This is a genomic window from Croceivirga radicis (genome assembly GCF_002072105.2).
Classification (GTDB): Bacteria; Bacteroidota; Bacteroidia; order Flavobacteriales; family Flavobacteriaceae; genus Croceivirga; species Croceivirga radicis.
This window is the reverse complement of the sequence record NZ_MTBC01000009.1, coordinates 115,343-163,177: the sequence shown is the minus strand read 5'-3', so window position 1 is coordinate 163,177 and position 47,835 is coordinate 115,343. Positions and strand designations below refer to the sequence as shown.

At 38.1% G+C, this 47,835-nt stretch carries 34 protein-coding genes (1 of these 34 running past the window's edge); 18 read left to right on the top strand and 16 right to left on the bottom strand.

Annotated elements, in window-relative coordinates; genetic code table 11:
- From BUL40_RS13275 to BUL40_RS13250, 6 genes are all read left to right on the top strand, one after another.
- On the top strand, positions 1 to 1,956 hold a 1,956-nt coding region (locus BUL40_RS13275; RefSeq protein ID WP_176465486.1), incomplete at its 5' end, for a T9SS type B sorting domain-containing protein.
- 25 nt (positions 1,957 to 1,981) lie between these two features.
- A complete protein-coding gene (locus BUL40_RS13270) occupies positions 1,982 to 2,920 on the top strand; it encodes a PorP/SprF family type IX secretion system membrane protein (RefSeq protein ID WP_010517598.1) in 939 nt (312 codons plus the stop codon).
- An 85-nt stretch (positions 2,921 to 3,005) separates the two neighbouring features.
- A complete protein-coding gene (locus BUL40_RS13265; protein WP_176465485.1) occupies positions 3,006 to 4,853 on the top strand; it encodes an OmpA family protein in 1,848 nt (615 codons plus the stop codon).
- 78 nt (positions 4,854 to 4,931) lie between these two features.
- Positions 4,932 to 5,966 (top strand): COX15/CtaA family protein, encoded by a 1,035-nt coding sequence (locus tag BUL40_RS13260; protein WP_080319635.1) that lies wholly within the window; start codon positions 4,932 to 4,934, stop codon positions 5,964 to 5,966.
- Between the two features lie 26 nt (positions 5,967 to 5,992).
- Positions 5,993 to 6,487: an IS1096 element passenger TnpR family protein gene (locus tag BUL40_RS13255; RefSeq protein WP_080319634.1), complete on the top strand. Its 495-nt coding sequence runs from the start codon at positions 5,993 to 5,995 to the stop codon at positions 6,485 to 6,487.
- Between the two features lie 40 nt (positions 6,488 to 6,527).
- Positions 6,528 to 7,586: a nucleoid-associated protein gene (locus tag BUL40_RS13250; protein WP_010517592.1), complete on the top strand. Its 1,059-nt coding sequence runs from the start codon at positions 6,528 to 6,530 to the stop codon at positions 7,584 to 7,586.
- Between the two features lie 33 nt (positions 7,587 to 7,619).
- Here BUL40_RS13250 and BUL40_RS13245 read toward each other — a convergent pair whose 3' ends face one another.
- Entirely contained in the window at positions 7,620 to 8,696 is a 1,077-nt protein-coding gene (locus tag BUL40_RS13245) for a hypothetical protein (RefSeq protein WP_080319633.1), read from the bottom strand.
- 205 nt (positions 8,697 to 8,901) lie between these two features.
- Here BUL40_RS13245 and BUL40_RS13240 point away from each other — a divergent pair, with 205 nt between their 5' ends.
- The 5 genes from BUL40_RS13240 (at position 8,902) to uvrB (ending at position 27,687) form a co-directional block, all read left to right on the top strand.
- Positions 8,902 to 21,627 (top strand): T9SS type B sorting domain-containing protein, encoded by a 12,726-nt coding sequence (locus BUL40_RS13240; protein ID WP_244901873.1) that lies wholly within the window; start codon positions 8,902 to 8,904, stop codon positions 21,625 to 21,627.
- A 144-nt stretch (positions 21,628 to 21,771) separates the two neighbouring features.
- On the top strand, positions 21,772 to 23,832 hold the full coding sequence (locus tag BUL40_RS13235) for a DUF11 domain-containing protein (RefSeq protein WP_080319631.1): 2,061 nt from the start codon (positions 21,772 to 21,774) through the stop codon (positions 23,830 to 23,832).
- A 66-nt stretch (positions 23,833 to 23,898) separates the two neighbouring features.
- Complete coding sequence (locus BUL40_RS13230; RefSeq protein WP_010517584.1) at positions 23,899 to 24,801, top strand: ABC transporter ATP-binding protein; 903 nt, start codon at positions 23,899 to 23,901, stop codon at positions 24,799 to 24,801.
- The gene (locus BUL40_RS13225) at positions 24,798 to 25,631 is read left to right on the top strand and encodes an ABC transporter permease (RefSeq protein ID WP_080319630.1); all 834 of its coding nucleotides are present in this window, start codon (positions 24,798 to 24,800) and stop codon (positions 25,629 to 25,631) included. Before BUL40_RS13230 ends, BUL40_RS13225 begins: the two co-directional genes overlap by 4 nt.
- 67 nt (positions 25,632 to 25,698) lie before the next feature.
- On the top strand, positions 25,699 to 27,687 hold the full coding sequence (uvrB, locus tag BUL40_RS13220) for an excinuclease ABC subunit UvrB (RefSeq protein ID WP_080319629.1): 1,989 nt from the start codon (positions 25,699 to 25,701) through the stop codon (positions 27,685 to 27,687).
- A 94-nt stretch (positions 27,688 to 27,781) separates the two neighbouring features.
- Here the strand turns inward: uvrB and BUL40_RS13215 are convergent, their stop codons facing one another.
- The 4 genes from BUL40_RS13215 to BUL40_RS13200 form a co-directional block, all read right to left on the bottom strand.
- On the bottom strand, positions 27,782 to 28,204 hold the full coding sequence (locus tag BUL40_RS13215; RefSeq protein WP_080319628.1) for an Hsp20/alpha crystallin family protein: 423 nt from the start codon (positions 28,202 to 28,204) through the stop codon (positions 27,782 to 27,784).
- Between the two features lie 197 nt (positions 28,205 to 28,401).
- Complete coding sequence (locus tag BUL40_RS13210) at positions 28,402 to 28,734, bottom strand: hypothetical protein (protein ID WP_010517580.1); 333 nt, start codon at positions 28,732 to 28,734, stop codon at positions 28,402 to 28,404.
- 404 nt (positions 28,735 to 29,138) lie between these two features.
- Positions 29,139 to 30,332, bottom strand: coding sequence for an ADP-forming succinate--CoA ligase subunit beta (gene sucC, locus BUL40_RS13205; protein WP_010517579.1), 1,194 nt, complete (start codon positions 30,330 to 30,332; stop codon positions 29,139 to 29,141).
- A gap of 110 nt (positions 30,333 to 30,442) precedes the next feature.
- Positions 30,443 to 31,081: an LON peptidase substrate-binding domain-containing protein gene (locus BUL40_RS13200; protein ID WP_080319627.1), complete on the bottom strand. Its 639-nt coding sequence runs from the start codon at positions 31,079 to 31,081 to the stop codon at positions 30,443 to 30,445.
- A 151-nt stretch (positions 31,082 to 31,232) separates the two neighbouring features.
- On the opposite strand from BUL40_RS13200, the gene lysA reads away from it, so the two are divergent.
- Complete coding sequence (gene lysA / locus BUL40_RS13195; protein WP_010517576.1) at positions 31,233 to 32,474, top strand: diaminopimelate decarboxylase; 1,242 nt, start codon at positions 31,233 to 31,235, stop codon at positions 32,472 to 32,474.
- 59 nt (positions 32,475 to 32,533) lie between these two features.
- Complete coding sequence (locus BUL40_RS13190; RefSeq protein WP_080319626.1) at positions 32,534 to 33,043, top strand: thioredoxin family protein; 510 nt, start codon at positions 32,534 to 32,536, stop codon at positions 33,041 to 33,043.
- 61 nt (positions 33,044 to 33,104) lie between these two features.
- Here the strand turns inward: BUL40_RS13190 and guaB are convergent, their stop codons facing one another.
- Positions 33,105 to 34,577, bottom strand: a complete 1,473-nt coding sequence (gene guaB / locus BUL40_RS13185; protein ID WP_080319625.1) for an IMP dehydrogenase — start codon at positions 34,575 to 34,577, stop codon at positions 33,105 to 33,107.
- 137 nt (positions 34,578 to 34,714) lie between these two features.
- Between guaB and BUL40_RS13180 the strand changes: the two genes are divergently transcribed.
- Both BUL40_RS13180 and BUL40_RS13175 read left to right on the top strand, forming a co-directional pair.
- The gene (locus BUL40_RS13180; protein ID WP_080319624.1) at positions 34,715 to 35,068 is read left to right on the top strand and encodes a DUF6686 family protein; all 354 of its coding nucleotides are present in this window, start codon (positions 34,715 to 34,717) and stop codon (positions 35,066 to 35,068) included.
- Positions 35,069 to 35,229: 161 nt separating this feature from the next.
- Positions 35,230 to 35,475, top strand: coding sequence for a hypothetical protein (locus BUL40_RS13175; RefSeq protein WP_010517570.1), 246 nt, complete (start codon positions 35,230 to 35,232; stop codon positions 35,473 to 35,475).
- Positions 35,476 to 35,509: 34 nt separating this feature from the next.
- Here the strand turns inward: BUL40_RS13175 and BUL40_RS13170 are convergent, their stop codons facing one another.
- The 7 genes from BUL40_RS13170 to BUL40_RS13140 form a co-directional block, all read right to left on the bottom strand.
- Entirely contained in the window at positions 35,510 to 35,953 is a 444-nt protein-coding gene (locus BUL40_RS13170; RefSeq protein WP_080319623.1) for a heme-binding domain-containing protein, read from the bottom strand.
- Between the two features lie 11 nt (positions 35,954 to 35,964).
- Entirely contained in the window at positions 35,965 to 38,436 is a 2,472-nt protein-coding gene (locus tag BUL40_RS13165) for a TonB-dependent receptor domain-containing protein (protein WP_080319622.1), read from the bottom strand.
- Positions 38,417 to 39,781, bottom strand: a complete 1,365-nt coding sequence (locus BUL40_RS13160) for an HTTM domain-containing protein (protein ID WP_080319621.1) — start codon at positions 39,779 to 39,781, stop codon at positions 38,417 to 38,419. The genes BUL40_RS13165 and BUL40_RS13160 overlap by 20 nt, the downstream gene beginning before the upstream one ends.
- Positions 39,782 to 40,918 (bottom strand): imelysin family protein, encoded by a 1,137-nt coding sequence (locus BUL40_RS13155; RefSeq protein ID WP_080319620.1) that lies wholly within the window; start codon positions 40,916 to 40,918, stop codon positions 39,782 to 39,784.
- A 107-nt stretch (positions 40,919 to 41,025) separates the two neighbouring features.
- Positions 41,026 to 42,249: a DUF4856 domain-containing protein gene (locus tag BUL40_RS13150; RefSeq protein ID WP_080319619.1), complete on the bottom strand. Its 1,224-nt coding sequence runs from the start codon at positions 42,247 to 42,249 to the stop codon at positions 41,026 to 41,028.
- A 106-nt stretch (positions 42,250 to 42,355) separates the two neighbouring features.
- Positions 42,356 to 43,225 (bottom strand): hydroxymethylglutaryl-CoA lyase, encoded by an 870-nt coding sequence (locus BUL40_RS13145; protein ID WP_080319618.1) that lies wholly within the window; start codon positions 43,223 to 43,225, stop codon positions 42,356 to 42,358.
- Positions 43,226 to 43,241: 16 nt separating this feature from the next.
- A complete protein-coding gene (locus tag BUL40_RS13140) occupies positions 43,242 to 43,868 on the bottom strand; it encodes a LysE family translocator (protein WP_080319617.1) in 627 nt (208 codons plus the stop codon).
- Between the two features lie 63 nt (positions 43,869 to 43,931).
- Between BUL40_RS13140 and BUL40_RS13135 the strand changes: the two genes are divergently transcribed.
- Complete coding sequence (locus BUL40_RS13135) at positions 43,932 to 44,315, top strand: Dabb family protein (RefSeq protein ID WP_080319616.1); 384 nt, start codon at positions 43,932 to 43,934, stop codon at positions 44,313 to 44,315.
- On the opposite strand, the gene BUL40_RS13130 is transcribed toward BUL40_RS13135, so the two are convergent.
- Positions 44,308 to 45,348 (bottom strand): quinone-dependent dihydroorotate dehydrogenase, encoded by a 1,041-nt coding sequence (locus BUL40_RS13130; RefSeq protein ID WP_080319615.1) that lies wholly within the window; start codon positions 45,346 to 45,348, stop codon positions 44,308 to 44,310. The two genes, BUL40_RS13135 and BUL40_RS13130, sit on opposite strands and share 8 nt — an antisense overlap.
- 57 nt (positions 45,349 to 45,405) lie before the next feature.
- Positions 45,406 to 45,822 (bottom strand): hypothetical protein, encoded by a 417-nt coding sequence (locus BUL40_RS13125; protein WP_080319614.1) that lies wholly within the window; start codon positions 45,820 to 45,822, stop codon positions 45,406 to 45,408.
- Between the two features lie 99 nt (positions 45,823 to 45,921).
- Here BUL40_RS13125 and pepT point away from each other — a divergent pair, with 99 nt between their 5' ends.
- Positions 45,922 to 47,163 (top strand): peptidase T, encoded by a 1,242-nt coding sequence (gene pepT / locus BUL40_RS13120; protein WP_080319643.1) that lies wholly within the window; start codon positions 45,922 to 45,924, stop codon positions 47,161 to 47,163.
- The gene (locus tag BUL40_RS13115; protein ID WP_080319613.1) at positions 47,156 to 47,746 is read left to right on the top strand and encodes a YdeI/OmpD-associated family protein; all 591 of its coding nucleotides are present in this window, start codon (positions 47,156 to 47,158) and stop codon (positions 47,744 to 47,746) included. Before pepT ends, BUL40_RS13115 begins: the two co-directional genes overlap by 8 nt.
- Before the next feature lie 5 nt (positions 47,747 to 47,751).
- Here BUL40_RS13115 and BUL40_RS13110 read toward each other — a convergent pair whose 3' ends face one another.
- Positions 47,752 to 47,835 carry the end of a Gfo/Idh/MocA family oxidoreductase gene (locus BUL40_RS13110; RefSeq protein ID WP_080319612.1) on the bottom strand. Its footprint extends 1,260 nt past the window's final position, so 84 of the gene's 1,344 nt are visible here — the last part of the coding sequence; its start codon lies beyond the right edge, outside the window; the stop codon is at positions 47,752 to 47,754.

The window sequence follows — 47,835 nt, the reverse complement described above, 5'->3', positions numbered from 1 at the left end:
ATCGTGACCGTTACCTTCTCCGATGGTACCAACACCGTTACCACTACGGCTACCGTTGCTGGTAATACCTGGACGGCCACGGATGCCGATATCTCCGGATTGGACAACGGTACCGTTACAGTGACCGCCGATGTTACGGACGTAGCCGGCAACCCGGCAACCGATAACGACCCGGTTACTTTGGACAATACCCTACCGACTATAGATATCACAACGCCTATCGAAGGTGATAACATCGTGAACGCAAGTGAGGATGGTGACGTGACCATTTCCGGTACCACTACGGATGTGGAGGACGGACAAATCGTGACCGTTACCTTCTCCGATGGTACCAACACCGTTACCACTACGGCTACCGTTTCTGGTAATACCTGGACGGCCACGGATGCCGATATCTCTGGATTGGACAACGGTATCATTACCGTGACCGCGGACGTGACCGACGTAGCCGGCAACCCGGCAACCGATAACGACCCGGTTACTTTGGACAATACCTTACCGACCATCGATATCGATTTGCCTATCGAAGGCGATAACATCGTGAACGCCAGTGAGGATAACGACGTGACCATTTCCGGTACCACTACGGATGTGGAGGACGGACAGATCGTGACCGTGACCTTCTCCGATGGAACCAACACCGTTACCACTACGGCTACCGTTGCTGGTAACACGTGGACGGCAACCGATGCCGATATCTCAGGATTGGACAATGGTACCATTACCGTGACCGCGGACGTGACCGACGTAGCCGGCAACCCGGCCACCGATAACGACCCGATTACTTTGGACAATAACACTCCAGAAGTAGATAGTTTTAGCACTATAGACATTACGCCTATTTTAACCGGTCTAGGAGATGCCAATGAACAATTAACCATTGAATTAGACACGGATGGAGATGGAACTATAGATGTTACCTATATAGTAACAACAGATAGTTCTGGTAATTGGAGTATTGATACTGGCAATGCTACACCAGTAAGTGGCACCTTCCCTACTCTAGGAGATGAAGATATAATTGATATAACCGCTACGGATAATGCAGGCAATAGCAATACCGGTATAGTAACTATTTCTGTAGATACTGATGGTGACGGATTAAACAACAACGAAGAGATAACTCTTGGTACCGATCCTAATAATCCAGACTCTGATGGTGACGGTATTAACGACGGACAAGAAGTATTAGATGGCACAAATCCTTTAGATGATTGTGACTCTGTAAGCGGTACGCCTCTTGAATCGAGTGATTGTGATGCCGATGGACTAACCAATGCAGAGGAAGCTAATTTAGGTACAGACCCTTTTAATGCCGATACCGACAATGATGGATTGTTAGATAGTGAAGAAGTTGGTCTAGATACTGATCCGCTAAATCCGGACACGGATGGTGACGGTATAAATGACGGTCAAGAAGTATTGGACAATACCAATCCATTAGAAGATTGTGATTCTGTTGATGGCACACCGCTTGGAGTCAGCGATTGTGATGCCGATGGATTAACCAATGCTGAAGAAGCAAATCTTGGTACCGATCCTGAAAACCCAGATACTGATGGAGATGGTATAAGTGACGGTCAGGAAGTAATTGATGAAACCGACCCACTAGATGGTTGTAATAGTTCTGGTGGTACACCACCTGCAGGTTCTGCTTGTGATATTGAAATTGAATCCGATTTGATGAACCCAACTTTAGGACAAAACACCTTTAGAATCATCAACATTGAACAGTTCCCTAACAATACTGTTGAAATATTTAATAGATGGGGGGTTAAAGTGTTCAGTGCAAAAGGATATGACAACGATAGTAATTCATTCCAAGGAATTTCTAATGGAAGAGTTACCATCCAAGCCAATGAAGAACTACCTGCAGGCGTGTATTATTACATCATCAATTATGAAAATGACGGCAGCGCTAGAAGTCGCACTGGATACCTATACCTTAACAGATAAAAAAGTTCCCTTAAGCATAAACAGCATGAAAAAAATAAATTTAGCAATAGCAATAACCTTTCTTATAATGCAAGGTTTATGGGCCCAACAAGATGCCCAATACACACAATACATGTATAACACAATTTCTATAAATCCAGCCTATGCCGGCAATAGAGGTGTGTTTAGTATAGCAGCCCTTCATCGTTCTCAATGGGTGGGTCTAGATGGTGCCCCCAACACACAAACTCTTAACCTACACTCCCCTGTTTCTGAGCGGGTTGGCCTAGGATTCTCCGTGGTAAATGATGAAATTGGAAATGGCACCAACCAGGATACCTATTTTGATGCTTCGGCCTCATATACGATACCTGTATCTTATGAAGGAAAATTGTCTTTTGGATTAAAGGCTGGCGGCCACATTTTAAATATCGATTTTAATAAACTTAGGGTTTATGACCCATCAACAGATCCAGGTAACGAACCAGTAATAGACAATAAGTTTTCACCTAATTTTGGTGCTGGAGTGTTTTACCATACGGATCGCTTTTATTCCGGGCTTTCTATACCAAATTTTCTACAAACAGAACATTTTGATAATGAAGCAGAGAGTACTTCTTATGTAGCTACGGAAAGAATGAATTTATACTTTATTACTGGATATGTGTTTGATATTGGTGCCAGAACTAAGTTTAAACCAGCTTTTTTGTTTAAAGCGGTTAAGGGTGCACCTTTACAGGCAGATATTTCGGCTAATTTTCTATTTAACAATAAATTTTATGCCGGTGCAGCCTATCGTTGGGATGCCGCGGTCAGTGCTTTAGCAGGTTTTCAGTTGTCTGACCAATTAATGCTCGGTTTGGCATATGACAAAGAAACTACAGATTTAGGCAGCCAACGTTTCAATGATGGCTCTTTTGAAGTATTTTTAAGGTATGAATTTAGAAACAAGATTCAGAAAGTAATTACACCAAGATTCTTTTAAGTAGCACAATATGAAAATTAACCACTATAACATACTAGCAGCATTTCTACTGACTTGCTTTTTTGGAAATGCACAAAAAACATCCTTGAAAAAGGCTGATAAAAAGTACAACTCTTTCGCCTATGTAAACGCAATAGATTCCTATGAAGACTTAGTAGCTAAAGGGTATACTAACGAAGAAGTGCTGAAAAAGTTGGGGAATTCTAATTATTTAATTGCTAATTATGACGAAGCTGCAAAATGGTATGGCCAGCTCATAAAGCAAGAAACTTTTGATAACGACCCAGAGTATATCTATAGATATGCGGTAAGTCTTAAGTCTCTTGAACAATATGAAGAATCCAATCAATGGATGGAAAAGTTTTATAGCTTAAAAGAAAATGATCTTAGAGCTAAAAACTTTGAAAACAACAGAGATTATTTAAAAGAAATTGGAAACAGGGCAGGTACTTTCAAAATTGAGAAAGTAGGTTTTAATTCAAAGGAAAGTGATTTTTCTCCAGCATTTTATGGTGAAGAAGTGCTATTTGCTTCGGCAAGGGACACGGGTATGGTTACCAAATACACGCACTCTTGGAACACAAGACCGTTCTTGGATATTTATAGAACTGGGGGCAATCAAAAAGAAGGGCCCGAAAAACTAAGCAGAAATATTAATAAAAAGACTCATGAATCATCACCAGTACTAAGTAATGACGGGCAAACGCTATATTTTACACGTAATAATAGTAAAAACGGTGGTTTTGCAAAAGATGACGAAGGTGTAAGTAGACTTAAAATATACAGCGCTACATTAAGAGATGGTGAATGGAAAAATGTAAAGGTATTACCGTTTAATGGGGATGATTTTTCTACCGCCCACCCTACCTTGAGTCCAGATGGAAAATGGTTGTATTTTGCTTCTAACCGAGAAGGTACTTATGGAGATTCAGATATTTACAAGGTAGCCATCTTGGAGAACGGCAATTTTGGGGAACCTATAAACCTAGGTCCTAAAATTAACACCGAAAGCTCAGAAACCTACCCCTATTTTGGAAAAGACGGTGTGCTCTATTTTGCTTCTAATGGCCATCCAGGCATAGGAGGTTTAGACCTATTTGCCGTGAAAGTGGAAAACGAAGAATTCAGTAATATCATCAATTTAGCAATGCCCATAAATAGTGTAGAAGATGACTTTTCTATGATTATTGATGCGGAATCCGGAAAAGGTTATTTTGCTTCTAACCGCAGTGGTGGTATGGGTAGTGATGATATTTATGCCATACAACAAGTAAAACCGTTAGAATTTAGCTGTGGCAAAGAACTTATTGTAAAAGTCATAGATATAGAAAACGGTAATTATTTAAATGCAGCAAACGTAGAAATATCTGGGGAGCGTAATTTTAGTGCGGTTACGGAACAAGAAGGCTATATAACTTTTGATCCTAAATGTGGTGCTGCAAATCTTGATATTTTAGCACAAAAAGAAGGTTACGAACAAGGGGCTGCAACTTATAGTATTACTGATGAAGAAAAGCAAGAAATTACTATTTCCCTAAAACCATTGGTAGTCTTGCCAAAGTCTGGGGACAATCTACTAGCTTATTTAAATTTAGAGAATATATTATTCGATTTGGATAAATATAATCTAACAGTAGATGCAATTACCAAGTTAGATAAAGCGGTTCAATTTCTAAAAGACAATCCTACCGTAAATCTGCAAATACGTTCCTACACAGATGCCTTGGCCAGCAAAGCATACAATATTAAATTATCTGAAAACAGAGCAAAGACTACTAGGCAGTATCTTGTTGATCAGGGTATTAATGCCCAAAGGCTGAGCATCAACTTCTATGGCGAAGAAAATCTAGTAAATGATTGTACGGTTTGGAGCAATTGCTCTAAGGAAGAGAATCATAAAAACAGACGATCAGAGTTAATTGTAATGGAATAATCCTTCAACGGTTCAAACCTTTAAACAAGCTCCTTTTCAAAGTAAAAAGTGTGGTATTTTTGTAACACAATTACTACTATGGAAAGGAGCTTTTATACTATAGCCAAAACAAGTCTAATACTCGTCTATCTAGTTATCGTTGCCGGTGCCGTTGTACGTATGACGGGTAGCGGTATGGGATGCCCAGATTGGCCCAAATGTTTTGGTTATTACATACCACCCACAGATATTGAAACTCTGGAATGGCAGCCCAATAGAGATTTCAAAAAAGGGCAAGTAATTATTGTACAAGAAACCCTACAAGTTGCTAAAACTAATTTTAGGACCAATACTACTTTTAATAGTGCAAATTGGGCACCATATACCAAACATGATTATGCTAAATTTAATGTTTGGCACACTTGGATAGAATATATAAATAGATTGGTGGGTGCCTTAGCTGGTTTGGCCACTTTAGTAATGGCGGTTATATCTTTTAGGTTTTGGAAACGCCGTAAAAAAATCACCTTTTTATCTTGGTTTATTGTTTTGGGCATGGGGTTCCAAGCATGGTTGGGCGCCACGGTGGTGTATTCATTACTAGCCCCGGTTAGGATTACACTACATATGTTAATGGCCCTAGTAATTGTGGGCGCCATTCTTTATGTAATGCATATGGTTTCTGACAATAAAGACAACATTGTATTTGGCAAAACCTTTAAATCTCTTGTTCTATTTTCCTTATTATTAACTTTTGTACAAGTTGCATTGGGTACCCAAGTAAGACAGTATGTAGACGAACAAGCTAAACTTATGGGAGAATATGCCAAGGATCAATGGTTGCTCTCTCCTACCCTTAACTTTTACATACACCGTTCATTTTCTATCCTTGTTTTAATAATTAACGCGGCCATATACTGGCAAACTAAAAAAAACAACTGGAAATTACCAGCTACTAGCTGGATTATGGTACTTATTGGGTTTGAGGTTTTAAGTGGAATTTTAATGTATTATGTGGATTTTCCCTTTGGGAGCCAACCGGTACACCTTGTGTTGGCTTCTATACTTTTTGGACTTCAATTTTATCTGTTTTTAAAAGTCTATTCACCTAAGATGGCAAAGAATTCTTTGTAACTTTACCCCCTTGAAAATTTTAAGGGATGATATATAAAATCAGGATAATCCTAGATGCCGAAGAGGATATTTTTAGAGACTTAGAGATTGAACATGAAGTTACTTTAGAGAGTTTCCATAATGCAATTACGCAAGCATTTGGCTTTCTTGGAGACCAAATGGCATCTTTTTACACCTGTGACGAAGAATGGAACCAAGATGAGGAAATAGCGCTTTTTGACATGAGCGAAAATGGTTCTGACATTAGGTTAATGAACGAGACTGCTTTAGATGATGTCCTAACAGAAGACAACCCTAAACTTATATACGTATATGACTTTTTTAGCATGTGGACGTTCTTTATAGAATTGGCAGACATTGTTGATAAAGAAGACGGGCGTTCTTATCCTAACGTGCTGTTTAGTTTTGGAGAATTGCCAGACTCACCTCCTGAAAAGAGTTTCGAATCTGAAAAGTCTGTAGATTTTGATGATTCTTTTGGCAGTTATGACGACTTGGATTTTGACGAAAATTGGAATTAATTTCCTTTTAACCATAACATTTATTGTACACTAACAACTTATGATCAATTTATATTCTGCTCAAATAGAAAGTATTTCTTTGCACCGTGTAGGCAATAAAAGTAGAAACGAACCCATTTTTTTATCGGAAAGACCCCATAAATTAAATGATGAAATCTCTGCTCTATTAAAAGAGTATTTCTTTAAACCTTTTCGTGAAAAAGAAGAAAATTATTTTCGATTTAGTAATGAGGTAGATGTTGAGTTTAACGAAATATACAAGGCAGCTGTTGCCATCTTTGAAGACCCAAGTAGAACGCACCAACAGTCCAAAACAATTACCACCCATTTATTTGACCAATCTAATCACCCACATATAAAAAATGGAGAAGTTTATATTGCCCACTTTACAGATGTGGTGTTGGATAATCAGAAAATGGACGCCATTGGTATCTTTAAAAGTGAATTAAAGCATGATTTTCTTGAGTTTGAAGAAAACCAGCAAAATTTGGACATTGTTATTAGGCAAGGAATAAACATAAACAAGTTAGATAAGGGTTGCCTTATTTTTAATCAAGAAAAAGAAGAGGGGTTTAAAGTATTAAGTGTAGATAGCAACCGCTATGATGCCAAATATTGGATAGAAAACTTTTTAGGGCTATCGCCTCTTACAGATGAAAATTTTTACACCAAAAACTACTTGAAATTTTGCCAGAATTTTGCCAAAGATGTTGTTTTACCGGCAGAGGATAAGCAGCAAGAAGTTTTATTCATGAACCGTGCGGTAAACCATTTTGCCAAGAACGATAATTTTGAAGAAACCAGTTTTTTAAATGAGGTTATGGATAACCCAGAACTTATCCCGGAATTTAAGCACTACAAGGTAGAAAAGGGCCCAAAATATAGTATTGAGGACGTAAGCAATTTTGATATTGCCAATAAAGCGGTGAGCGATGCGCGTAAAAAAATCAAAAACGTAATTAACCTAGATACCAATATCCAGATTAAAATGGATTTTATTAACCCAGAATCTGCAGAAAAATTTGTAGAGAAAGGGTGGGACGAAGAAAGGCAAATGTATTATTACTTGGTCTATTTTAATAAGGAGCAAAAGAGCTAAAAACTTTGAAAAAAGCGGTTTTATTTCTATGATTTAAAACCGCTTTTCCATTATCTGTTTCATACTAACATCCTCATAGTTACGCTTTACAAATTCAAGGGCCGTTGCCAATACCTGTCCCATTTTTTTACACTTTTTAAACTCTACATCGTGGGTAAATTCATAAAGTTCAGACTGTAATCTAGCCACATTATCGGGTATGGAAATAGTATCTGTTTTGGCTATGTTTACCAATCGTTTAATACGGTTTCCAGAACTTAAAATACGTTTGGCAACAATAGACCTTTCCTCTATCTTATACTGTTCAACACTATAGTTTTGCAACTTTTTAGTTACCAAATCTACCATAGCATTGTTTTCTTTAAAAAATTGCGGTAGATACACCTTGAACTTACCTTCAAAACATTGTTGGTCAAAATCTATGGCCCGGATTCTATAGACTACATGATCAAAATCATGCACCGGAACAATAACATAATTATAAGAACGCATATCTCCCAGTAAGCGAATCATACAACGTTCATTGAATTTCACAAATTCTTTTGCCAATTGCGCCTTTTGAGATTCGGTACATTTGGGTAAATTTTCCTTTATAAACTCATCTCCGGGAATACCGGCTATATGCTCTTCTATAAGAGTATCTTTATACACTAAAAAGTTTAGGTTATAAGGAGACAACATATGCTCCAGTTCTAAGCCGTAGACCCTAGAAGCATCTGTCTTTTTTACGTAAAAATGGGTGTAATTATCGTTTAATATATTTCTAACTTTAATTCTAAAAGGCTTAGAATTACCAAAAGTACAGTAATCAATTGCATCAATATTCAAATAATCTAAAATACGTTCACTACCATCTGAATGTAAAATAGAGTAAACTTTTTTAAGACTTAAATCAATCTCTTCCCTTTCAAATTCTGAATAATAAACCCGTACCCAAAGGGTATCATTTCCTTCTCTATCCTCTACCGCTATGGAACCAGAAAAACGTAGTAAATCTTCATAAAAAATGGGTATTTCAATTTTTCTACTGTATTTTCCCAAGTAGGCATCTAACTTGGCATTTACAGGAAAAGCTGGCTTTTTTTTAGACATCAATTTTTCGTCGGACATTACTTACATTTTGTCTAAAGGTACAAAACCGCTTAAAAATCACGCCCAATTCGTAACAACATTAAATCTCGGTTTTAACCACTAATCCCTCTCCTTTACAACATAAATCTGCACAGTCCATTGTTTGGTGTTTTTTTTGGTAACGTATAACTAATCTCCAAATACAAACATGGGCCAACAGCAATTTCTGAGATTAATTTTCAGTTTGTTTCTTACATTAACCATTGGGATGACAGCCAATGCGCAGTTAAGCGACCTTCATTATTTACCACCTTTAAAGCAAGGACAAAACAATGCAGGTATTAGAGATCAAGCTATTTACTTGTCTACACCAGAACCTACCAGCTTTACGGTAAATGCTTATCGCGGTACCAACGCTACGCCTGTAGCAACCTTTAACATTTCCAATACGGCTCCTGCTGTGTGGACACTGGCAGACGGCGATAACAATATTACCTTGGTTAATAATGCCAACACAGGTACGGTTTTAACCAATAGCGGCTTGCGTTTTGAATCGCCAAGCGGCAATCGTTTTTATGTAAATTATCGCGGTAACTCTAGTGCGCAAGCAGCTTCTTTAACGGCAAAAGGTAGACAAGCCATGGGTACCCGTTTTAAATGGGGAGGAGTACCCAATTTAGGTGCACACGCATCTAAATCTAATACGTTGGGTATTATGGCCACGGAAGATAACACAACCATTACCCTTTTTGGTTACGATCCAGGATGTGAGTTTAGGGTTGGCAATAACAGAGCGGGTATTACGGCAGATTTCCACACCATAACTCTAAATGCAAATGAATCTTTTGTTTATGAAACATACATTGGTACTAGCCCAACACAAGCCCATGAAGACGGTTGGATTGGTGCCTCTATAGAAGCTGATAAAAATATTGTAATTAGTAACGGTTCTATAAATTTTGGTCGCCAAGTTGGCGAAGCAAACAGGGATGCAGGCATAGATCAGCCAGTACCAGAAAATAGATTAGGCAAGGAATATGTATTTATTCGTGGTAACGGTAACGCTAATGGTTGGACGGAGTTTCCTCAAATTATTGCCACTGCTGATAATACACAAATATTTGTGAATGGTAATACTACACCAATAGCTACTATAGATAATGGTGAGTATTTCATGATTCCTAGCACTTTTTATTCTTCCAATTCCGCCGGGGCAAATATGTTGGTACAAACTTCAAAAGATGTTTACGCCTACCAATGTATGGGTGGAGACGGAAAAGCATATACCCAAGGGCTAAACTTTGTAGCCCCGGTTAACTGTTTGCTTCCGGATAGCATGGATAACATTCCAGACATACGAAACATGGCCGGCAGCTTGGTAACCGGAGGAATGACGATTATTGCCGCAGTTAATACACCAGACGCTAATATTGTTGTAACAGACGGTAACGGTCCGGTAACGCTACCTGCTTCCCAACCTGTTGCGGGTTCTACAAATTGGAAAACCTTTTTCATTGCCAATTTAAACGGAAATGTAAGCGTACAGTCCACTGGCCCCATGGCTATTGGATTTTTTGGTTTTAACGGAGCTAGAGGTGTAGCTGGGTATTTCTCAGGATTTGACACATTGCCAGAAGTTACACTAGCCATTAGAGGGGGTACAGGTTGCTTTGTAGGTTCAGAAATATATGAGGCCACCAACAGTAATTTTGATGCTTTTCAGTGGTACGAAAACGGACAACCAATACCAGGGGCCAACGGACCAAGTTATGCACCCCCGGGTGCCGGCGAGTACTTTTTAAGAGGTACCAAGGGGCCTTGTACTTATGATAGTAATCCGCTACAGGCACTATATTGTGATCCAGATGTGGTTCTAGAAAAATCCGTGGATAAACCAGAAATTCTAGAAGGAGAAACAGCAACCTTTACCATAAAAGTTACCAATAACGGCTTAGGACCACTTACCAATTTACAAATCACAGATAACATACCAGCTGGCCTAACCTTAATAAACGCACAAACTATAACCGGTAGTTTTAGCGGTAACACTTGGAACATTGGCACCTTGGATGGCGGTGATAACGCATTTTTAAATTTAGAAGTCAAAGCAGACGAAATTGCTATTTTACCATTCTTAAACCTAACCAATACAGTAACCAATTCTCAAGACCAAGTAGACGCCAATATTACGCCAGATACTCCGTCTGCACGATTGGTAATCCATAATGATTACGACAATGACGGGGTTATAGATAGCGTGGATTTAGACGATGACAACGATGGAATTTTGGATACGGTAGAACAATTGTGTACCATTTCTAATGATATAACATTTACAACACCATCTTCTACCGTTCAAGGTGGAAGTCCTGTAACAGAAATTTACACAAACTACAATGATTTATGGAGAAGTTCTGCTAGCGCTAGAAATCCAAACTTCCCAAATCTATCGCATGAACTATTAGCGTTTACTTCTGGTGGCACTACTTTCTCAACAGGGGTAATTGACGATGATGTATATGACACCAATGGTAATGGCCTATTTGATGGTATAGATACCAATAATGATGGTTTGGTAGATACAAATACTACCGAATCTAATTGGATGGCCTTAACACCGGCAAGCAATATATATGGAGAAGCAACCATTGAAGCAAGTTTAAATGATGGAGATGTAAATAATGCATTGGGCCTAACCGTTGTTGACGACCCTACCACAGACCCTTTAAATCCGTTATTGACCAATGGCTTAAATGGTTTGGATTTGGGTACAGGTATTGCAAATGTAGGTAATGATTGGACCTATGATATTGACCCTATAGTTGCAGCTACGGTTGGTGATGGCATACCAGATATAATGCTTACACAAATTGCACAACCCGGAGGTGCCGGCCATATTATTAGCCTTTATGATGCCACTGGAGCTCCAATAGGTAATGCCGTACAGGTTCAAGCATCTACCGGAGGTGCCCTTGGTACCGTTGTTGGTTCGTATAACCTTGATGTTTACCATGCAAATGGAAGCGTTTTCTTCGACAATACCGTTAGAGAATATCGTTTGGCAACAATTGAACTATCAGAATTTAATATTCCAGCAGGTAGGTTAAATGATGTTGCCTTTTTAAGACTACAACTCTCTTCAAGCTCAGATTTGGCCTTTTTAGCTTATAATACTGAGTCTTTTACCGGATTCTGTGCCAATCTAGATACGGATTTAGATGGTATTCCAGACCATTTAGATCTTGATAGTGATGGTGATGGTTGTAGTGATGCCAATGAATACTATAAAGATAACAACGCAGATGGCGGTGATGGTGGTGAGTACGGAACAGGAGTGCCTGCAGTAGACCCAACAGATGGAACAGTTATAGCCGCATCTTACCAGCAAGTATTTGCTCCTATAATTATATTGGGTAATACTTCTGAAGATTTAGGAGGAACAGATATCAATGGTCAGGATCTAAGCCTTGGCGAAACCTTTGACTATGTGATTCGTTTCCAAAATACAGGTGATGACGATGCTACTAATTTTACCATTAGAAACGTATTGCCCAATAATGTTACCATTAACAATTATGACTATACGGATGCCCCTGGGGTAACCGAAACTTACGATGCCTTAACCAATACGGTAACTTTTACCGTTCCTGATAATTTGGTAGAAATTGGCGATCCGGAATATAAAATAAAGATTGAAGTTACGATAGATGGTGATTGTTCTGAATTTGTTGCTGCTTGTGCTTCACAACTAGAAAACCAAGCATTTGCAACCTACCAGGGTATTGTTAACACCAGTACGTTTTCAGACGAAGATGGCTCTAACCCAGCAGGAGCCTGTATTACCACATTGGAAACCGCTTCTAACAACTTGGCCAATGCCTTATTGGATTGTGATATTGCAAGAACCGTACAACTGTGTGGTGATGATGTAACGCTTACAGCTGGTGAAGGGTTTACTAGTTATACTTGGGCACTGGACAACAACAATAACGGAGTAATTGATGCGGCGGATACAATTCTAAATGATGGTGATCCAGACACAGACCCCAGAACAATGGACGTTACCAATATAGGGAACTACTTGGTAGAAAAAATTGCTGGTAATGGTTGTAACGACCAAATAGAAAGAATCACCGTAGAACGTTTTGGTACCACCCAAACTAATCCGGTTGTAGACTTTTTTAACCAAGTAAACTCAGATACCAATCCAGATAATGATTTACAGGGCGAAATAGTTACTTGTTCAGTAGATGGTGATTTACTACCAAAAATCTTCTTGTGTGGATCTAATGATACCGCTTCAATCCAATTAGGTATTACAGATGCACTTTCCATTACTTGGGAAAAACTAGATGAAACTTCTTGTTCTTCTGTTGGTGATGATTGTGCAAATAAAAATGGAACTTGTACGTGGGACCAATTGGCCGTTCAAGATAACTTTACAATTACTGAAAGTGGTAGTTACCGTGTGGTAATTGCTTATCAAAATGGTTGTTTTAGTCGCTTCTATTTTAATGTTTTCCAAAACACTTTGGATATAGACTACATTGCCAATGATATCATCTGTGATACGGACGGTAATATTAGAATAACCAATGTAGGCTCTGGATATGGCTTTCAATTATTTGATGTTACCAATAATGCTATAGCTGTACCATTTAGCGCAGGGCAAGGACCTAATTTTGATATTGATACCAACGGAACGTACAGGGTACAGGTAACCCAATTAAACCCGTCTACCAACACCCCTATAGAAAATAGTTGTGTTTTTGAAACAGAGGACATTGGTATACAAAGAAGGGATTATCAAGTTAACATTACTACTACACCTGCAGATTGTAATGAACAAGGTACAATTGGTATACAAGCATTAAACGTATTACCAGATTATAGCTATGAGTTATTTATTGATGATGGTAGCAATAGCGGAGCTGGTAGTTTTGTAACATCAGAATTGGTTACAGCGGATAATACCCACACGTTCATAGGCGTTGCACCAGGAGATTACCGTGTAGTTACCTCAACCACCAATGGATGTACAAACGAGCAGTTTGTAACAGTTAACGAGATTCCAGAATTAATTTTAACCGCAACTGTTCAAGAACATATTTCTTGTAGACCAGGACAAATAGACCTTAGTTTTGTAGGAGGCACTAGCGGTCATGCATTTGCTATCTGGAGTAAAGATGGTACGCCCTATTATACCGATCAAGCTAGCATACCAGAAGCCGATTTTACCAGTAATACCAATTTCTTATTTGGCTATACGGGTACTCCCGCAACCTACGTTCCTGGACAAGATGGCGACTATGTTTTTATAGTTAAAGATGATAATGGTTGCTATAAGTTATCCAACAGTGTACGTTTAGATGATTTAGGTGTACTTACAGCTACCGCGTCTAATACGGACATGACGTGTGCAGATGAAGCATCATCAACCTTAACTATTACCGCAAGTGGTGGTACAGCTCCGTATAGCTATAGCATAGATGGTGTTAATTTCAAGAACGAAAATTTCTTTAACAATTTAAGCGCTGGTATATACACCATAACCATCATGGATGCAAGTGGTGGTACAGATGGTACGTCATGTACCACAACCATTGAGCACGAAATTACCCAGCCTTTTAGATTATTGGCATCTGCTAGTATCATAGAAGACGCTTCTTGTGACCCTTCTGGTGAGGCCTTGGTTAAAATTTTAAACCCAAGCGGTGGTCAGGCTCCATATTTGTATAGTTTTGATGGTGGTTCAAATTTTAATACGCTAACAGAGCAGCGTTTAAGCCCAGGAAATTATAATTTGGTATTACAAGACGCCCTAGGTTGTACATATCCAATGGAAATTACGGTACCAGCTCCGGTTACTGCCCCTAACCTAACACCCGCTGTAACTTATGATTGTAACGGAGAGGGAATCATAACCATTTCAACAGACAATACAACAGATTTTAATTACACCTATAGTTTGGATGGTACCGCAAACACACCGGCCAACCAAAATTACTTTGAGAATGTTGCTGCTGGACAACACACTGTAACCGTAGATTATACCACAACGATTACACCAGACCAAAGCACGTTGTTTATAGAAAATTTTGGTACGGGTAGTAGTACACAAATCGCCGAGGCTGGTCCAGAATATTGTTTTGAACCACAAGATGGCAGTCAAACAAACTGCAATAGAGGTCCTGCAGGTATTTTGGTCAACGGCGAATACACAGTTACCAATTTTGTAACCAATCCAGCCCCTTTTGTAAGGAGTCCACAAGATCACACGGGCCTAGCAGATGGTCGCTTCTTTGCTATTGATGTTAGTACCTTTTCTGATACAGGTAGCCCATCCTTGAACAATATATTATGGTCTAAAACAGGTATAGAAGTATTGCCAAACCGAGAAATTACATTGAGTTTTTGGGCCTATAATTTAATGCAAACCGGAAATGCAGGCAATAACCCTGAGGTTTTGGTAGAAATACTGGACAATTCTGGAACAGTAATTTACAGCACCGCAACCGCAGCTATTCCTAAAAATACGAGCAATAACGATTGGCACGAGCGTACAGTTACATTTAACCCTGGCCCCAATACCAGCCTTGACGTTGTTTTTAGAAATAATGTTAATAGTAATGACGGTAACGACCTTGTTTTAGATGATATACAAGCGGTACAAATTCCTGAGGTTTGTGAACAAACTACTAATATTATTGTTAACGTAGCATCCGGACAAGCATTTGAAACAGCCATTTTAGGAGGAACAGACCCTACTTGTAACGGAGCATCGGATGGAAGTATTCGTTTTGAAGTATCAAATTTTGATGCAGCCGGTTATGAATATTCGTTGGACGGTGGCACCAGTTGGATAACGGAGACCAGTTCAGTCTTTACTACCCCTTCAACATTAAGCGCTGGTACGTACAATTTAATGGTAAGAAAGGTAAGTGATAACACCTGTACGGCTACTGCCCCCACAAGCATTACACTTACTGCGCCAGATGCGGTAGTTGCAGACCTACAGCAAACTGCAGAATTTACTTGCTTTAATACAGGTGCTACATTGGAAGCTTCTGCTGTAGGCGGTACTCCTGCTTACGAATATCAGTTGGAAACAACTACAAATACTATAGTAAGAGCATTTAGCGCTGCTACCACTTTCTTAAATGTACCTGCAGGAGATTACCATGTTCGTGTAAGGGATAATAGAGGATGCGAGGTAATTTCTTCCACAACGGTTACCGTAACCGCTCCAAGCACCCCAACCTTAAATCTATCAGCAACTAGTTGTTATGACGGTCAAAACAATGGTACGGTAACCGCAACTGCCGGAGATGGTAATGGAAACTACACTTTTAGAATCAACGGTGGTGCATGGCAAACGCCAAACCCAATAAATGCACTTACCTATACTTTTGGCAATTTAAGCAATGGCACCTATCAAGTAGAAGTTCAGGACCAATTTGGTTGCACATCTACTATAGAAACCATTACTATTGCTCCCGCACTAACGCTATCGGTAGCGGTTACAGATGCAAGTAGTTGTGGAGATGGTAGTTTAACGGCCTCTGCTGCCGGAGGCACCACACCGTATTTATACGCCTTTGTAAATAACGGTGACCCTGTTTCCGATTCTGATTTTGCACTAGGTAACACCGTTAATATTCCTTTAGCCAATGTTGGTCTTTATGATATTTATGTAAGAGATAACTTGGGTAACCCCGGCTATTGCCAAACTATGGTTACAGAAGAGGTAGAAGCCATACCAAGTTTAAGCTATTCAAGTACACCTACGGATGCAGCATGTTTTGGCGGCGAAGGTAGCATTGAAGTTAATATCACCAACGGTATGGCACCATTTACCTACGAATTGGTAGATGTGGATAACGGTGTGAAAAGTCAGACCCAATCTGGGGTGGCAAGCACCACTAGAACATACTATAACTTACCTGCCGGCAACTATGATATAATTATTACGGATGCCGCAGGGTGTATATCTACCCCTGAAAGAGTGGTTATAGGAGAACCGGTAGAGTTGACGGCGGATATCCTTGGCGTAACACCATCAGACTGTACAGGACCTTCTACAGATTATGGATTCAATTTTGAAAGCTATCCATTAACATTGGCAGGTACCTTAATGTTTAGTGATGATGGGGGAATTACTTGGCAAACAAGTAATGAATTTAGAGATTATCTATCAGGTGATGAAGTTTATCCTTCTATAAAAACGGTTGATGGAAGTGGCACTACAATTTGTCAAACAGATTTACCAAGGTATACCATTCCATATCCATTAGATGATTTGGATATCACCTTATTCCCTATTATAATTAACTGTAATGAACTGCAAGTAAGTGTTAGAGGGCAAGATGGTACTGCGCCTTATGAGTATACATATTCTGAAGACCCCACTAATTTTGATCCTTCCGCACCTACAAATCCTTGGACAACTCCTTTCGCTGCTGGGGTACAACACACTTTCCCAGGTTTAACTCCTGGTAGAACCTATGTTTTTTATGTGCGTGATGCTGTAGGTTGTGTAAGAGAAAGTAATGTAAATGTAAATAACGAGCAACCTTTACCTATGGAAATTACTGCCGAAGTAGCTCCTACATGTAATGGTGCTACAACGGGTGAAATTACGTATACCATTATTGATACTGATGGTAGTACAGAACCTGACATGACTTGGACCCTTTACGATATAGCAAATAATGTTATTGATAGTAGTTCTGGCACCATACCTTATTCTAATACTATAACCATCTCCAATCTAGCAGAAAATGATTACTATATTGTTGTACAACAAGTGGATGCCGGAGGAACAACACAGTGTATTAGCGCCAGTGAAAATAGTATCCTAGAAGAATTAGATATTATTACTGGAACACCCACTTCATTAAGAGACATCAGCTGTGAAAATCCAGGTCTAATAAGTATACCAGATATTACTGGTGGTGGTGGTGAGTATTTTTATACGATTACCGGGCCTTCGTCTTTTAGCCTTACGGCGACCGATGACAACCCAATCGAAATCCCAGTTGGTTCAGACCCTGGTTTATATACCATAAGCGTAGAAGATCAATACGGTTGTAGCTATCCTTTAGGCGATGTTACAATGGCAGTTACACCGGCTCCAAGCATTTCAAATGTAGATATAGCTAATTGTAGTGCCAATGCAACTATAACTATAAACGTAGGGTCATCAGACGGTGCGGTACTATATTCTATTGACAATGGTGTTACGTTCCAATCTATTAATGTTTTCAATAATATTCCTGCCGGTAATTATGATGTAGTCATAAAAGACCAAACAGGTTGTTTAGATACTGAAAATATTACGGTACACCCTACCCTGCAAGCTACGGCAACTTTGGACCAGCAGCTAGGATGTGGTCCTGGTAATGAAGCAGAAATAAGAATTGAAGCCACTACTGGTTCTGGTAATTTTGAGTTTGAAATTTTAGATAGCGCTTCTGGAATTGCTATTCCACGCCAAGCGCTTACTACAAACCCTCAAAATGTACAACTCATTACCGCAGATAGTTACACGGTAAACGTATACGATGCAAGTACTACCAATCCGGAATGCTTTAGGTCTTTTGTAGTAGAAGTACCTGCTGCAATAGCACCCAATTTTTCTGCCAATGCCACATCTGTAAGTTGTAATGGTGCAGAAGATGGCCGTATAGAGCTGGTTCAGGTTAATAATGGTAATAACCCATTGAACTACACGCTTAACCCTATGCCAGCAACGGCGACTTGGGATGGGGCTACACAATCTTTTATAAACTTACCTGGTGGAAATTATCAAGTTATCGCAACCGGACCAAATGGTTGTGCTTCTACACCTTTAGATGTAACAGTTCCAGAAAATCTGGTTATAAGTTTTGCAACGCCTACCATAGACCAATTTGGATGTACGGTAGATAATGACACCAATAATGCAATTATAGCTATAGATATGTCCAGTATTACTGGTGGTAGTGGATCGTATGAACGTTTTGTATTTATTGATGATGCCACTAATAACGTATTACAAGACAGCAATAGCACTACATATAGTTTTACGGACCTAGCTGGTGGTGATGTAGAAGTTATTGTTTACGATACCAATGGTTGTGCTTCACCTGTAACACATACAGTAACCATTAATCCGTTTGATGCATTGGATACGAATCCTGCAATTAATGTGATAACTGCTATAAGTTGTGTTAATGGTGGGGAAACTATCGCCATAGAAGCTGCCGGAACCATAACAAATTATACCACGAACCCAACCAACTTTGAATTCCGACAGTTACCAAGTGCTACCTATCAACTTACCAATACATTTGCTAATCTTGGTGTAGGTACACATACGTTTGGCGTTCGTAATATTACAACCGGGTGTGAAATCTATATAAACCATACAGTTGAAGCTCCAAATACATTCAATATAGACGTAAATAAACTGTCTGATGTGGTTTGTTATGGAGATGATGGCAGTATAACCCTAAGCTTTACAGATGCCACCTATACGGGTGATTATGCTTGGGAGATTTTTAATGCTGATGGCACACCAACGGCAAGAACGGATGACAATGGCACCTTTACCGGTTCGGGAACTACGGCTGTAATAGCTGTTAGCGCAGGCAATTATTTTGTACGTGTTAACCAAATTGGCCTACCAACATGTGTTCAGGAGCAAACGTTTAGTATTACCACACCAAGTGCCGCGCTTGCGCTAGCATCCGTAAATACTGTAGAGGTAGGTTGTAATGGTAATGAAGGTAGTGCCAATATTGTTCCTCAAGGAGGTATGGCCCCGTATACTATTAGCTTAACTAATACCAACACGGCTACAACCTATACAGAAACAAATGTTAACAGCTTCCTATTCCAAAACTTAGAGGCAGGTACTTTTTCTATATCTGTAACGGATGCATTAGGTTGTACCCAGAATTACAATAATGAGTTTACTCTGGTAATACCAGACCCTATAACTGCAAGTATCTCTAGTACTACGCTAGTTTGTGAGGGAGATTTAGACGCATCTGTTACCGCCACAGTTGGCTCAAGAAACGTTACCGCCAATTATAGGTATACATTAAACATTTATTCAGATAGTACTGGAAGTACATTGTTAAAAAGTACGCCTTCCCAAATAGGTAATTCTTTTGTTAATCTTGGTGCCGGGTTCTACAGTATTTTGGTAGAAGATGATATGGCTTGTTCTTTTGAAACCGCAATAGAAGAAATAGTTGCACCGGTTTCTGTAGAAGGGCAATTGGTTACTGCCCAAATGATGACATGTAACAATGGAGCTTCTTTACAATTAACCGGTTCTGGAGGTACGGCACCTTACTCGTGGAGCACAGATGGTGTAACCTTTAACCCCATGAACGAGACTAATGGACCTAACTCGCACCTATTCACAAATGTTGCCGTTGGTAGCTATGAATATTATGTTAGAGACAGTTTTAATTGTGTTTCCGTGGTATCCAATACGGTAAATGTTAATGCAATTGAACCATTGACCTTAACAATAGATGATAGCGCTGCCATAGTTAATTGTGCTGGAGATAGTACGGCTGTTATACAAGCTACTGCTGATGGTGGTTTGGGCAACTATGAATATGCATTATTTACAGACGCCACATTTGCTACCCAAGTAAGGGCAAATCAAGCCACTGGATTATTTGCAGACCTAGCTTCTGGAACCTACTACGTACAGGTAACCAGTGAAGATTGCGAGGCAAGTGCCATGATTACAATTGCAGAACCTACCCCTTTAACGGTAGCCTACCAGGCAAATAATGTAACATGTAATGGTGCAGATGATGGTAGTATAACTTTGGATGTTTCTGGCGGAACCGGAGACTATCAATATGCAATTTCACCGAATTTAAATCAATTCTTTGACGAAAATGTTTTTGACGAGTTAGAACCAAATTCCTACACCATAATAGTCCAAGATAATAACGGATGCTTTGAAGTTATCGAGTTTGAAATCACCGAACCAGAGGAGCTATCTTTTAGCACAAGTGTTCAGGATGAAATCTGTTTTGGGAGTAGTGATGGTATAGTAACATTGACTATTGAAGGTGGTACCGCCCCCTATTATACCGCATTAAATTCAAATTCAGCTGCTGATTTTACAGTAGATACTATAGAATACAACAGCCTGCCCAGTGGTACGCACGTAGTATTTGTTAGGGATGCCAATGGATGCGAAATGTCTCAGGTATTTGAGGTAGAAAGCGGTGCCAACTTAGCCGGACAAGCAATTGTAAATTATGATTGTGATTTGGGACAAGCCTACCATACCGTAACCTTAGAATTTGAAGATGAAACAGTTAGACCTGAGGTACTTTACGGATTGGATACGGATGATCCAAATGAAATGGTAATGGATGGCACGTTTGCCAATCTTACGGCGGGAGACCATTACATAACCGTAATGCATAGCAATGGTTGTTTAAACACTTATCCGTTTGAAATTTCACTTTTTGAACCTTTAGAGCTACAACTTGTAGAAGGTAATATTAATATGATAACCGCAACGGCCATAGGTGGATCTGGCAACTACACCTTTAGTTTTAACGGTCAAGACCCAACCAGCGAAACGGACTTTTACATTACAGAGACGGCAACCTATTCTATTACGGTTACCGATGAAAATGGTTGTAGCGTAACCCAAGAAATATTTATGGAGTTTATTGATATTGAAATTCCTAATTTCTTTACACCAGACGGCGATGGTAGAAATGACGTTTGGAAACCACGAAATATTGAAATTTATCCAGAAATATTCATCAATATCTACGATAGGTATGGACGTTCTATCTATAAATTTGTAGATAATGAAGATGGTTGGGATGGTATTTACCAAAACACGGAATTACCTTCTGGTGATTACTGGTATGTAATTCGATTAAACGGAGTAGCAGACACTAGGGAATTTGTAGGCCACTTTACCCTTTATCGATAAAATGATAAATAACAGATAGTAAGGGCAATCTTAAAAGATTGCCTTTTTTTTATTCGTTAACCACTATTTACCCTTCCTTTACAACTAAAAATTGATTTTTCACCTTGGTATTTGTTTTTTTGAAATGTATAGAACAAACTAAAAATGAATTTTCAAAAAATACTATTTACAGTATTGTTATTGTGTGCGGCAATTGGCAACGCTCAGTTAAGTGATTTGCATTATTTACCGCCATTGAAGCAAGGACAGAATAATCAAGCTATACAACAACAAGCTATTCATTTATCCACACCAGAAACCACCCCATTTACAGTTAATGTGTATAGGGGTACTAATCCTGCAATATTAACTTCCTTTACCATATCAAATACGGCACCAGCAGTGTATAATTTGGCCAATGGTGACAATAATATAACCTTGGTAGACAATGCCCATACCGGTATAGTCATTACAGACGCTGGACTTCGTTTTGAATCTACCGGAGGCGAACGTTTTTATGTAAACTATAGGGGTAGATCTGGTTCCCAAGCAGCATCGTTAACCTCTAAAGGCCGTACGGCAATGGGAACACAGTTTAAATGGGGTGGGGTTCCCAATTTAGGTACACATCCATCAAAATCAAATACCTTGGGTATTATGGCCACTGAAGATAATACTACAATCGATGTTTTTGGTTATGATCCAAATTGTGTTTTTAGATCTGGAAATAACGTTTCTGCCCTAACCAATGATTCTTATCAAATTACATTAAACGCAAATGAATCTTTTGTTTTTGAAGCCTATTTAGGAAACAATTTTTCTTTGGCCCAAAGCGAAGGTTGGATAGGTGCTTCCATAGTTGCTGATAAAGATATTGTCATTAGCAATGGTTCTATGAACTATGGTAGACAAGCAAATAACAGTAATAGAGATGCTGGTATTGACCAACCTGTACCAGAAAACAGATTGGGCAAAGAATATGTTTTTATACGAGGTAACGGAAACGCCAATGGCTGGACCGAGTTCCCCTTAATCATTGCAACCCAAAACAATACGGCCATTTACGTTAATGGGGCTACCACGCCTATTGCCACTATTAACAACGGAGAGTTTTTTGAAATTCCTAGTTCAAATTATTCTTCTAATACGGTAGGGGCCAACATGTATGTTACAACCTCAAAAGATGCATATGCATACCAATGTATGGGCGGTTCTACCGCTGCATATACACAAGGCTTAAATTTTGTTGCACCCGTAAACTGTCTACTTCCAGATACCATGGACAACATTCCAGACATAAGAAACGCAGCAGGCGTTACGGTTACCGGCGGTGTTACCATAATAGCTTCAACATCTACACCAGATGCCAACATAACGGTTACGGATGGTAATGGTAATGTAGCATTACCCCCTGCAAATACCGTTACGGGAACAGGTCTTTGGAAAACATTTTATGTACCCAATTTAACTGGGAACGTAAGTGTAAACTCAACTGGACCAATCGCGGTAGGTTTCATTGGATTTAATGGAGCACGTGGTATTGCAGGATATTTTTCTGGTTTTGATACGGTACCAGAAGTAGATTTGCAAGTTACTGGTGGTGGTTGCCTACCTACCGCCCAGGTTGAAGTAGTGGATGCGAATTTTGACGATTATCAATGGTTTGAAAATGGTTTGTTAATAGCAGGAGCCAACGCATCTACCTATACCCCTACTAGAGCTGGCGATTATTTTGTAAGGGTAACCAAAGGGGGCTGTACATACGATAGCCAACCCTTACAAGCTTATTATTGTGACCCGGATGTAGTGATTAGGAAAACGGCCAATCAAAACACGGTAGGCAATGGTAACAACGTAACCTTTACCATTACCGTAGAGAGTTTAGGTAGAGATCCTATAACCAATGTAGTTTTAACAGACGTATTACCAGATGGCATAAGCTTATTGTCCGCTAGCCAAACTAAAGGAAGCTTTAATTATCCTAATTGGAACATAGGTACTATGAATAGCGGTGATTTGGAAACCTTGACATTACTAACAAAAGTGTCCTTACCAGACATTTATACCCAAACGGCAACATACACCAATACCATTAGTAATGCGCAAGACCAAGTAGACGCAAATATTACTACAGATGACCCATCAGAAACCATAACTGTAAACTTTCAAGCTCCACAAACGGTAATTACCAATAGACGAATTACTGTAAGGGTAAACAAAAGTTAAAAAGTTTTGTAACAATTTTAATCAGGACTCGTCAAGTAGGTACAATCAATCAAAATAAAACGAGTTTTGAATACAATTCTTACGGTTACCAACCTTACCAAAAAATTTGGCCCCTTAGTAGCGGTAAACGACCTTTCTTTCAGCATAGAAAAAGGTAATGTTTATGGCATTCTAGGTCCAAATGGTAGCGGAAAATCTACCACATTGGGCATAATTTTAAATGTAGTAAATAAGACCAGTGGATCTTTTAGTTGGTTTAATGGAGAAACTTCTACCCATGAAGCCCTAAAAAAAGTAGGTGCCATAATAGAACGGCCCAACTTCTATCCATACATGACAGCAATTCAAAATTTGAGGTTAGTCTGTAAAATCAAAGAAGTTTCAGAAGAAAAAATAGAAGAGAAACTGGCCCTAGTAGGTCTTTTAGAGCGTAAAAATAGTAAGTTTAGAACCTATTCTTTGGGTATGAAGCAACGTTTGGCTATAGCCTCTGCCCTACTTAATGACCCTGAAATTCTCATCTTAGATGAACCCACCAACGGCTTGGATCCAGAAGGGATACATCAAATTAGAGAAATAATCAAAAAAATTGCGAATCAAGGCACTACAATTTTATTGGCATCCCATCTTTTGGATGAGGTAGAAAAAGTTTGTAGCCATGTTGTTATTCTAAGAAAAGGCGTAAAACTCTATGCTGGCCCTGTAGACGGCCTATTAGCTAGTCATGGTTACTTTGTTTTGGCCGCCAATGACCAAATACAGTTGAAAACCTTTTTGGAAAAACATGCCAGTTTTGGAAAAATAGAGGAGTTTAACGGGCTACTTACGGCCTATTTAAAAGAAGAATTAGATGCTGGCGAACTAAATAAGCTGGTCATGGATCAAGGCATTCTGCTTTCCCATTTGGTTAAACGTAAAGAAAGTCTAGAAGAACAATTTTTAACCCTAACCAAAAACCGCCAATCATGATACGCTTATTACAAATAGAATTTATAAAATTATGGAACAATAGGGCTAGCAAGGTGCTAATCTTATCTTACTTTGTTTTGTTAACATCAATTGCGCTAGTTGCGGCCATAAAATTTGATATTGGTCCAATTAAATTTCACCTAGCGGAACAAGGCATATTTAACTTCCCTTATATCTGGCACTTTAATACGTTTATTACCGCCTTCTTTAAGTTGTTCTTGGCAATTGTTATTGTCTCAATGATGGCCAATGAGTATAGCAACAAAACCATAAAACAGAATTTAATAGATGGGCTTTCCAAGAAAGAATTTATTCTATCTAAATTTTTGACCGTACTTACTTTTGCGGCCATATCCACAATTTTTGTTTTTGTGGTCTCCCTTATTTTAGGTTTAGCCTATTCAGATTACAATGAATTTTCTATTATCTTCTCAGATTTGGAGTTTTTATTGGCTTTCTTTATAAAGTTAGTTGGCTTTTTCAGTTTTTGTTTGTTCTTGGGCATCTTGGTAAAGCGCTCTGCTTTTGCATTGGGGTTTCTTTTCTTATGGCAAATTTTAGAAGGAATTGTAAGAGGTTTAATCCGTTGGAAACTATTAGATGGTACTGGAACTGATTTTGTCATGGGCTTTTTCCCATTAAATTCCATGTTCAACTTAATTAAAGAACCCTTTACACGTTTAAGTGCCGTACAAAACGTTGCTAACCAAGTTGGCGAATCGTTTAAATTAGATTACCACGTTTATTTTCACGAGGTACTAATTGTAATGGTATGGACTGGAATTTTTATCTACGGATCTTATGCACTTCTAAAGAAAAGAGATTTATAATCATAAAAACTTAAATGCTAACATTTAGTTAGAATACTAGTACCAAGACCCTTCGTATCTTTACGGTATGAAATTCAACGTAGTATCCGAATTTAAGCCCACCGGCGATCAGCCGCAAGCAATAAAACAATTGGTAAAAGGTATAGCATCCGGAGACCCGCATCAAACCCTATTAGGCGTTACGGGTTCCGGTAAAACGTTTACTGTGGCCAATGTAGTGGTAGAGGTACAAAAACCTACTTTGGTTTTGGCACATAATAAAACCTTGGCCGCACAGCTGTACTCAGAGTTTAAGCAGTTTTTTCCAAACAACGCGGTTGAATATTTTGTGTCTTACTATGACTATTATCAGCCAGAAGCATACATACCCACAAGCGGTACCTACATAGAAAAGGATTTATCCATAAATGAGGATATAGAAAAACTAAGGTTAAGTACTACTTCATCTCTCCTATCTGGCCGTAGAGACGTACTTGTAGTAGCCTCCGTATCCTGTTTATACGGGATTGGCAACCCAATAGAATTCCAAAAAAACGTAATAACCATACACAGGGACCAAGTAATTTCTAGAACTAAATTTCTTAAGCAATTGGTACAAAGTCTTTATGCTAGGACCACGGCCGATTTTAGAAACGGAAATTTTAGGGTTAAGGGTGATGTAGTAGATGTATTTCCCGGTTATGCAGACCATGCTTTTAGAATCCATTTTTTTGGAGATGAAATTGAAGAAATAGAAGCCTTAGACCCACATAACAATACGGTTCTGGAAATCTACGAATCGTTAAACATATATCCGGCCAACATGTTTGTAACCTCTCCGGACGTATTACAAAACGCCATACGGGAAATTCAAGATGATTTGGTAAAGCAAATAGATTATTTTAAGGAAATTGGGAGACCATTAGAAGCCAAACGTTTAGAGGAGCGTACCAATTTTGATTTAGAAATGATTCGTGAATTGGGCTATTGCTCCGGTATAGAAAACTATTCTAGGTATTTAGATGGTAGAAAACCGGGTACTAGGCCCTTTTGCTTGTTAGATTATTTTCCGGAGGATTATTTAATGGTAATAGATGAAAGCCACGTTACCATACCCCAGGTACATGCTATGTATGGTGGTGACCGCTCCAGAAAAGAGAATTTAGTGGAATATGGCTTTAGATTGCCTGCTGCCCTGGACAATAGACCTTTGAAGTTCGAAGAATTTCAAGCCTTACAGAACCAAACGCTTTATGTTAGCGCCACACCGGCAGATTATGAATTGGAATTAAGCGAAGGTGTTTATGTAGAACAGATTATACGCCCAACCGGACTCTTAGATCCCATTATAGAAGTTAGGCCAAGTGAAAATCAAATAGACGATTTAATCGAGGAAATTCAATCTCGTATAGAGTTAGATGAACGTACGCTGGTAACTACTTTGACCAAACGTATGGCAGAAGAATTAACCAAGTACTTAACACGAATAGATGTACGCTGTAGGTATATACATAGTGATGTGGATACCCTTGAGCGAGTAGAAATAATGCAAGATTTGAGAAAAGGTTTGTTCGATGTTTTGGTGGGAGTAAACCTATTGCGAGAAGGCTTGGATTTACCAGAAGTATCATTGGTTGCCATTTTAGATGCAGACAAAGAAGGGTTTTTAAGAAGCAACCGTTCTCTTACCCAAACAGTTGGTAGGGCCGCTAGAAACCTTAATGGCAAGGCCATAATGTATGCGGATAAAATAACAGAAAGCATGCAAAAAACCATAGACGAAACCAACTACCGTAGAGAGAAGCAAATAAACTACAATACCGCAAACAACATAACGCCAAAGGCATTGAACAAAAGCTTGGATAATGTTCTAGCTAAAAACTCTGTCTCAACATATCATTTTGAGAAGGAAGCCATGAGAGCTGCCGAACCAGATTTGGACTATTTAACTCCTGATCAAAAAGACAAATTGATTCGAGAAAAGAGAAAAGCCATGGAAAAGGCGGCCAGAGAACTTAATTTTATGGAAGCGGCCAAATTACGGGATGAGATTAAAGTATTACAAGAAAAAGAATAAAAGAAAAGCCCTGCAAATGCAGGGCTTTTCCAAACTAACCAACTAAACAAACCAACCATCATGAAACACCTTTAGTTGGTGTAACACAAAATTTTTATCCTATTTGAATTAACCGTTTTGGTTTTGGCAAGGACTCTTCTTTCTTAGGTAAAGTCAATCGTAAAATACCATTTTCATACGCAGCATTTATAGTATCCGTATTAACGGTTTCTGGCAACGTAAATGCTCTTTTAAAAGAAGCTTTTCTAAATTCCCTTCTGGTATAATTGTCCTCTTTAGCCTCCGTTTCTCTTTCCACTTCAGAAGAAATGGTCAAAACATCGTTGTCTACTTCAATATTAAAATCCTCCTTTACAAAACCTGGTAAGGCTAGTTCCAATGCAAAGTCTTTATCATTTTCTATAATATTGACCGCTGGAACATTCTTATAGGTTTCCATACCTCCAAACCAATCTGGAGTAAAAAACTCGGTCATTAAATTAGGTAACATCAAATTATTTCTTTTTACTAAACTCATGGTTTTACATTTTAAATTTCAAATACACTTACTACTAGTCAAATATTAAACCAATTGAATTATACTGTCATTTCGACTGATTTTATCAGCAAAACACTGCCTTTTTGTCACTTTTAATGATTTTTGGTTCCTAATAAGACACAAAAAAATCCTGAACAAATCAGGATTTTCTAGCTAACTCAAATAATTACAGTTTTTTACGCCGCAATACGAACAGGAACGGTGTAATACCTACCTTCCTTTACATCTTCTGCCTTCACTTTTTGGTAGTTTAGCCTGCTTTTTACAAATCTTTCTAAACTATCGTCAGTAGTATCTACGGATAACACTACAATTTCACCGTCTTGATTTATGGTGAACTTTACGTTGGCCGTTAGGTCATTTTCAATATTAAAATTGTTTAAATCTAACATCTGGTGAATTTCGTTAGATAATTGTTTGGCCAAACTAATTGGCTCTGTAGTGTTGGCAGATAAACTGGTTACTGCAAATAACATTGCTGTTGCGAAGAATAAACTAACTTTTCTCATGATAAATTCGTTTTTATTAATTGATTAATTGATGAATATGCTATAAAGACGGCGCAAAAATGATAATGTTACAGTTAAATTGCCCTTTAACACAATTTTTGCATTCCACCCCTTATCGTTATTCACAGGTCAAAATTAGCGTAGACCATATTTTAAAAAAAGAGTTGCCGCTTCATTTAATACAAGATTAAATTTGATAACGATTGCCTAAACTTTATGGTAAAATTTGCAGGAGACAAACCCTTTAAGATTATGGTAAAAGGTTTACACTATTTAACACATTATAACCATCAAAACACATTCAAGAGTTAGTAGAATTTAGTTTTAAAGCTAGAACGTAATGAAAATAAAAAAGGGGTAATGTTACGAAAACATTACCCCTTTGAATTTATAATTGGTAAGGCTTATGCCAATACTTCTTTAACTTTATCCGCAGCTTCTTGAAACTGTACGGCAGAGTGTACCGCAAGACCAGAATTATCTATAATCTCTTTGGCCAGTTCTGCATTGGTTCCTTGCAAACGCACGATAATTGGAACCTGGATGGCATCTCCCATATTTTTATAGGCATCTACAACACCTTGGGCAACACGATCACAACGTACAATACCACCAAAAATATTGATAAGGATAGCCTTTACGTTAGGGTCTTTTAAAATAATCCTGAAAGCCTCCTCTACTCTTTTTGCATCTGCAGTACCACCTACGTCCAAAAAGTTTGCAGGTTCACCCCCAGCCATTTTAATCAAATCCATAGTTGCCATGGCCAAACCAGCTCCGTTTACCATACAACCTACGTTACCATCTAAATCTACATAATTTAGACCTACGGCTTTGGCTTCAACCTCAATTGGGTTTTCCTCCCTTAGGTCGCGCATTTCAGCATAATTCTTTCTACGATACAAAGCATTATCATCAATAGTAACCTTGGCATCTACAGCCATGATCTTATCATCAGACGTTTTAAGTACCGGATTAATTTCAAACATACTAGAATCACTTTCCACGTACGCTTTATATAGTGCAGAAATAAACTTCACCATTTCTTTAAATGCGGTACCAGACAAACCTAGATTAAAGGCAACTTTTCTGGCTTGGAATGGTAAAAGACCGGTTGCCGGGTCTATCTCTTCCGTAAAAATTAGGTGTGGTGTTTTTTCCGCAACTTCTTCAATATCCATTCCTCCTTCTGTAGAGTACATGATCATATTTCTACCAGTACCTCTGTTTAAAAGAACGGAAACGTAAAATTCACTTGTTTCACTATCACCAGGATAATACACATCTTCTGCAACTAATACTTGGTGTACTTTTTTACCCTCAGCAGAGGTTTGTGGAGTAACCAAATTCATTCCAATAATGTTACCTGCCAATTCTTCTACCTCTTTAAGGTTTTTGGCCAACTTTACACCACCACCTTTACCACGGCCACCTGCGTGGACCTGGGCTTTGATAACATGCCATCCTGTGCCTGTTTCTTGGGTTAGTTGTTTGGCAGCATCTACAGCTTCTTTTGCATTGTGTGCAACAATTCCGCGTTGTATCCTTACTCCAAAACTTGCTAATATCTCTTTGCCTTGGTATTCATGAAGGTTCATAGGTATATCCTGTTAAATTTTAGTTCACAAAAATAACAAACCACTACTTTAATTTATAATTTCTGTGGATTATTTGAAATAACTTATTGTTTTGCGCGTAAAAAAACGAATTATATTTTAAAATCCCCGAAATCTAATGGGTCAAAATTTCTAAAATGCCCGTTCATTTCAATAGCGCCACGTGTGCGTTTTAGCTTATGCAACACTGCAATAGTCTCATCTAAATGCCGATTTAAAAAATGTAAACGATCACTCTCTTTTGCAATTTGTAACAAATTGAACTCTTGCTCAAAAGATAACCCCATTTTGTGGGCAAAAGCGTAACTATTGAACTTGTCTAATGGTTTCTCCGGAAACTCTATCTCCATTAAATCGTACAATTCTTGTATTTTACGGTAAACCACACGTCTAGCATGTAGGTCTGCATCGTTTTCCATATCTAGAAAAGTTACCTCTCCTCCTGGATACAATCTACCATTAAACTTATCTGCAAACGTGTCTATCTTAAAAATTTGCCTACCTACCCCAACAACATCCATTTCACCACCAGCATAGGTGTTTACAACCTCTACAAGTTGTATTTCTGTACCAAACGTCATGGTGTTGTTATAGAAAACGGGAATACCAAAAGTCATTGCTTCTTCTCTACAATCGTTGATTAGTTGCTTGTAACGGTCTTCAAAAATGTGTAACGGGACGGTCTCTCCCGGATAAAAAATACTTCGCAGTGGAAATAACGGTAATTTCATAGTCTGTGTTTATCCCCTAAAGGTAAGAAGCATAAAGTTTACATTCAAGCAGATTGTTACATTTAAAACATTTTGTTGAATTTACTTAAATTGAGTTGTATTTTTTTGGTTGATACTAGAATTGGACTAGTTTTGGATTTAAAATTGTAGCATGACTAATTCCGACTTATTAAATGTAGTAAAACAACATGGTGCACCAGTTTACGTGTACGATGCTGACAAAATAGCTTTTCAATACAACAGACTTACCAACGCGTTTAAATCTGTTTCACATTTACGCCTAAATTACGCCGTAAAGGCATTATCAAACATTTCTGTTCTACGCCTAATGAATTCTTTGGGCAGTGGATTGGACACAGTATCCATACAGGAAGTTAAGTTAGGTTTATTGGCCGGTTTTAAACCTGAGTCTATCATATATACACCAAATGGTGTTTCATTGGAAGAAATAGAAGAAGCTGCCGCTTTAGGGGTTCAAATAAATATTGATAACCTTTCTATTTTAGAACAATTTGGAAGTAAACACCCAGATATTCCGGTTTGTATACGTATAAATCCGCATGTTATGGCTGGCGGTAATTCTAATATTTCCGTAGGACATATAGATTCTAAGTTTGGAATTAGCATTCACCAAATTCCGCATTTGCTTCGTATTGTTGATTTGACCAAAATGAATATTAACGGTATACACATGCATACCGGTAGCGATATTTTAGATATTGATGTTTTCTTGTACGCATCTGAAATTTTATTTGAGACCGCAAAAAATTTCAAAGATTTGGAATTCATAGACTTTGGAAGCGGTTTTAAAGTACCTTACAAGGCTGGAGATATAGAAACGAATGTGGAAGAATTGGGTAAAAAATTATCCAAACGTTTCAATCAATTTTGTAAAGAATACGGCAAAGAGTTAACCTTGGCTTTTGAACCGGGTAAGTTTTTGGTTAGTGAAGCGGGACAATTTTTAGCAAAAGTGAATGTGGTTAAACAAACAACCTCTACCGTATTTGCGAGTGTAGACTCTGGCTTTAACCACTTAATTAGACCTATGCTTTATGGGTCTACTCATGAAATCGTAAACATTTCCAATCCAAAAGGACGGGAGCGTTACTATAGTGTGGTAGGTTATATTTGTGAGACGGATACATTTGGTAGTAACCGCAGAATCAATGAAATATCCGAAGGAGATATTCTAGCCTTTAAAAATGCCGGTGCTTATTGCTTTACCATGAGTAGTAATTATAACTCTAGATACAGACCCGCAGAAGTACTTTGGCACGAGGGAAAAGCACATTTAATAAGAGAAAGGGAAACCTTTGATGACATATTGCGAAATCAAGTTGATGTAAAAGATATTTTTAAGCCCAAGAAAGAAACTGCGGTTGCGAAATAATTTGGTACGATTTTCGTTAGTTTTACTATAGTCCATAGACTATAGATAAAAACAATGTTATGAAGCAACTTTTACTTGTAATTACCTTTTTAGCCTCCTTAGGTTTAAGTGCCCAAGATATTAATTGGATAAGCTTTGAAGAAGCGGTTAGCTTAACCCAAATAGAAGGAAACACTAAAAAAGTATTTATTGATGTATATACAGACTGGTGCGGATGGTGCAAGAAAATGGATAAAGACACCTTTCAAAACCCAGAAGTAGCTGCCTATATGCAAGCGAATTTTTATATGGTAAAATTTAATGCAGAAGGCAAAGAACCTATTGAATACGAAGGTAAAACCTTTAAGTTTGTTCCTTCTGGTAAAAGAGGATATCATGAGCTAGCTGCAGCTTTGCTTCAAGGCAGATTAAGCTACCCAACCGTTGTGTTCTTAGATAAAGATTTAAAAATGCTATCTCCTGTTCCAGGTTACCAAAAAGTACAACCGTTTATGCAGATAGCTAAATATTTTGGCGAGAACATCTACAAAGAAAAAGATTGGAAAACATATGCCGGCCTAGGCAAATAAAACACCTAAACAAAAAAGGCGACCAATTGGTCGCCTTTTTTGTTTTATAAAATAACTAGCGCTATCTACTGTAATTAGGACTTTCTTTTGTGATAGTAACATCGTGTGGATGACTTTCTGCAATACCGCTAAATGTAATTTTCACAAACTTTCCTGAATCTTGTAGGGTAGCAATATCCTTTGCCCCACAATATCCCATACCGGCTCTTAATCCACCAATAAACTGATGCATACTTTCCATAAGCTCCCCTTTGTAAGGTACACGCCCTACAATACCTTCTGGAACCAATTTTTTAATATCGTCTTCCACATCTTGGAAATAGCGGTCTTTACTTCCCTCTTTCATAGCTTCCACAGACCCCATTCCTCGGTAGCTCTTAAACTTTCTACCTTCGTAAATAATAGTTTCTCCAGGAGATTCTTTGGTACCAGCCAAAAGAGAACCTAACATAACCGTATCTGCACCAGCTGCTATGGCTTTAGGGATATCTCCGGTGTAACGGATACCACCATCAGCAATAACGGGCACACCTGTACCTTTAATAGCACTTGCTACTTCTAAAACAGCCGAAAATTGTGGAAAACCAACCCCTGCAACCACACGGGTAGTACATATGGAACCTGGACCAATACCTACTTTAACCGCATCTGCACCTGCTTCTACCAAATAACGAGCAGCTTCTGCAGTAGCTATATTGCCTACAACAACATCTATTTGTGGGTATGCTTTCTTTACCTCTTTTAGCACATTTACCACCCCTTTTGTATGCCCATGAGCAGTATCTATGATTATAGCGTCTACACCAGCATTTACCAAGGCACCTGCCCTATCTACCGCATCTGGGGTAACACCTATAGCTGCTGCCACACGCAACCTACCATATTGGTCTTTATTGGCAATAGGCTTTTGTGTTAACTTGGTAATATCCCTAAACGTAATAAGGCCAACCAGTTTATAATTTTCATCTACCACAGGTAGCTTTTCAATCTTATTTTCTTGCAAAATATCTTCTGCTTGATCCAGTGTAGTACCAACACCAGCCGTTACCAAGTTTGCGGAAGTCATTACTTCAGAAATTGGTCTATTATTGTTCTTTTCAAAGCGTAAATCCCTATTGGTTACAATACCTATTAATTTACCCGCATCATCAACTATTGGTATACCACCAATGCTATGTTCTTTCATAGCTGCTTTTGCATCCTTAACAATAGCCTCTTGTGGCAAGGTAACCGGATCTAAAATCATACCGCTTTCAGCCCTTTTAACCTTTCTTACTTTAAGCGCTTGCTGCTCAATGGTCATGTTCTTGTGTAGCACACCAATACCTCCTTCTCTGGCCATAGCAATAGCCATTTTAGACTCGGTAACCGTATCCATGGCTGCAGATACAACCGGTACGTTGATAGAAATGTTACGAGAAAATTTTGAGGTGATGTCTACTTCTCTTGGAAGTACTTCTGAGAAGGCGGGTACTAAAAGTACGTCATCATAGGTTAAACCTTCGCCAACAATTTTGTTTTGGTGAAATTCCATTGCAATTACGGATTAATTGCGTGCAAATATACCACAATAAAACCTTCTAAAATAATTTGAGAAAAGAATACTAGTTTTTAATTAATTTTATTTAGACTTAATATAAATAATATTATATTTGGGTATAGAATTGTTTTATGGAGTGCCCGTTTTTACAAGTATTGAATACAACCACCAATGGCAGGTTTACCTATTGCCATAAAAGCAAACTTTTTCAATTTGTTTTCAATAACCTTTGTTTTGAATTGTATGAATGGGAATTACGCACATTTATTGAGTATTTGTACGAAATAGATGTATTGTATTGGGAGCAACAATTAAAAAACGCACCCTACGGCCGCAAAATACCCATTTCTGTAGGTAAGAACCATTTTATAATTGTCATGAACCGTCCTGAGATACAAGAGCTAAAGCAATTATTATCCGAAACTTCTAACAGAAACAAACTATTAAAATCAACAGACATTAATTACATCCTAAATTATAACTAGACCTTTGTTCTCATTTAACAGGTTTAGCAGAAAGCGGCATTGGTATTTGGCCGCTTTCTTTTTTTAATCAATCTAAATACATATTGCTCAGAAACAACTATTTAAATTGATTCTGCCTTTAATAGCGATTAACTTTAAAGGAAACTTAAAAAAGAAATGTTATGCCTATAAGATTAGCAAGCAATTGTGCCAATTGCACCAATTTTCAGAACGATCATACCTGTACGCAACACCACACTAAGGTTACAGAAAGACACACATGTGATAGTTTTAACATGCAACAGGCCTTAAAAATGAATATGACTTGTGGTACTTGCTCAAGATTTAATTCAGCTGATTGCGCACATCCTGCAAAGGCAGCTCCCGAAATGAGTTGTTCTAGTTGGGCACCTTTAGCAATGGCTTAGAATACAAAAAGGGAGGTAAAACCTCCCTTTTTCTTTATTTTAATTTGGCCCTGGCCTCTTTAGCCCAACTTATTAGAGATTCTACTTCTGCTTCTGACATATTGCCGTGCAACCAAGTATACGAGCTTTCTGGCATATGCCCCTCTTCTACTTCTTCAATGAGTTCATCTAGTTTATGGTCTTTTTTCTTGAAATCCCACTTAGACCAATCAGAAACATTAAAATGTTCTTTACCTTCATCCACGTGGTTGGCAATCATATAAGAAATTGGTGCTACCTCTGCATACCACGGATAAACCGTGTTATTACTATGGCAGTCGTAACAATTTTGTTCTAAAATAGTTTTAACAGCGGCACTAGGCATCGTTTCGGCTTCAAATGCCGCTACAACATCTCCTTCTGCTGTATTTTTATCTGGTCGATACAATTGCATGGCAATAAATACAACTAAAAGTGCTAGAGCTATTTTTTTAAACATGATTGGTTATATTAAATTTTGATTTGCAAGGTAGTATAAAATGTTCTGGGTTCAGCTGGGATAATCCCTGGCCCGGGATAACCTGTTGCCCTACGGGTAAAATAAGTAGTATTTAAAAGGTTATTAATACCAGCTTCTAACTTATATCTTTTATAGGTATAGGACAAAGAAAAATCTAAAATATCATAGGCTGGAATAGTTCCCTCTATGCCTCGTTGATTATCTGTTCTATCTTGTTCCGCATTGGTGGCATCTGTAAACTGTTGCCCTAAATAGGTGTATTGCAAACTTCCTAACAAATTGCCATAACCAAAGCTTAGCCCTGTTTTTAAATTCACATCTGGAATAAATTCTACTTCATTACCCGCCACCCCTATTCTTTCAGAATCTACATATTCCGAAGCTGTTAATGCCATGTTGGCAAAATAGTTGAGCTTAATTTTATTCGATTTAAAATTGAGCAACGACTTTAAATTTACATCTGCAAAAGTCTCTAAACCATAGATAAAAGCCGTACCAATATTACCTCTTTTACGAACGATACGGCCCGTTGGCACTTCTTGGCCTTGTGAGTTGGTACGCGTCTCCTCTTCTAGTATTTCTCCTAACCGGTCATCATAATACAAGCCAAACAGACTAACATCGTAAGATAAGATATCCGATATTCTACCACGTGCGCCAAAATCTGCGGTAAAACCAGACTCATCACTAATATTTGGATCTACCTGAAAGCTTGGATTTACCACCCTTATATCGCTAAAAGTAATAGACCTATAGTTTTCTGAAAAATTACCATAGAGTTCCAGACTATTAGTGGGTTTATAGGAAAGTCCTAGTCCTAATAAGAAGAAATTACGTTCAAAATTCCTATTATCGGCAATTTCCTCATTTAGTAAGGTATTGCCTGCTAAGTCTTTTACAATATTCTTATACGTTCCATTGCTTTCGGTATTAATATACTCCCATCTAAACCCGGGTGTAAAAGAGAACTTGTTGTTTAGGTTAAAAATATGTTCGCCAAAAACCGCAAAATTTAAATTAGGAAAGGTAAAACTTGATTGTCTTTCATAATCTGGAAACTCTGCGGTTGCAAAATTAAAATCGGCATTTGCCGCTGCAGAGCCAGGACCTTGTTGTTGCTCGTTGTAAGTTTGGTAATACTTAACGCCCAATAAGGCTACTGCATCTTTATCTTGTATTTTATATCTGTGCAACACGCGAGCCTCTGCTCCAATATTACTAAAATCATCTACCAACAACTCTCTTGGTTCTTCTGGGTCATCTGGCTGGCTCACCCTATTCGTCCTAAAACCGAGTGCACTACGCGATGCCTGCAAACCCGTAAGGCTTAGGCTAAAATCTGTTTGTACAGAAAAGCTATGTTCTAGTTTTAAGTTGTATAATTTCCAGTCAATATCAAACCAGTTTCTTTCTCTATTACTAAAAGTTGGATCTTCTATAAATTGTGCATCGGTAAGGCCGCCAGGTTGTTGGGCCAGATAATCCAAAAGCGTAACCTCTCCACTTAACTTTGTTTTATCTGACAGTTGATATCCAATATGTGCATGAAAATTGCGACTACTAAAATCAGAATTGGGCCTAAAACTACTTCCCTGCTTATAATTAAAAAAAGTATAATAACTTAACTTACCTGTAGTACCGGATAAACTATTGAAGCTGGTAAATAAATCATAAGAACCTACGGTTTGCCTAGAAATCAATTCTATTTTTTTGGTGGGGTTGGGTTTTTTAAACTTGAAATTTATAAGCCCCCCAAATTGCGGACCATATTGCAAAGAGGCCGCGCCGCGCACCACTTGTATTTGCTCCAAAGCTTCTGCTGGTGGACTATAGTAACTTTCTGGATAGCCCAAGGCGTCCGCACTAATATCATACCCGTTTTGCCTAGTATTAAAATTAGCCGTACGGTTAGGGTCTAAACCCCTGCCCCCAATATTTAATTGTAGACCTGCATCGCCATAATCAAAAATATTGAGCCCAACCACTTGGTTGTATATTTGCCGTGGATTATTGGCTGCTAAATTACCCACCAAATTATCCATTAATACCACTTCACTCTTTTTACCCGCATAAATAGCGGTACCTTCTACCGTTTTTAGTTTTTGCAAAGCAAAAACTTTTTCCCGTTGTTGGGATAGTACCACTTCTGATAATTGTTTTGCCTGCAATGGTCTCAAAATAACTTCTACCGAAAGAGGTTGATCAAAGGTTAGTTCCTTCTCATACACCTCGTATTCCAATGAAAACACCAAAACGGTATATTTACCCACAGGTATGTCTGTAAAAGCAAATGTGCCTTTGTCATCTGTTGTCTGCAATTCTTGTAACTCTTTTAAATACACTTCTGCATCTGCAATAGTTGCTCCTTCTTGGTTTTTTACGGTACCTGTTATAGTCAACTGTGCCCAAGTGGTACTAGCAATAAATAGTGCAAATAGTGTATTAAATACCTGTAATCTCATCTTTGAAAGGTAATATCCAGTTTTTAGGTTTGAATGATTCTTTTTCTTGGGTCAAGTCCACCTTTGGGTTTATGTAAGGTTGACTTAACCTACCATTTAGCGCCACATAACTTTCTACATAAATGGCGATGTTTTTATGACCTTGGGCCGTAAAATGTTGCTTTAAATAATGTGCATATTCTAGAATGAAGTCCGGTTGAAAACTCATCTGTTTTTCTTGAAATGTGGTTAAAAAGTCCGAATTATCCACATAAAATTGTTTGCCGGTTTTGGTATCTACCACTTTAAACTGCGCGTAACCCGATTTTTCCATGAGCATTACCCGCCATGAAAAACGATACCCTTCTTCTGTCCAAAACAATTCGCCAGGATACAAAAGGTAACGCCATGGGAATATCAATTGAAATGCCATAAAAATAACCAATACTCCAGTTGCAAATTTTGCTTTTATCCCTTTAGGTTGATATGCACTTGTATTTTGAAATAGGGCCATGGAAACCTTAAGTCGTTTCGCAATCCATTCTATTATTTTCTGATGAAAGCTAGCATCGAAAAATACCAAAGCAGAAACTATCATGATGTACGGAAACATACCAATAGGAAATAATACCCGAGTTAACACATGAAAAATGACCACCATTATAAATGCGAATTTGCGCGTTGGCTTGTAAAACAGTAGAAAAGGAATAGCCAAATCATACAAAGCACCGGTATAACTAAATGCATAATGCACCCATTCTAAGCCCATAAAGTCACCAATAAACGGCACATCAAACTTAGAAGGCAACCAAATTTTTAGGGGCATTGCTTTAACCAACCAATCTGAATTTAGCTTTGCCAAACCCGCATAGAAATAAACAATACCCAATAATAGTTTTAAGACTAAAATGCTCCACGCTGGAATAAATTTTGCTCTCAGTTTTTCATTTTTATAAGCATCCCATGAAAAATAGCGTTCCGCTGGTAAAAAGAGCATTACAAATGCTAATACCGAAATAAAATAATAGTGGTTAAGGTAAGTAGTTTTATCCATGAGCTCTATATAAGTAAAGCTGAGGAAGAATAGCGTTATTGCCAAGCGGTATTTGATACCTGCAGCTACCATTACAGCGGTGATAGCACAAACTATAAATAACACGTAAGTAAAATTTCCCAAAGGTTTTACCCATTCAAAACCGTAATAGGTAAAATGGAAATTTGGTTCTAAGTAGAGTTTCTCTATCCAGCCGTTGGCCCAAAACCTCAAAATACTTAGAAACATCATTACACCAAAAAAAATACGAAAGACCGCCAAAGGGGCGGCCTCTACAGGTTGTATTAATTTTTTTTGGAGTTGACCAATCATCTAATCACCGTCTGCATCTACAAAATCTACCGCAATACTCATAGCAGAAACCATATCTACCTTTAACATGGGTACTACCAATTGCAGTTGGTCATATGCATCTGCTATACTTGCAGAACTGCTTTCTATTTCTTCTTTAAAAACACCTAAACTTTCAAAAGAATCTCTAGCGTTCTCTAACTGGGCATTGATTAGATTTTCTAATTCCTCTCCATTTTTAACGCTATTTAAGGCCACCAAATAACTTGCTAGACTTTCACCTTTTGCAGAACCTTGAAAATGAGTGCCATTAAAAAAATCTTGAAAAGCATCTAAACTAGCCAACAATAAAACTTTACTATTTTTTGGACTGTAATAGGCCTCTAAAGTGTTAGGGGCCGCAGTTCCCGTAAACTTACCAATAGGAATGCCTACTTTACCAGCCCTTAAGAATTTTTCGTAATAAAAAATAACATCGTTTACCAAGCGGTCTGTGCTAGCAGTAGCAGAAGCACCGTCATTAGCAACAAACGTATCTCTGTATCCGCTGGTCCATGCCGTTGCTACGGTAGAAACCCTAGATTGAATATCTAACACAACCGCTTCTAAAAAATCCAAATGGGCTTGACCCGAATTGGTATCTTGATATACTGCAATAATTTCCGCATCTGTAGCCGCTATACCATTTAAAAGGTAATCCATAGCAGGAAATCCTTTGGTATCCCTATTGGAAGGTAAATCAAAACCGTATGTACCATTTGCTATAGCTTCGGATATTGCCTGAACATCGGTTGGATAAGTGTTAATATTTAAGCGTAAATCGTTATCTTCTGCCGGACCAATTTCGAACATAGAAATAGATTGCCAATCTTGGTAAGAATTTAGCCAAGCGTTACGTAACGTAACTAGGTTATTTACCGAAACATCTGCTTTAAAAGCAGCATTTGCAGCTACCACCGCATTAAAATTGGTATTGAAATTGGTATAGGCCGGAATGATAATATTGTCTGCCCAATTGCGCAACATAGCGCTACGGTCAAAGCTCACGTTCACAGGGCCATCATCTTGCTGCGTGCCGTCATCCATAGCATCCGAACTACACGCCAAAATAAATAGGGAGGCTAGCAATACTCCCACGTACCAAACTTTCCTTTTCATTTCTTAATTTTTATTTATTCTAATTAAGCGGTGCAAATATAAAACGGGGCTCGATATTTCACCTATCAAAAACCCCATTATTTTTGAGAATTAACGCTTTTGTTCAATTAGTTAGCCGCGGCTTCCAAGCTAAAACTAAATGCATTTGCTATGGTCTCGGAAATATCTTGTAAGGTTTCTGGGGTAACATCCCATAGACCATTATCCCCGTCGCCTAACAATTGAGCCAATAATGCATCTACTTGGTTCTTGGTAAAATATGGTGCTTCTTTACTAGTATCTCTGGTAAATTGTAAACTGTAAATAAAACCATAACCTTCAGATAAGTCATGAAATACAGTACCATAAGATGGCGATTCTTTCTCCAATTCTAACTTTGCTTGTTGCAAATAGTATATCGCCCGTACACCAATAATGGTAGAGATTTTATCTTGAATTATAACAGCTTGTTGGTCACGAACCGTATATTGTTTTGCCACAATTGCCGCTCTACCCAATTTAAAAGCCTGAAAGATATCATCTGCAATACCGGCAAAATCGGCATCGCCTTCTACTCTACCCAAGTATTTATTTAAAAAGTTATCTGCACCTAAATCTGCATTAGGATTGGCCGCATCTGCATTCTGCCCAAAGACATAGCCATAAGCCTCATCCCACTTGTGCTCCATAGTGGTATAATTTTTACCCTCTTCTGTTATGCCCGCTCCATTGTTATCTGGATTGTCGCCAGCATCCAAAACATCTGGACTTAAATAATTGTTGATGGCTTGGTCTACCATTAAAGCCCCAATAAGTGATTTATTGAATACTTGGTTCATTTCCAAACCTTGAGCATTTACATATCTGGTAGATGCGCCATCTGCCAATTGCCCGGCAACACCTGCTGTTGCAACCGTATTCCAATTAGGAAACACTTCTTCTACCTGCGTCTGTAACCAAGAATTAAAATCTGCTCTTATGGCTATTTGCTCTGCGGAATTAGTAGAGAAGTAATCTACCGAAGCTGCCGTTTTAGTTAATAAGTTTTTATCAGATGCATTTAAATCAGCATCACTAAAATCTGCTGCTCCTTCTTCGTGCGCATACATTGCCCCTAGCTCTTCTAAGGTAGATGAATCATCCATCATAGCAGCCAAAAGTTCATCTCCCATACGTAAACGTGTAGTTTGGCCAGAGAAAGAAACTGTAGAGGCTCCGTCTCTTTCAAACGTGTAAGAGCTTGGATTTTCAATTTGAATTTCGTCGATGATAACATCGTCACCATCATCATCCAATGAACATGATGTTAAACCTACTATAACACATGCAAAAGGTACAATCTTCTTCAACATAAAATTTATTTAGATTACTTATAAATAAAAAATCGCTGCAAAAATATAGTTGACACATCAACTATGCAAAATTTATTTAGACTTATTGTAAATAAATAAACTTTTCTTAATGATACGTGCTGAATAATTCGGTGGCTTTGTTATAGGCAGCTTCAAAAACCATCCAGTTTACATTGGTTTCTGCCTTTTGTTCGGTAAAAAAGGAGAGCATTTTTTCGGTTGGCATATTACCGGTTAATTCATCTTTAGCCATTGGGCAACCACCAAATCCTTGTACGGCACCATCAAACCTTCGGCAACCTGCAGCATAAGCCGCAGCAACCTTTTCGTGCCATTTTGCCGGGGTGGTATGTAAGTGGGCACCAAACTCTACATTGGGGTATTTGGGAATTAGGTTAGAAAATAAATAAGAAATAACATCTGGATCAGAACTTCCAATAGTATCTGATAGTGATAAAATATTGACTCCCATACTTGCCAACTTTTCTGTCCACTCACCTACAATATCCACATCCCAAGGGTCACCGTACGGGTTTCCAAACCCCATAGAAATATAGGTAACCACTTCTTTATTGCTTTTATCGGCTATATCTAAAATGGCTTTTAAAATATCTACAGACTGTGCAATGGTCTTATGGGTATTACGCATTTGAAAGTTTTCTGAAATAGAAAATGGGTAACCTAGATAAGTAATCTCTGGGTGTACACTGGCATCTTCTGCCCCTCTTACATTGGCTACTATGGAAAGCAATTTACTTTTGGTTTTAGAGAGGTCTAAACCCGCTAGAACCGCCGCAGTATCTTGCATTTGTGGAATGGCCTTTGGCGAAACAAAACTGCCAAAATCCAAAGTATCAAAACCACACCCCAGTAAGGATTGTATATATTTTATTTTGTTAGCCGTTGGTATAAAAGTTTTTATGCCTTGCATGGCATCTCTAGGACATTCTATAATTTTGACCACTTCTTTTTCCATTGTTTCAAAATTACCATTATTTACCGGTACCTACTAAATAGATTGCCAAGCCCACGAATACTACTATTTGCATCCATTTTAGGTAAAACCCAGCTTTTGCATGAGAATTTAAATAAGCTCCTACCCTGCCGGCAAGAATTGCTATGGCACAAAAAATTAATGAGGAAACCAGTATAAATAAAAAACCCAATAGGTAAAACTGAATATAGGGCGAAAGGGTATCGCTGAACAAAAAGCCTGGAAAAAAAGCTAGAAAAAATATGGTTACTTTAGGATTTAGCACATTCATCCAAAACCCTTTTTTGAACAACGGCCAAACCGATGTAGTTTGGTTCACCTTTATATCCAAAACTATCTCTGCTTTGGCTTGGTATACTTTATAAGCCAAGTAAAGCAGATAACCCGCGCCAAATAACTTAATCATCCAAAATAAGTATAGGTTATCTCTTATGATAATAGATATACCAAAAGCCAATAATGTGGTATGTACCAAACAACCAGACATAAGACCAGCTACAACGGCCAAACCTTGCTTTTTACCATTGGTAATACTTTGAACCAAGACAAAAATATTATCTGGTCCTGGAGCAATTGCCAGAGTAGCCGTAGCAGCCGCAAAGGCTAGTAAAATTTCAATATTCAATAGAAAACTTTAAAAAGCTAAATTTACAAAAGTTGCTTTATCAACTAACTCAAAATTATTATCGTGAGAAATCTATTTTTGTTATTAGCCATATGCGCCTTAAGTAGCATTAATGCCCAAACCATGAACCAAACAAAAGATAGTGTGCTTAGACATGTTGTACTGTTTAAATTTAAGCCAGAGACCACTGCAGGAAAAATAATTGAAATTGAACGCGCCTTTAACGCCCTTCCTGATAAGATACAAGTAATAAAAGATTTTGAATGGGGTACCAATAATAGTCCAGAAGGCTTGGACAAAGGTTTTACTCATTGTTTCTTTTTAACTTTTAAGAGTGAAGCAGACCGTGCAATATATTTACCACATCCTGCACATAAAGCGTTTGGCGCTTTACTTAAAGATTATTTAGCAGATGTTTTGGTAGTAGATTACTGGGTTACTAATTAGCCTGTGCTAAAATTGCCTTATTAATACGCTTTATTAAAGCAGGTCCCTCGTAAATAAATCCAGTATACAATTGCACTAAAGACGCACCGGCCCGCAATTTTGCCAAGGCATCTTCTTCTGAATGTATGCCGCCTACTCCAATAATTGGAAAACTACCGTTACTATGGTAATGCAGAAACTCTATTACCTCTGTACTTCTGTTGGTCAAGGGTTTACCACTAAGTCCGCCTTTTTCTTCTACCAATGTTAGATGAGATTTTAGATTATCTCTGGCAATAGTTGTATTGGTAGCGATAACACCATCAATCTGGGTGTCTTTTACAATATCTATAATATCAAAAAGTTGGGCATTGGTTAAATCAGGAGCAATTTTTAATAAAATAGGTTTGGTTTTGCTCTTCTTTTGAGTTGCTAATTTTTCGTTTTGACGTTTTAGAGCAACTAAAATTTCGGTAAGTGGTTTTTTATCCTGTAATTCTCTTAAACCAGGGGTATTGGGCGAACTTACATTTACCACAAAATAATCCACATGATCAAATAGGGCATCAAAACAGATTAGATAGTCCTTTACGGCATCTTGGTTGGCGGTTACTTTGTTTTTTCCAATATTGCCCCCTATCAAAACCTTGTGTTCTTTTTTTAACCGTTCTACAGCATCAAAAACTCCTTTGTTGTTAAAGCCCATTCTGTTAATCACGGCTTTATCTTCTACCAACCTAAACAAACGCTTTTTAGGGTTACCTGGTTGGGGTTTTGGGGTAAGAGTGCCTATTTCTATAAAACCAAACCCAAAATCTGAAAATTCATTGAACAACTTGGCATCTTTATCAAAACCAGCAGCTAAACCAACCGGATTCTTAAATTTTAAACCAAAGACCTCCCTTTCTAACCGTTTGTCTTCTTTAACAAATAGTTTGCCATATAAACCGGTTAACCCAAGCTTTGAAAACAGCTTAATCAGGAAAAATGAAATGTGATGGGCATTTTCTGCGTCAAATAAAAAAAGAATAGGACGTATTAAAACTTTATACATTAAGGCCTTAATTTTTTGCAAAAATAGAAACTCTAATTATGCTAGGTTATTTTTAACTTAATTTTTGTTTTGAGACACATTGGTATAAATGGGTACCCTTTGTATTTGATTGCATAGAGATACGTATAGATTGTACTGCTCCACACTGAACAGACCCAATAGGCGCTTATCCAACAAACGCATGTTAGCTTCCATACTATCTAATAAATCACTGTGTTTTTGCGCACGAACCTCTAGATTTTCTAAAGTTTCCGTTGGGTAGTTTCTTAAAACATTTTTTAACCTATTGGTATAAATCTCGTTTCTAAACTTTAATTCAGCACCCCAGTTTTTTAAATTTTCCTGTTGTTCCTCGGTAAGTTTAAAGGTTTGTATTATAACCTCATCGTCCTTACCTCCTATTCCCAACAAACAATCTTGGGCATTTAGGTTTACTAGAAAAAATAGCGATAAAGCCACTAACGGACCTCTCATATTTACGTGTTCTCAAACGTGGGGCAAGATACATTACTTTACGTGTTGACTAGAAGAAATCCGACCGAATAAACCTTATTTTTGATGAAAAACCTTTTAATGGAAAAATTACTATCAAGATTCTTGGAGTACGTAAAAATAGATACACAAAGTAATCCTAAATCCAATACAACGCCTAGTACGGACAAACAGTGGAATTTAGCCAAGAAGTTGGTAACAGAATTACACCAAATAGGAATGACAGAGGTTACCATAGACGAAAATGCCTATATCATGGCATCTTTACCCAGTAATACGAAAAAAGAAGTACCCACCATTGGTTTTATTGCCCATTTTGATACAAGTCCTGATTTTAGTGGTTTTAATGTTAGACCTAAGGTAATAGAAAACTACGATGGTAAGGACATTGTTTTAAACACCACTAGGAATATAGTTTTATCTCCGGATTATTTTGAAGATTTAAGACAATATAAAGGGCAAACCTTGATAACAACAGATGGCACAACTTTATTGGGTGCCGATGACAAGGCAGGTGTGACCGAAATTATTACCGCTATGGAATATTTGATTGAACACCCCGAAATAGAACATGGAAAAATAAGAATTGGTTTTACTCCAGATGAAGAAATTGGTCGTGGCGCCCATAAATTTGATGTGTCCAAATTTGGTGCAGAATGGGCCTATACAATGGATGGTAGCCAAGTTGGAGAACTAGAATATGAAAATTTTAATGCCGCGGGGGCAACCATAAGCATTAAGGGAAAAAGTGTACATCCAGGCTATGCCAAAAATAAAATGATCAATGCAATTACCCTTGCAAATACGTATTTAAGTCTGCTACCACAAAACGAAGTGCCAGAAAAAACAACGGGTAGAGAGGGTTTTTTTCATGTACACCATATAGAAGGAACTATAGAAAACGCCCAAATTGAACTAATTATACGTGATCATGATTTGGAACACTTTAATGCCAGAAAAGAGTTGCTAAATGCTATAGCCAATAAACTAAATGCAGACTTTAAAGAGAAGGTTATTGGTGTTGAAATAAAAGACCAATATAGAAATATGAGGGAAAAAGTAGAACCTGTATTCCATATTGTATCTATTGCTGAGGCAGCTATGCAAGAAGTTGGCATTACACCCATTATAAAACCTATTAGAGGTGGTACCGATGGTAGCCAACTAAGTTTCATGGGGCTACCCTGCCCTAATATTTTTGCCGGAGGGCATAATTTTCATGGAAAATATGAATATGTACCTCTAGAAAGCATGCAAAAAGCGGTAGAAGTAATTGTAAAAATTTGCGAACTTACTGCTCGTAACCGCTCTAAAGATGAATAAAAGTAAAACGGCTGATGCCTATTATGCCGAACCACATCATTTTTCTGATGCTATTGCAATTCTAAGAAAACTTGCATTGGAGACTGATGCGGAGGAATGTTGCAAATGGGGCATGCCGGTTTATACCCTAAACAACAAGAACGTTTTTGGTATTTGCCGGTTTAAAAATCACTTCGGTATCTGGTTTTATAATGGCGCCTTCATGGATGATCCTAAAAATTTGTTAGAAAACGCCCAAGAAGGAAAGACCAAAGCTATGCGACATTGGAAAATATCAGATATTTCTTCTATAGACAAAACGCTGGTAAGGCAATATTTAAACGAGGCAATTACCAAGCACAAACAAGGCAAGGTGTTGGTGACCAGCAAAAAGAATGACAAATTAGAAATACCAAAACTTTTACTAAGCTGCCTAAGGGCAAATAATCTCCAGCAAAAATTCGATGCGTTTACACCTTACAAACAAAAGGAGTTTTGTGAATTTATTGAATCCGCAAAACAACAAAAAACCAAACTAGCACGCATAGAGAAAATAACGCCTTTGATTAAAAACGGTATTGGACTTAATGACCAATACCGTTGATAGTATTATTTTGGCAAAACCCAATTGTTATGGTATTCTGGAGTAATCAATGTATTTGCTTCGGTTTGGGTAAATTTACCATCTGTGGC

Bases quoted from the DNA above. Each gene is read 5' to 3' on its own strand.
- guaB (WP_080319625.1), bottom strand. From the start codon at position 34,577: ATGGAATTTCACCAAAACAAAATTGTTGGCGAAGGTTTAACCTATGAT.
- BUL40_RS13210 (WP_010517580.1), bottom strand. From the start codon at position 28,734: ATGAGAAAAGTTAGTTTATTCTTCGCAACAGCAATGTTATTTGCAGTA.
- BUL40_RS13225 (WP_080319630.1), top strand. From the start codon at position 24,798: ATGATACGCTTATTACAAATAGAATTTATAAAATTATGGAACAATAGG.
- BUL40_RS13250 (WP_010517592.1), top strand. From the start codon at position 6,528: ATGATCAATTTATATTCTGCTCAAATAGAAAGTATTTCTTTGCACCGT.
- BUL40_RS13150 (WP_080319619.1), bottom strand. From the start codon at position 42,249: ATGTTGAAGAAGATTGTACCTTTTGCATGTGTTATAGTAGGTTTAACA.
- sucC (WP_010517579.1), bottom strand. From the start codon at position 30,332: ATGAACCTTCATGAATACCAAGGCAAAGAGATATTAGCAAGTTTTGGA.
- BUL40_RS13180 (WP_080319624.1), top strand. From the start codon at position 34,715: ATGGAGTGCCCGTTTTTACAAGTATTGAATACAACCACCAATGGCAGG.
- BUL40_RS13245 (WP_080319633.1), bottom strand. From the start codon at position 8,696: ATGTCCGACGAAAAATTGATGTCTAAAAAAAAGCCAGCTTTTCCTGTA.
- BUL40_RS13115 (WP_080319613.1), top strand. From the start codon at position 47,156: ATGAATAAAAGTAAAACGGCTGATGCCTATTATGCCGAACCACATCAT.
- BUL40_RS13215 (WP_080319628.1), bottom strand. From the start codon at position 28,204: ATGAGTTTAGTAAAAAGAAATAATTTGATGTTACCTAATTTAATGACC.
- BUL40_RS13235 (WP_080319631.1), top strand. From the start codon at position 21,772: ATGAATTTTCAAAAAATACTATTTACAGTATTGTTATTGTGTGCGGCA.
- BUL40_RS13270 (WP_010517598.1), top strand. From the start codon at position 1,982: ATGAAAAAAATAAATTTAGCAATAGCAATAACCTTTCTTATAATGCAA.
- BUL40_RS13175 (WP_010517570.1), top strand. From the start codon at position 35,230: ATGCCTATAAGATTAGCAAGCAATTGTGCCAATTGCACCAATTTTCAG.
- BUL40_RS13160 (WP_080319621.1), bottom strand. From the start codon at position 39,781: ATGATTGGTCAACTCCAAAAAAAATTAATACAACCTGTAGAGGCCGCC.
- pepT (WP_080319643.1), top strand. From the start codon at position 45,922: ATGGAAAAATTACTATCAAGATTCTTGGAGTACGTAAAAATAGATACA.
- BUL40_RS13155 (WP_080319620.1), bottom strand. From the start codon at position 40,918: ATGAAAAGGAAAGTTTGGTACGTGGGAGTATTGCTAGCCTCCCTATTT.
- BUL40_RS13130 (WP_080319615.1), bottom strand. From the start codon at position 45,348: ATGTATAAAGTTTTAATACGTCCTATTCTTTTTTTATTTGACGCAGAA.
- BUL40_RS13170 (WP_080319623.1), bottom strand. From the start codon at position 35,953: ATGTTTAAAAAAATAGCTCTAGCACTTTTAGTTGTATTTATTGCCATG.
- BUL40_RS13125 (WP_080319614.1), bottom strand. From the start codon at position 45,822: ATGAGAGGTCCGTTAGTGGCTTTATCGCTATTTTTTCTAGTAAACCTA.
- lysA (WP_010517576.1), top strand. From the start codon at position 31,233: ATGACTAATTCCGACTTATTAAATGTAGTAAAACAACATGGTGCACCA.
- BUL40_RS13165 (WP_080319622.1), bottom strand. From the start codon at position 38,436: ATGAGATTACAGGTATTTAATACACTATTTGCACTATTTATTGCTAGT.
- BUL40_RS13255 (WP_080319634.1), top strand. From the start codon at position 5,993: ATGATATATAAAATCAGGATAATCCTAGATGCCGAAGAGGATATTTTT.
- BUL40_RS13260 (WP_080319635.1), top strand. From the start codon at position 4,932: ATGGAAAGGAGCTTTTATACTATAGCCAAAACAAGTCTAATACTCGTC.
- BUL40_RS13145 (WP_080319618.1), bottom strand. From the start codon at position 43,225: ATGGAAAAAGAAGTGGTCAAAATTATAGAATGTCCTAGAGATGCCATG.
- BUL40_RS13190 (WP_080319626.1), top strand. From the start codon at position 32,534: ATGAAGCAACTTTTACTTGTAATTACCTTTTTAGCCTCCTTAGGTTTA.
- BUL40_RS13200 (WP_080319627.1), bottom strand. From the start codon at position 31,081: ATGAAATTACCGTTATTTCCACTGCGAAGTATTTTTTATCCGGGAGAG.
- uvrB (WP_080319629.1), top strand. From the start codon at position 25,699: ATGAAATTCAACGTAGTATCCGAATTTAAGCCCACCGGCGATCAGCCG.